Genomic DNA, 55,522 nt, shown 5'->3' with positions numbered 1-55,522 from the left:
GCCGCTCGATGCGCTCGCTCGAAACCTGGAGCAGCAACTTCGCGACGAGGTCGCCGCAGGGAATCTCGAATTGATCCGCGACTCCGGGCGCAATGCGTTGACGCTCCGATTCAGCGGCATGTTTGGGCCAGGCGAGGCAGCGGTGGCGCCGTGGGGCGCTACGGTGGTGGCTTCGGCCGGCCGGGAAATCGCGGCTGTGACCGAGGGCGCAACCGTCCGTGTGGCGGGATACGCGGATAGCACACCGATCAGTTCGACACGTCAAGCATCTAACCAGGCGCTTTCCGAGGCACGCGCCCGGCATGTGGCCCAAATTCTCGTTGCGGCTGGTGTATCTGTGCCACGTATTACTGTGAAGGGAAACGGCGATATCGGTTCGCTGGCGGATAACCGTACCGCATTGGGAAGAGCAAGAAATCGTCGGGTCGAAGTGATCGTTACCGATTGACGCTTGGGTTGCGAGCGTCAATTTCGGGTTCCGGTAGGTCGGGATCATTTCGACGAATGGCGGCGTAAATTCTTGTGGCCCAGTATCGGCTGAAACTATTGTGGCGGACGTAAGAAGCTAGTCGATATGGGCGAATCGCGGTTAAATGGACCGGCAGACATGCATGAAATGCATCAAGGTTGTTTCAAATGTGGTGCGTCAGATGATGATAATGCCAAGCTATCGAATGAGCGCGTTGATGCGCCTTTGTGTCACCGCATTGGCGGCGCAGGCTTTGGTAATCGGTAGCACACATGGGATGAACAATGAGATGTCGTCGAGGCAATGCGAACAGCCACTCGCGCATCGTCTGACACGGGCTGCGCTCGCATCGCCCGACGCCGTTCTACGAGATGGTTCTCTTTACGGTGTACAACGTTGGACCGTAGAGACACGTGCCAACTATCTCGGCCTGGAATTTCCCGGATTGCTATCGTGCGCATACACGGTGAGTGCCATCTTCCGGGCTGCATGCCATCCGATCGGCAATCTTGCTTCAGTCTCGGCTGTTGATGCGGCGTTGTCTCGCTGGCCGAAGGTCACGAAGATCGAAGATCTTCAGCCCGGTGATGTGGTGTTTTGGCGACCACGACGCACTGGCATATTACGATGCCCTAACACTCATTGGCACGTTGGTATCGCTGTAGGTAGTGGCCGAACAGTCGACAACGACTGGTGGTCGGGAAAGCCGGAGAACCATTCAGTAAGCCGCTTATGCCTGACTTTCGCCTATGCGCGTCGATTACCGTAATCGGGTGTCGGCGTTGTGCGCAGGCTGAATAGCAGATCAGGATCGTCGGCGAGCGCTACCCCGCGCATTTCCAGCAACGCGTCGATCGCTGATCGGGCATCCGGCGGCCCATCTGGCACGAATTGATCAGTGGAATCAGGGACAATCTTCACGTCGCCTTAAGTTTGCGTTTCCTAGAATCGATTTGAACGTCGCTCTTCCTGCGACGGACCGATTCGTCCAGGAGGATGCGCATGCCGAAGCACCGTGTCGCCGTAGCCCTGTTCCACGAAGCCATCGGCACGTCGAGGCCGACAGCGCAACCGCGCGAGGGCCGCCCATGATGTGGCCGAACGCGTGGCGTGTCTCGGCACTGTTCGTGCGCGAGTGGGTTGGCCGTCCGGCCGCGGTGGGCGCGTTGTGCCCGAGTTCGCGGCAACTGGCGCGCGAGATGGCCGACGCGGTGCCGGACGGCGACGGGCTGGTCGTCGAGCTCGGCGGCGGCACCGGTGCGATCACCGCGGCGTTGCTCGAACGCGGCGTCGCGCCGCGGCGGCTCGTCGTGGTCGAGCGTTCGCCAGCGTTCGTGCAGCACCTGCGGCGGCGCTTTCCTGGCATCTCGATCGTGTCGGGCGACGCGCGGCAGCTCGAGCGGCTGCTGCCGCCTGAGGCGCGCGTCGACGCGATCGTGTCGTGCCTGCCGCTGCGCACGCTGCCGCGTCAGGACGTGACGGCCATCGTCGACCAGTGCCGTCGCGTGCTGTCCGCCGACGGCGTGATGATCCAGTTCACATACGACCTGCGGCCGCCCGGCCGACATCCGCTCGGCGATTCGGCATTTGTTGCCTGCGGCAGCCGGATCGTGTGGGCAAACATTCCGCCTGCGCGCATCGTGACCGTGCGCAGCATCACCGCCGAACACGCGGAATGATGCCGCCGTGAGCGGGGCGCCCGGTCGTGGCGCCTCGCCATCTCCTTTCGTAATCCCTTCCAAACCTTCCAATTACCATTCATATTGCCGTCACATCAGGTTCCTACCATCGCCTTTCATTTCGAAAGCATCAATGGCGGGGGGAATCGGCAACATGAATCGAATCAAACTGGCGGCGCTGCTGTGTGCCGGCGCCTTTGCACTGGCCGGATGCGGCAGCGACGACGGCCCGACCAGTACGGCGCCCGGCCCCGTGCAGGCGGCGCGCAACGTGATCTTCTTCCTCGGCGACGGCATGGGGATCACGACGATGACGGCTGCGCGCATCTACTCGGTCGGTGAAGACGGCGCGCTCACGATCGACACGCTGCCCGAAACCGCGTTCGTGAAGACCTATTCCAACGATGCGCAGGTGACGGACAGCGCACCGTCGATGTCGGCGTACATGACCGGCGTCAAGACCAACAACGAAGTGATCTCGATGTCGCCCGACACGAAGGCGATCGAGCCGGCCACGAGCCTCACCGGCAACTGCGGCGCGAACAACGGCAAATCGGCGACGACGCTGCTCGAGATCGCGAAGGCGAAGGGGATGGCCACCGGGGTCGTGACGACCACGCGCGTCACGCACGCCACGCCCGCCGCGACCTATGCGCACGTGTGCCATCGCGACGCCGAGAATGACATCGCCGCGCAGCTCGTGCCGGGCGGCGCGGGCTACAACGGCGCGCTGGGCGACGGCGTCGACGTCGTGCTCGGCGGCGGCACGCAATTCTTCGTGCCGAAGGACGGCGGCGGCAAGCGTACCGACGGTCGCAACCTCGTCAACGAGCTGAAGGCGAAGGGTTATGCGTTCGCGCAGAACCGCGACGACCTGCTGGCCGCCGACGCGACGAAGGGCGGCAAGCTGGTCGGACTGTTCTCGTCGAGCCACATGAGCTACGACCTCGATCGCGGCGCGACGAAGGAGCCGAGCCTCACCGACATGGCGACGCGCGCGCTCGACGTGCTGCAGAAGAACCCGAACGGCTATTTTCTGATGGTCGAAGGCGGCCGGATCGACCACGCGCTGCACGACACCAATGCGAAGCGCGCGCTGCAGGACACGGTCGCGTTCGACAACGCGATCAAGGCCACGATCGACAAGGTACGCAAGACCGATCCCGACCTGAAGAACACGCTGATCGTCGTCACGGCCGACCACGATCACACGCTGGTGCTGAACGGCTATGCGGCGCGCACCGGCAAGACCGAGGCGGGCAAGCCCGGCGTGCTGGGCGTGCTGCGCAGCTACCAGACGGGTGCGGTCGCGAAGGACGCGGACGGCGCGCCGTACACGATCATCGGCTTCGGCAACGGCGAGAACCGCGTGCAGGGCAGCCGCGCGGGCACCGCGCTCACCGATGCGGTGACGGGCGCCGACGACTATCGCCAGGAGGCGGTCGTGCGCATGGACAAGGGCAACGAGACGCACGGCGGCACCGATGTGTTCCTCGGTGCGATCGGCCGCGGCGCGGATGCGTTCCACGGCGTGATCGAGAACAACAAGGTCTTCGAGCTGGTGCGCAACGCGGTGCAGCTGTGAGCGCCGACCATACGGGTACAGGGGAATACAGGATGTCGACCATCAAGTGCATCGCGGCGGCGCTGGCCGTCGCGGGTTTCGCATGCGGCGCGGCGCAGGCCGCCGGCCAGGCGAAGAACGTGATTTTCTTTCTCGGCGACGGCATGGGGCCGACGACCGTGACGGCGAGCCGGATCTACAAGGTCGGTGAGTCGGGACAACTGACGATGGAGAAGCTGGCCCGCACCGCGCGCGTCAAGACCTTCTCGAACGACGCGCAGACGACCGACAGCGCGCCGTCGATGGCCGCGTACATGACCGGCGTGAAGATGAACAACGAAGTGCTGTCGATGTCCTCCGACACGCGCGCGGTCGCGCCGGGCAACGACGCCAACGGCAACAAGACCGTCAACAACTGCGCGGCGGGCAACGGCCAGCCGGTCGCGACGCTGCTGGAGCTGGCGAAGGCGCGCGGCAAGGCGGTCGGCGCGATCACGACGACCGAGCTCACGCACGCGACGCCCGCCGCGACCTATTCGCACATCTGCCATCGCGATGCGCAGTACGACATCGCCGCGCAGGCCGCGCCGGGCGGTGCAGGCTACAACGCGTCGCTCGGCGACGGTGTCGACGTGCTGATGGGCGGCGGCCGCAATCACTGGACGCCGTTCGATCCGGTGGCCAACAAGCGCGGCCGCGCGGACGGCCGCAACCTGCTCAACGAGATGAAGGCGAAGGGCTACACGGTCGTCGCGACCAAGGATCAACTCGCGCAGGCCGGCAACGGCAAGCTGGTCGGCCTCTTCAGTTCGACGAGCCACCTCGAGTACGAACTCGATCGTGTCGCGGGCAAGGGCGAAGGGCCGACGCAGCCGAGCCTCGCCGAGATGACGTCGAAGGCGATCGACGTGCTGTCGAAGAATTCGAACGGCTACTTCCTGATGGTCGAAGGCGGCCGGATCGATCACGCGCTGCACGGCACCAACGCGAAGCGCGCGCTGGAGGACACGGCGGCGTTCGACGAGGCGATCCGCGTCGCGCTGTCGAAGGTCGATCTGTCGAACACGCTGATCGTCGTGACGGCCGACCACGACCACACGATGACGATCAACGGCTATTCGAAGCGCGGCAACCCGATTCTCGACATCAGCCGCAATTACCGCGATGGCCAGCCGAGCAAGGACGCCGACGGCAACACCTACACGACGCTCGTGTTCGGCAACGGCGCGAATCGGCCGAACGTGCGCGCGTCGGTCGATTCGGCCACCGCGACGAACGAGGCGTATCTGCAGGAAGTCGGTGTGCGGATGGGCAGCGCGGGCTCGGAGACGCACGGCGGCGGCGACGTGATGCTGTTCGCCGACGGTGCGGATGCGAAGGCGTTCAAGGGCACGATCGACAACACGAAGGTGTTCGGTCTCGTGCGCTCGGCGTTTGGTTTCTGAATCCGTTGACTTCGTGAAGAACGGGAACGCCAGATGAAACGCCAGCTTCTCTGCGCGCTCGCTTGCGGGTGGGTTGCGCTGCCGGCCCTTGCAGCGGCCGATCTCGACGCCGTGCTGCTGCACGAGAGCCGCACGGTGTCGGCCGACGGCGTGACGCGCACGACGATGTATCGCGAACGGATGGTGCGGCGCGACGGGCACGTGTGGGTCGAACGCGTGCTGCCCGTCGCGGCGGCAGCGGGACACGTCGACGATCACGACCATGACCACGACGCGGGCGGTGTACGCGAGACCCCGCCGCGCGCCGGCGTGCAGCCGGCTGCCGCGCACGCGGGCCACAAGCATTTCAACTTCCAGGCGGCCGCGCGGCACGTGACGTACGACGGCAAGACGGCGCGCATCGAGTACGTGGACGCGGCGAACCGGACGGTCGTCGGCGTGCCGCCGGCCGAGTACGAAACCACGGGCTTCGACGGCTCGTGGGACAACGCGTACTACGTCACGCCGCCGTCGCAGTTGAAGCGGCTCGCGGTGTCGAAGCGCGGCGACGCGCACGGTACCCGCTGGTACGAGCAGGCGGTCGATACGCCCGGTGCACGCGGCGTGAACCGGATCCTGTGGAGCGAGAAGCTGCAGGCGCCGCTGTCGGTCGAATACCGGAGCGCCGACGGCCGCGTCGTGCGCAAGCTGACGCTGACACCGGCGCCGGCCGCGCGGCGCGAGACGTTGCCGTGGCAGACGCTCGCCAGCTATACGCGCAAGGAATACGCGGACTATCTCGACTGATCGACGATTTTGACCGTTGGTACGCGGGGCTTGCGGTCAGGCCGGCCGGTATCGTCAAGCGATACGGCCGGGTCCTGGCCGGTTTTTTTCGCGGCTGACCGGCAGCGATTGCCGATGACGCGCTAGAAGCGCGCACCGTCCGGCACGCGCGCTGAAGACCGCGACGCGATCCGCTTGATGAAGCGGTCGAGCGGTGTCGCGTAGCCGTGCGCGATCGTCGCGCTCAGCGCCGCCGACAACGCCAGATACGCAATCAGCAACAGCAGCTTCGTGTCGCCGTGCGTGGCCGACGGCGGCCAGAACGTGCGCAGCCCGCCGAGCACGATCAGGTGGAACAGGTATAGCTCGTAGCTCAGCTTGCCGGCGCGGCCCAACGGCGCGAGGAGGCGGCCCCGCACGCGCTCGCCGTTGACGTGCGCGCCGATCAGCAGCACGGCCGTGCCGAGCGCCATCGCGGTGACGCCAGCGACATGGCTTTCCGCGATCGGCCAGGCCAGATAGAGCGCGGCCATCGCTGCCGCGACGGGCCACTGCACGAACGGTGCGGCCAGCCGCTGCCAGTTCATGCGTTCGGCCAGCAACGCGGTGCAGCAGCCGATCGCGATCCCGTCGAACGACGCGAAGTACGCATAGAGGAACCCGCCTTCGTCGCCGGCGTGCGTGAAGCGATACGCGGGCCCGATCGCGGCGATGACCACCCAGAACGCGACCAGCCGTGCATCGCGGCGCAGCGCGATGCACAGCAGCGGAAACGACAGGTAGAACACCTCTTCGACCGACAGCGACCACAGCACGCCGAGCGCGTAGTTGACCCACCCGTATGCGCTGATCAGCACGTTCATCCAGAACGTCAGCGATGCAAGGTTCACGAGCCAGAACGACACGGCGATGCCCTCCGGCGTGTGGTTCTGGAAGATCGGCACGCCGGCCGCAGCGAGGCCGTTGACGAGCGCGAGCAGCAGGAGCAGGCACGGGACGATGCGCGCGACGCGCGATACATAGAACGCGCGCACGTCGACCGCGCCGAGGCTGCCCCAGCGGCGCCGCGCATTCGACGTGATCAGGTAGCCGGAGATCACGAAGAACATCGTCACGCCGTAGTTGCCGTTGCGCGCCACCGCATGCACCGCGTCCCAGCCGAAAACGCGCGCGAGCGACGTGTCGCGCAGCGAGTAGGGGATGTTGAAGTGATGCAGCAGCACGAGCACGATCGATACGCCGCGCAGCAGGTCGATCCGCGCGTTGCGCGGGCCGGTGCTCATTGCGGGCTGCCCGGTTCGGCGAGGGCGGAGCGCGCGGCCGGGACGCCGGCGGCGGATGCGGACTGGGTGCGGCGCCAGTGCTTCAAGTGACACTCCTTCGGATGGGGTGGCACACAGTGTATCGATCGATCGCCGGCTGTCGACCTGTCACGGTTGACGGGGCGGTAGGCGTTTCATGACACGGGATGACGCGATCGAACCCGGATATCCGCGGATATCGAGCAGTCGCGGGGCAATGCGCCGTTGCTCAATATCCGGCAAGGGCGTAATAGAGCCCGAGGCACGCAACGGCGATGAGCGGGAGTGCGATGACGATGAAGGCGACTCGACCGATGCCGCTCAGGCGAGTCACGCCGACATACAGGCAGAGGGACCCGAAAAAAAGCGTCACCGGCCAGTAGATGGCGCCGCAAATGACCGGGACGACCCAGATCGGCAGGTCGATGCCGATGTCACTCATTCTTGCTTCCTCACATCGACTCGGTGCCGACCATCGTGGCCCATTCGGCAGGCGAGCGACCCATGAAAAACTGGTTTCTCCACGTCGCAATGCCAAGATTGACCGCGCGGACGCTCACCACGGTGACGAGATCCTGTTTTCGCAGCCAGGCCGATGCGGAAAGCGCTGCGTGTGCAACAGCGGTCGCCCCGGCCTTGTTCAGCAGTGTCGGCGTGTTCGAGAGCACGGTGATGGTGGCGATGGCTTTCGGCATCTGGCCCGCCGTGCCGCTCCCCCGCATGTTGCCGATCCAGACGCCGCTCTGGATCACGCCCGGAACGGTGGATGCCGCACGCTGGATCTGACGGATATCGGCCATGCGATCGTCGTCGATCAGCCGCGTTGCCGCAAAACGACTGCCGACAAACATAAGCAGGCCAAGGACGGCCAGGATTGCCCAGTGCTTCCGGCCAACCGGAGCGGCATCCTCGACGGGGGCCGCGACATGCACGACCCTGCTGGCGGTGAGCAGGTCATGCACGGACTGGCGGCTCGGCCTGTTGAACACGAACAGATACAGCAATGCCAGGACCCAGAAGAACATGACCGCGCCGTTCGCGGTGGCGAGCCATTCCATGCCCGGATCGCGAAGCGCGGGCAGGTCGATGAAGCCGATGCCGCCGAGTATCAGCGGAACGGCGATCAGCGCGTACCGTGCCCACGCGCGAACGTACCCGGGACCGGATCCGTCAGGGGCGGCGCTATCGGCAACACGGATCTTCATCACCCGCTTGCCGAGCGACTGGTGCCGATTTCCACCCTCGAGCAGGCCAAAGTAAATGGAACCGATCAGGAAGCCGATCAATCTTCCCCATTCGCCAATCGTCGAAAGGGCATCGAAGAACGGGATCGCGATCGCCAGCCCGATCAGTCCGAGAAGGATTGAATCGATCGAAAACGCGGCGGTGCGTCGCCAGAAGCCGGCGGCACCGTGCGATTTTTGGTCTTCGTTGCGCTCCATTGCCGTGGCCCCCGATGCGTTATGTTCGTCGAGCCGTTTGGGCTCTTGGCGGCGCGCGGCCGCAGGATTGCGTAGGCCGACACCGATCCGATCGTGACTGTCAGATCATATCGACCGGCTTGACGCCAAATTGCAAACTATTGTGAGCAATGCGCAAGCGCGAACGGCCTTCATGTCGCCTGCGGCTGATCGGCGATCGACCCGAACCCGGCGCTGCGTGCGCTGCCGGACGGTCAGCGCAAGCGCGGCGAGCGTAGCGGCCGGGCGCGGGATCGAGACGGGCGCCAGCGGACATGAAAGGCTGGAAGCGATTGTCGGGGATTGACGTGCGGCCGTCGAACGCGTGTGTCCGGCTCGACGCGGTAGCCGCTGTCGCGCACGCGCGCCGCAAATCGGCGAGCAACCATGAAAAAGCCCGCCGGCAGGCTTGCGCTTGCGGGCGGGCAAAGACACCTCGGGCAGACCGGCGCGGGTGTCGCGTGAAGAACGGAGAACCGGGTTGCGTCAGAACTTGTGGCGCAGCGCGACGCGCACGGCCACCTGGTTCGACGTCGACGACGGCGCGTCGGTACCGGGGATGAACGCGTTGTCGAGGATCGAGTTCGTCTTGTCGCCGGCGATGTGCTGGTACGCGGCCTGCACGTACACGTCGGTGCGCTTCGACAGGTTGTAGTCGGCCATCAGCCCGGCCGAGTGGATCTTCGGCTTCGCGTTGCCGGTTGATGCGTCGTACTTCTCGAGCGACAGCACGTACTGCGCACCGACCATGAACGCCGGCGTGATCTGGTACGAACCGTTCAGCTCGAAGTTCTGGTACTTGATCGCACTGACGGTCGCCCCCGGCGCGATGATCGCGCCCGGCGTGCCGAGGTAGCCGTTGCCGGTCGGGTTCTTGTAGTTCGAGTTCGTGTACGCGAAGCCGACCGTCGCCTGGCCGAACGTGTAGTTGATGCCCGCGCCGAACACGCGCATGCGCTCGGCGATGTAGCTCGCGTCGTTCGCGGTGATCGCGCCGGCCGAGCCGTCGCCCGGATGGTTCGCCTGCAGGTACGCGGCGCCGATCAGCAGGCCGTTGTTCTGGTACTGCGCGCCGAAGCTGTACGCGCGGTTGTCCGAGAAGTTCGTGCTGTTGCTGAAGCTGTATGCGCCGCCGAACTGGAAGCCGCCGAAGTTCGGGCTCGCGTACTTCACCGTGTTGTCGAGACGGAACGAGTTGTCGGTGTTGTCGTTGTCGAACGGGTGCGCGAGCAGGTAGCCGCCCCAGTTGCCGTTGGCCGTGGTCGGCGCGAGATAGTCGACGACGGAGTCGTACTGGCGGCCGAACGTCAGCGTGCCGTACTGCGTCTGGCTCAGGCCGACGTAGGCCTGGCGGCCGAACATGCGGCCGCCCTGGTTGAGCCGGCCGGTGTTCACGTCGAAGCCGTTTTCGAGCTGGAAGATCGCCTTCATGCCGCCGCCGAGATCCTCGCTGCCCTTCAGGCCCCAGCGGCTGCCCTGCGCGTAGCCGCTCGCCATCTCGTAGACGTGGCCGGTGCCGACGTTGTTCGTGTAGTTCAGGCCTTCGTCGATCACGCCGTACAGCGTGACGCTGCTTTGGGCGAACACGGGGGCTGCGAAGGTTGCCGTTACGGCGAGCGCCGTCAGGGTCTTTTTCATTGAGATCTCCGGGATATCCAGCTTGTATCGGTTGTCGTGAGCGCGTCCGGCGAGGCGCGCCCCGTCATCCGGGGCGACCCGGCGCAACGCGTGCGGCGCCGGAAACGCGCAAGGCGCGGCGGCGCGGCGACCGGCAGCGTCGGGTCGTGTCTCCTCCGATGACACCGCGCATTCTTCCCAAGCCGAAACAGAATCGAAAGCGAGTAATTTCGATGGATGGGATCGGGTTCGCCAATGGGGGCGCGACTGGTCGTTTCGACAGTCGAAACGGGGTGCGCGGCGTCGTGGTTCGAGACGGGCCGGGCAAGCGCCACGCGAGGTTGCGACACAGCGCGTGCGGGACCGTGAGCGAGCTTGGGAAACTGGCCGGGAGGCCCGTCCGGCGGGCCTGACAGGGTGCTCTGGGATCGATTGGCGCTGCCGATTGCAATGATCGGAATTACTCGTTTCCCTAAACAAATTGGCGGCTGAAACATGCAGACTGACCGGACGTGACTGGATTCACGATTCGCCGGTCGCCGCGCATGCCGCGACGCACAAACAACAGATTCGATTTGGAGACGACCCACCATGCAGATTCGACGACTGAAAACGGTCCTTCTCGCCGCCGCGGCGATCCTGTCCGCGCCCGCGGCCCACGCGGCCGGCGGCGCGTGCGCCGACGGCAAGACGGTCCATTTCGCGGGCATCACGTGGGAAAGCGGGTCGTTCGCGACCGAAGTGCTGCGGCAGATCATGGAGAAGGGCTACGGCTGCAAGACGGACGTCGTGCCGGGCAGCACGGCCGCCACCGAAACGGCGCTCGCGCGCAACGACCTGCAGATCTGGGCCGAGCAATGGACGGGCCGCAGCGAGATCACCGCGAAGGCCGTGTCGTCGGGCGCCGTGAAGCTGATCGGCGACACGCTGCCGGGCGGCACGACGGAAGGCTGGTTCGTGCCCGACTACGTGGTGAAGGGCGATCCGGCGCGCAACATCAAGCCGGTCGCACCGGGGCTCGTGTCGGTCGACGATCTGCCGAAGTACAAGCAGGTGTTCGCCGACGAGGAGGAACCGGACAAGGGCCGTTTCCTGAACTGCCCGACGGGCTGGGATTGCGAGCGCGTGAACACGCGCCTCTTGCGCGTGCTGAAGCTCGACCAGTCGTACACGAATTTCCACCCGGGCACCGGTGCGGCGCTCGACGCGGCAATCGCGTCCGCATACCAGCGCGGCGCGCCGATCGTGTTCTATTACTGGGGCCCCGCCGCGCTGATGGCGAAATACAAGTTCACCGCGCTGAAGATGCCGACCTATAACGAAGCATGCTGGAAGACGTTGCGCGACGAGAGCAGCACGCACCAGTGCGCGTCGTCGTACATGGTGTCGCGGCTGACGGTGGGTGTGTCGAAGCCGTTCGCCGATGCGAACCCCGATCTCGTCGGCGTATTCGGCAAGGTGCGTTTCCCGATGGACTTCCTGAACCAGACGATCCTCGAGATGACCACGAAGAAGATCGACGGTGCGGCGATGGCCACGCAGTTCCTGAAGACTCGCCAGGACATGTGGAAGCAGTGGGTGCCGGCCGACGTCGCGCAGAAGATCGCCGGCAGCCTGAAGGGCGCGTAACCTGCGCGCGGCGGCGGGCCCGCGCCTGCCGCCGCCGTCACGCGCCTTCGCGGCGCGACGGAGAATCAACATGAACGGCTTCTTTCTGCACCTGTCGATCGCCGACTGGGTGAACAGCGCGCTCGAGACGTTCGTCGCGCAATACGGCGACGGCTTTCATCACTTCAGCGTGCTGGTGCTGCGCTACCTGCTCGTACCGCTCGAAGGCGCGCTGCGCGTGGCGCCGCCGTGGCTCGTGCTGCTGGTCGTCGGCGCGATCGCGTGGAATGCGACGCGCCGCATCGGCCTCGGTGTGCTCTTCATGCTGCTGCTCTACGCGATCGGCTGCTTCGGCCTGTGGGACAAGCTGATGCAGACACTCGCGCTGATGCTCGTCGCGACGGTGCTGTCGGTCGCGATCGGCGTGCCGGTCGGCATCCTCGCATCGCGCAGCGCATGGCTGCGCCGGATGCTGCTGCCCGTGCTCGACGTGATGCAGACGCTGCCGAGCTTCGTGTACCTGATCCCGGTGCTGATGCTGTTCGGCCTCGGCAAGGTGCCCGCGATCCTCGCGACGATCATCTACGCGCTGCCGCCGCTGATCCGCCTGACCGATCTCGGCATCCGCCAGGTCGATCCGGACGTGACGGAAGCCGCGCGCGCATTCGGCACGACGCGCTGGCAACTGCTCGTCAACGTGCAACTGCCGCTTGCGCGGGCGAGCATCATGGCCGGCATCAACCAGACGACGATGATGGCGCTGTCGATGGTCGTGATCGCGTCGATGATCGGTTCGCGCGGGCTCGGCGAGGACGTGCTCGCGGGCATCCAGACGCTCGACGTCGGCAAGGGCACGCAGGCCGGCCTCGCGATCGTGATTCTCGCGATCGTGATCGACCGGATCAGCCAGGGCTTCGGCCAGGAGCGCCGCGCACGGCGGCGGCTCGCGCAGCAGCGCCGGCAGAAGGGCGCGTCGCGCGTGCCGTACCGGCTGCCGCGCAAGGCGTCGTCGGCGGGCGTCGATTCGAATCAGGCGACGCAGTCGTCGCGTGCATAGGAACGGAGACAGACATGGCGACCATCGACGTCAAACACGTGTACAAGCTGTTCGGGCCGCAGGCCGCGCATGCGCGCGTGCTCGACCTGCTGCGCTCGGGCAAGCGCAAGGCCGACGTGCTGGCCGAAACGGGCTGCAACGTCGGGCTCAACGACGTGAGCCTCGGCATCGAGTCGGGCGAGATCTTCGTGATCATGGGGCTGTCGGGTTCCGGGAAATCGACGCTCGTGCGGCACTTCAACCGGCTGATCGAGCCGACGGCCGGCGAGATCGTGATCGACGGTAGCGACGTGATCAAGCTCGACGCGCACGGGCTGCGCGAGCTGCGCCGCTTCAAGGTCAGCATGGTGTTCCAAAACTTCGGGCTGCTGCCGCACCAGACCGTGCTCGACAACGCCGCGTATGCGCTGCGCACGCGCGGCGAGAAGCGGCACGATGCGGCCGAGGCCGCGCGCAACTGGCTGACGAAGGTCGGGCTCGACGGCTATGGCGATCACTATCCGGACGAGCTGTCGGGCGGGATGCGGCAGCGTGTCGGGCTGGCGCGCGCGCTGGCGGCCGATACCGATGTGCTGCTGATGGACGAGGCGTTTTCCGCACTCGATCCGCTGATCCGTACCGAGATGCAGGATCAGTTGCTCGAACTGCAGGCGACGCTGTCGAAGACGATCGTGTTCATCACGCACGATCTCGACGAAGCATTGCGCATCGGCGACCGGATCGCGATTTTGCGCGACGGTACGCTCGTGCAGGTCGGGACGCCGGACGATATCCTGTCGCGGCCGGCGGATGAGTATGTGCGGCGGTTCGTGGAGAAGCGGTCGAGTGTGAATTGACGTATCGCAGCGCAAGGCGAAAGGGCGGCACACGCGGTGCCGCCCTTTTGTGTTCATGCGCGCCGCATCTTCTTGCGTGAACCCGTGTCGCCGGTGCCCGCGCCGCGCTTGCCCGCGAGCGCGCGGTTGTCCAGCGCACGGCTCAGGCGGGCGAGATTCGCTTCTTCCCCGGCGAGACTGCGCTTGAGCGCATCCCGTTCTTTCCGGTGCTGGTCGACTTCCCGGCGCAGCGCGGAAAAATTCTCCTGCGTCGATTGGTCGTCCGGCGTCTGCGCCAGCGCCTCGCCCTGAAACAGCAGCAGGCCGGCACAGGTAGTGGCACGGACGTAGCGAAACGGTATGCGCATCACTGTGCATCTCCATGACCAGGCGGGTGTATCCCCATGTGACTCTCCTTCGGGGAAACGGCGCGATCCCTCGAGTCGTCCCGATGAAGCGCCTGTCAATGTGTACCCAATGCCGGCAGCACGGCTGCCTCCTCGTGCTGCGCATCCATTCAAGTTTCTGCTGGACGCACCGTTAATTTCGGCTACGAAAGAGCCTAACGGGACCGCCATGAAAGTAGTCAGCCTGATCTGCGCCGTTGGCGCCACGCTCGCATTATTCGGATGCGGCGGCGGTGACGGCGCGTCGGCAACGAGCACGGCCACACCAACGTCGAATGCGCCGGCCGCCGGCGCGCCTGCAGCCAGCGGCCCGGCCGCACCGCCACCGGTCGCCGCGCAGGCCAAACAGGTGCTCGGCTACTTTACCGGCACCAGCGACTCGATGAATTCCGCCACCGCAGCCGCCATACCGATCACCGCCGTGTCGCTGGACGTCATCCTAGTGGCGGCCGACGGCACGCTGAGCGGCACGCTTCCGGCGAACCTCATCGCAAGCGACGCGGCTGCCGGGCGGGCGTCGTATGCGAGCATTTCCAATTTCGGTGCGACGGACTTCGATCCGGCGATCGCCCACGGCGCCCTGGTGACCAACCGTGCCGCCGCGCTCCAGAACATCGTTGCGCTCGCCAGGACGGCGAACCTTACCGGTATCAATCTTGATTTCGAAGGCGTCGATCCTGCGGACCGCGATGCATACACCCGCTTCGTGACCGACCTGGCTGCACAATTGCACGCGATCCACTCCACGCTGGTGCTGAGCGTGCCTGCCAAGACGAGCGACGATTCGACCAACACATGGACGTGGCCCTACGATTACGCGGCGCTCGGCCGGAGCGCGGACCTGATCCAGGTGATGACCTACGACGAGACGGTTCCGGGCCGGACGCCGGGGCCGGTCGCGGGTAGCGACTGGATGCTGGCGTCGCTGCAATACGCGTCCGGGCAGATCCCGGCGAACAAGATCCTGCTGGGCTTGCCGGCCTACGGCTATGACTGGAACCTGACCGCTGGTACAGGTACGTCGGTCGCTTACAAGGACACGCCGGCCCTGCTCGCTTCGGCCGGCGCGACGCCGGAGTGGGACGCGGCGACCCAGGCCGCTCATATCCGCTACACCGCGGCGGACGGCAGCGCACATGAGTTCTGGTACGAGACGGCGCAGGGTATTCAGGCGAAAGCGCAGTTCGCGAAGACGCTCGATCTCGCCGGCGTGTCGATGTGGGCCCTGGGCGATGAGGCCCCGACCTTCTGGAGCGCGGTCACGGCAGCGCTCAATTGAGCTGCCGTGAACCGGAATGAAGCGGTGAGACTGAAATCCGCCGTGCGTCAGTGAGCTGCCGTTTCGCGTTCGTGCACCCGGGCCGCCGCCGTCTCGCCGTGCCCCGCATCCGCAAGAATCAAATCCGCGCCTTTCTCCGCGACCATCATCGTCGGCGCATTGATGTTGCCCGACGTGATGTTCGGGAACACCGACGCATCGACGATCCGCAGCGCCTGCAACCCGTGCACGCGCAGCGAGGCATCGACCACCGATGTCGCCGCGTCCGGGCCCATCGCGCACGAGCCGCACAGGTGATAGATCGACCCCGATTGCTCACGGAAGTACTGCAGCATCGCTTCGTCCGAATCGACCTGCGGCCCCGGCGAGATTTCCTCGACGGTCATCGACTTCAGCGCCGGCGCGCGCATCAGCGCACGAATTACCTTGCTGCCCTGCACGGCCTCGTCGAGATCCTTCTGCGTGGTGAGCGCGTTGATGTGGATCTTCGCGGCATCTTCCGCGCGGTTCGACGCGATCTCGATCGTGCCGCGGCTCGTCGGACGGCACGGGTTGAACGCGATCAGGAAGCCCGAATAAGGCTCGGGCTTGATGCTCGCGCGGTCGCTCTTCGGAATCCGGTACGACAGCGGGTTGAAGTAGAGCTGGATGTTCGGCTCCGACGCTCCGTCCGTGCCGCGGAAGAAGCCGCCCGCCTGGTTCACGCTCATCGCGAGCGGGCCGCGCTTCGTCAGCAGGTAGCGCAAGCCGATCTTCATCTTGCCGATGAGCGTCCCCATCTCGTCGTTCAGCGTCGGCCGGTTCGCCTTGAAGTAGAAGCTCACGCACAGGTGGTCCTGCAGGTTGCGGCCGACGGCCGGCAGCGCATGCACGAGCGGCACGCGCTCGCGCGCGAGCAACGACGGATCGCCGACGCCCGACAGTTGCAGCAGCTTCGGCGTATCGACCGCGCCGGCCGCGAGGATCACCTCGTGCCTGGCCACGAGCGTTTCGTCGCCGTGCTCGCCCGCGACGACCACGCCGGTCGCGCGCGTGCCGTCGAACGTCACGCGCCGCACGAGCACGCCAGAGCGCAGCGTGAGGTTCGCGCGGCCGAGCGCGGGGCGCAGGTACGCGAAGCTGCTGGAGCAGCGTTCGCCGTTTTTCGTGTTCAGGTCGTAGATGCCCGCGCCTTCGAACTGCGCGCCGTTGAAATCGTCGGTGCGCGGCAGGTTCAGTTGCCCGCAACCCTTCAGGAACTCGTGGACGATCGGATGCACGTCGGCCTTCATCGACGTGATGTGGATCGGCCCGGTCGCGCCGTGATGCTGAGGATCGGTCGTGCCGGCCGCATGGGTTTCGAGCTTGCGGAAGTACGGCAGCACGTCGTAGTACGCCCAGCCCGGATTGCCGGCATTCGCCCAGTCGTCGTAGTCGCTGCGCTGGCCGCGCACGTAGACCATCGCGTTGATCGAGCCCGATCCGCCGACCACCTTGCCGCGCGGGCAGTACAGCTTGCGGTCGGCGAGTTGCGCCTCGGGTTCGCTGTAGTACATCCAGTTGTAGCGGCGGTTGTAGTAGGTCTTCGTGAAGCCGACCGGCACCTTGAACCAGAACGATGCGTCGCGTTCGCCCGCTTCGAGCAGCAGCACCGAGTGCCGGCCCGATTCGCTCAGGCGGTTCGCCAGGATGCAGCCGGCCGAGCCTGCGCCGACGATGATGTAGTCGTAGCTCATGTCTGTCCTTTGCGCTCAGCCCTTCGCGGGGGCGAGATCCTTCACGTCGACGGGGTGTTCGCCCATCTGCAGGTGAAGCCGTTCGCCGGTGTACGGCGTGTGGCGCTTCACGACGTCCATGTCGAGCTCGATGCCGAGGCCCGGCTCGTTCGACGGGATGATGTAGCCGTCTTCCCAGCGGATCGGCGTCTTCACGACTTCCGCGTGGAAACCGCCCCACGTCATGATGCTTTCCTGGATCAGGAAGTTCGGCGTGCAGGTCGCGAGCTGGATGCTCGCGGCCGCGCCCACCGGCCCGTTGTACAGGTGCGGCGCGATCTGCGCGTAGTGCACTTCGGCGAGCGTCGCGATCTTCTTCGCTTCGAGCAGGCCACCCACGCGCGCGACGTTCAGTTGCAGGATCGACGCGCCACCGGCTTGCAGCAGCTTGTGGAATTCGTACTTGGTCGTCAGGCGCTCGCCGGTCGCGATTGGAATCGACGTGTGCCTTGCGACTTGCGCGATCGCTTCTTCCTGGCCGGGCGGCACGGGTTCCTCGAACCACAGCGGGTCGTATTTCTCGAGCCGCTTTGCGAGCCGGATTGCCGACGACGGCACCATCTGCCCGTGCGTGCCGAACAGCAGGTCGGCCTTGCTGCCGACGGCTTCGCGCACTTTTCGGCAGAACGTCTCGCAGCGGTCGAGCACTTCGAGCGACAGCTGGTGGCCCGAGTAGGCCGTGTACGGGCCGGCCGGATCGAACTTGACGGCCGTGAAGCCGAGCTTCACGTTCTCGGCCGCGCATTCGGCCGCGAGGTCGGGATCGTCGTAGTCGTATTCGCCCTTCGCGTTCTTCGGGTACAGGTAGGTGTATGAGCGCAGCCGTTCGTGGATCTTCCCGCCGAGCAGTTCATACACGGGCTTGCCGGCGGCCTTGCCGATGATGTCCCAGCACGCCATCTCGAGGCCGCTGACGACACCCATCATCGTGAGATCGGGCCGCTGCGTGAAGCCGCTCGAATAGGCCTGGCGGAACAGTCGCTCGACGTGATGCGGGTCGCGGTTCAGCAGGTGGCGTTCGAACACGTCGTCGATGATCGGGGCCATCGCCTTCGGGCCGAACGTCGCCGAGTAGATCTCGCCGACGCCTTCGATGCCGTCGTCGGTCTTCAGCTTCACGAAGATCCAGTACATCCCGCCGACATGCGGCGGCGGCACGGCGACGATATGGGTTTCGAGCGAAACGATCTTCATGCGGACTCCTGGATGCGGTTGAGGCGGTGTTTGAGGTATGCCGCGGCGCCCGCGCCGCAGAGCGCGATGGCCGCGATATAGCCGAAATAGAGCTGGTAGCCGTGCGCGCCCGGGTAGGTCTGCGTCACGTAGCCGTTGATCAGCGGCACGAACACGTCGGGCGAGTAGCCGAGCACCGAGATCAGGCCGATCGCGAGGCCCGCGCAATGCGTCGGCACCTTGCAGTCGTCGAGCAGCGACCAGTACAGGCCGCGGATCGCGTAGGTGAGGATGCCGATGAACAGCACGAGCACGACGAGCATCGCCTGCGGGCTGTGCGGGGGCGCGGCGATCAGCCCGACGAGCGACAGCGCGGCGAACACCAGCGCCCAGAACAGCACGGACACCTTGGACACGCGATCGCCGAGGAAGCCGCCGCCGATGCCGCCGACGGGGCGCATCCACAGCTTGAGCGTCGTGATGAAGCCGGCCGCCGTCGCGCTGAGCCCGAAATTGCCTTCGTGCAGGTACGCCGAGAAGCTGTAGGTCGCCCAGAACACCTGGTAGCCGCAGAACACGATCGCCGCGACGAGCCACAGCTCGGGGATCGCCGCGAGCGTCTTCAGGTCGGTCAGCACGTTGCCGCGGCGGCGATTCGTGGCCGCAGCGCGATCGCTCGTGTGCGACGGATCCTTCACCAGCGCGAGCAGCACGCCGAGCGCAATGCAGAAGAATGCGTACAGGTGGACGACGAGCGTGAAGCCGGCTGCATCGGTGCCGCCACGCGCCTGGGTCACGTACGCGAACAACGTGATCGCGATCGTCGCGAGCAGCGCCTCGACGAGCCCGCGGCCGCCGTCGAGCAGCCCGAAGAAGCGGCCCTGTTCGTCGGGGCCCGCGATCATGTTCACGCGCTTGATCACGGCGGCCCAGAACGTGAGGCCGGTGGTCAGCCCCCAGCCGCCGAAGATCAGCACGAGCGTGTTGAACGACGGCCCGGTCGCGTACACGAGCCCGAGCGCGCCGGTGGCGAGCAGCGAGAAGCAGATCAGCCAGCGCGGCGACAGGCGGTCGGCGAGCCAGCCGCTCGGCAGGTAGCTGATGAGGAAGATCGTGCCGAGCGACGAATACAGGTAGCCGAGCTGCACGTCGTCGATATGGAAGAACTGCAGCATCGTCGGCTGGTACACCTGCCGCAGATACAGCATCGGGTAGATCGCGCCCGCGGCAATCACGAGCAGCAGCAGTTGCAGGTAACGTTGTGCGCGCGAATGCTGCGACGGATGTGCGTCGTCGTGCAACGCGAGCGACGCGGCGGGCGTCGACGGTTGGGTCGGCATGATGTCTTCCTCCATGAGGCGTCCTTGAAGCGGACGCCTGCAGGTTCTTTATGTTCTGGCTGGATCAGGGGCGGCGCGCGCGGCGTGGTGTCTTGGTGCGCGCGCCGGAAACGGTGCGTCGGCGTTGCGGCGTCAGTACTTCATGACGACGAGGCGCGTCTGCGTGAATTCGAGCATCCCGTGCTTGCCGTCGTCGCCGCCGAGCCCCGAGCGCTTCCAGCCGGCGTGAAAGCCCTGGTACGGATCGGCCGGCGTGCGGTTCACGTACAGCTCGCCGGCTTCGATCGCGTTCGCGACGGTCATCGCGGTGCGGTAGTGCTCGGTGTAGAGCACCGACGACAGGCCGAACTGGTGGTCGTTCGCCTGCGCGATCGCTTCGTCGATCGTCGTGTAGCGCAGCACGGGCATGATCGGGCCGAAGGTTTCCTCCTGCACGATTTCCATGTCCTGCCGCACGCCGGTGAGCAGCGTGGCCGGGTAGAAGAAGCCGGGGCCGGCGGGGATCGCGCCGCCGGTCTCGAGCGTCGCGCCGGCCGCGATCGCGCGTTCGACCATCCCGTGGATGTGCGCGCGCGCCGAGGCACTGACGAGCGGGCCCATCCGCGTCGCGTCTTCGGCACGGTCGCCGATGCGCACGGCTGCCATCTTCTCCTTCAGCAGCGCGACGAAGCGGTCATGCACGCTGTCGTGCACGTACACGCGCTCGATGGCCGTGCAGAGCTGGCCGCAGTGCGTCGTCTTCGACGCGACGAGCGCGGCGGCCGCGCGTTCGAGGTCGGCGTCGGGCTCGATGATCGCGGGCGTCTTGCCGCCGAGTTCGAGCGACGGCTTCGCGATGTTCGCCTTGCAGTAGTCGAGCACCTTGCGGCCCGCGTTCACGCTGCCGGTCAGCGTGATCATGCCGACCGCCGGATGCGTGCACAGCGCTTCGGCCGTCGCGTGGTCCATCGTCAGGATGTTGACGACGCCCGGCGGGAAGCCGGCATCGTCGACAGCCTTCGCGATCTCGAACGCGGACACCGGCGTGTGGTTGCTCGGCCGCACGACCACGGTGTTGCCGGCGATCAGCGCGGGCGCGACCTTGCGCAGCAGCGTGTAGACGGGGTAGTTGAACGGGATCAGGCACGCGACGACGCCGATCGGCTCGCGCTGCAGGAACAGGTTCTCGTCGGGGGTGTCGCTCGGGATGATCTCGCCCTCGATCCGGCGCGCCCACTCGGCGTGGTAGCGCGTGATCTGGCCCGCGTAGACGGCTTCGTTCGATGCGTCCTCGACGCTCTTGCCGGATTCCTGAGCGAGCACCGCGCCGATCTCGGGCGCGCGCGCGGTCAGCGCGTCGGCGAAGCGGTGCAGGTACGCGGCGCGCTCGGCGCTCGGCAGCTTGCGCCACGCCTTCTGCGCGGCGGCCGCGGCGTCGACGGCGGCGAGCGCGTCGGCCGGCGTCGCGGCCGGCACGCGCGCGAACGGCGCTTCGGTGGCGGGATTGTGGACGACGATGAACGTGTCGCTTTCCGGGGCGACGAAACGGCCGTTCACGTAGTTGCGTTCGGTGCGCATGAAGTGACTCCTCCGATGAATGCAGGCGGGTCGCTTCGGGTGGCGACACGCGCGGCACGGGACAGAGGCCATTCTGTTCATGCGTTTAGCGCACGACAAACGACTTATTTTCGCGCCGAGCATGAGAAAAACGCACGTTACTCGACGAATCGGCTGGAATCGCCCGTCCGGCAAGGCGGCGGTGGCGCGGGCCGGCGGCAGGGCGGGGGAAGGCCTGTCGTATTTTCCGACGGGGCCGAATGCGGACGGGCGGGGAAGCCGGTAAGGTGTCGCCCGCGGCCGGTGATCGAAGCCGGCCGGGGACGGATCGCGCGCTAGGCCAGCGGCACTTGCGGCAGCGGCGACGACGGTTCGAGATGGCGTTTCGCGAGCCACACTTCCTGCTGCAGCCAGTCGCGGAACTGCACGATGTGCGGCAGGTTCGTCTGCTCGGGCCGCGTGACGAACCAGTACGACTGGTGGCCGTCGACGTGGACGTTGAGCACCTGCATCAGTTGCCCGGTCGCGAGTTCGCGCGCGACCATGTGACGGTCGGCGATCGTGATCCCGAGGCCGTCGATCGCCGCGCGGATCGCGTGGTCGAGCAGGTCGAATTCGTAGCCGCCGCGCGTGTCGACGTCGACGATGCCGGCTGCCTTCAGCCAGTGCTGCCACGTCAGGTAGCGCTGGTCGTCGGTGGCGAGCACGTGCAGCAGCGTGAAGCGGTTCAGGTCGATCGGCGCGCCGTCCTGCCGCAGCCGCGCATACAGCGCGGGCGCGCAGACGGCGATATGCTGCTCCTGCATCAGCAGTGCGTTGTCGAAGCCGTCCCATTCGCCGTCGCCGAACCGGATCGCGCAGTCGAGCACGCGCGATTCGCCGAGGCTGTCGTGAATGCGGGTCGTGAGGCTCAGCTCGAATTCGGGATGCGCGTCGCGCAGCCGGCCGAGGCGCGGCATCAGCCAGCGCGCGGCGAAGGTGGGCGGCACGTTCGCGCGCAGGCGGTTCAGGTGGGTTTTTTCCTGCAGGCTGCGCACGGTCAGCTCGATCTTGTCGAACGATTGCTGCAGCGCGCGCAGCAGCACGCGGCCGGCCGCCGTCAGTTCGAGCTGGTGATGGCGGCGCTCGAGCAGGGTTTCGCCGAGCTGGCCTTCGAGCTGGCGAACCTGGCGGCTCACCGCGCTCTGCGTCACGTTGAGCAGTTCGGCCGCACGCGTGAAGCTGCCGGTGCGGCCGGCCATCTCGAAGGCTTTCAGCGCATTCAGCGCCGGCATCTTGCGTCTCACGGGGCGGTGTCGTGTTTGGTGCGGGATGCTTATTGTAGGCGGGTGGCGCGGGCGCGGGGACGATGAATGGATGCGATGGAGGGCGCGCCGGGTTGCGACAAGGCTGCCCGCAGGAAGGCCGGCGATGCCGGCCGGCAACAACACGAACGATACGAACGAAAGGGACACACATCATGCGACGCCTGCCATCGTTGATCGCGCTGCGATTTTTCGAGGAGACCGCGCGTCACCTGAGCTTCAACCGCGCGGCGGTCTCGCTGTGCGTGACGCAGGGGGCGGTGAGCCGGCAGATCCGGCTGCTCGAGGAAGCGCTCGGCGCGCGGCTGTTCGAGCGCGATCACAAGGGCGTGCGCCTGACCGATGCCGGCCAGCGGTTGCTGCCGTTCGTCGGGCAGGCGTTCGACACGATCGAGCGCGGTGTAGGCGAAATCGCCGCCACGCGGCCGGGTGCGAAGCGGCGGCTGACGGTGTCGCTGCCGCCGACGTTCGCGACGCAGTGGTTTTCGCCGCGGCTCGGCACGCTCGCGGAGACGCTGCCCGACGTCGAGTTGTCGATCCGCACGGAGCCGGCCGACGATTGCCATTGCCACATTCGCTTCGGGCGCGCGGCGCGCTCCGGGATGCAGTCGGAGCTGCTGATGATGGAGCGGCATGCGCTCGTCGGCGCGCCGCGCTATCGCGGCGATGCGCTTGATGTGCTGCTCGGTCGGCTGCCGTCGCTGCATGTGCTGCACGAAGGCAAGCGCCTGGCGCTGTGGGCCGACTGGTGCGAGCAGGCGGGCGTGCCGCTGGCGCGAATCGGCGACGGCATCGAGTTTTCCACGCTCGAACAGGCGATCCGCGCGGCGCGCAAGGGCGCGGGGCTCGCGGTGGTCGACCTGAACATGATCGAGGAGGAGATCGGCGAAGGCAGCCTCGTGCGGCTGTCGCCGGTGCAGCCGATCGGGCCGTTCGGGTATTGGCTCGATGTCGAGCCGGAGAGCGTCGCGGTCGAGCCGGTGGTCGCGTTTGCTGCGTGGTTGCGGGAGCAGGCGGGGAGGAGGGGGTAGGGGGATGGGGACGCGGCTGATTCCTCCGTGGAAACAATCGGATCAGTACGCGCCTGTCGTGCAGTTCTCGGGGTGTTGGCGTCTGTCAACGATCGTTACCAGGAACCGTGAAAGTCACGATCGTTGACGGCCCGGGCCATGGGGCTTCTTCTCGTCGTTGCCGGTTACCGGTCGGGGTCGTGCCCGAAGTGCATGAGTGTTTCCCGGCGCCCCCAGAATTCTATGTCGGCGATCGTTTCGACCGGCATCTGGCACTTCGAGAGATCGATACGCCCGACGTTGAAGACGGCGCGTCGCGGCGGGGATACCGGCATGTCGTCCGGCCGCGTGTCGCGCCCGACGGCGGACTTGCACATGACGCGTGCCAGGCTGTGATGGAGTTCGTTTGCGACGAGTGCATCGAGGAGTTGCCTGGCTTCGGAGCTGAGGGCGAGACGATGCCGGCTCGCTGGCCGGCCGCGCTTCGCCGTGGGGCGCGTGATCCGGAATCCGGCAATCGGCGTGTGCTTTGCGTTCATTCGTAAATCCCCTTTTCGATCAAGTATCTTTGCAGTGCCTGCACGGACGTGCCGTGCGGTGTGACGTCGAATGTCATCCAGCGATGTGATCCCGTTACGCGCCAGAAATCTCTCCCGAATCGCGTTGCATAAAGCGCACGCAGCGACCGGAGCGATCCGTCGGCAAGACCGACCGGGTGCCCCTGGAAATACTGGAACAGCGCCGCTTCATCACCGCGCTTGTCGGGAATGGGCGCGTCGAAACCGAATCGTGGCCATGCGTAGTACCCGAATAGCCGGCGCCCGCCCGGTTTGGGCGCTGCCTTCCGGCCGCCCGCTGCGAATGCAATGATTCGGGTGATGCTCAACGTATCAGACGCCCTGGCGATCCGCCACAGCATCGCCGCGCCGAATCCCGCGATTGCGTGATCGACGAGATCGATTGTCTTCAGTTCGAGTAGGGATGTGTCCGATTCTCGACGTACCGACACGCGGTTTTCGGATCGGATCCAGGTGGGGTTCGTGACCGAGAGGGTCAACTGGCCTCTGCTGTCGAGATAGGCTTGAATGTCCGATCCGGCAGGCGCTCCGCACAACGAAACGAGCAGTTCGTCGGGGACGTCGCCGTTCACACCAAGAAACGTGGAGATATCAAGATCGTTTCGATTGACCTCGAGCCGATCGTCGAAGTACGTCGTCTCGTACGGCAGGACATGACCGAGATCGACAGGTGGAGCGGGCATGGCTTCCGGCGATGAGTGGAAAGCCCCCAGCATATAGGCGCGAAACCGGCGGGCAGAGTCCGCCAAATGGCTAATCGCGAGACGGAGCGGCCGCCCGCGCTACGACCAGTCGAACGTCAGCAGCGCCACTCGGCTGACCGGCTCGTAAAACAAGAGAATCCAGTCCGCCCCCATCGCGCGATATTCCCACCCGGTCACACCGGCGACGAAGCGAAAGCGCGCGCCGTCGGGGCCGATCGGCCGGATGTTGTCGGGATCGCTGTCGTCGACCGGAAAGTCGGAGGTGCCCGACCAGTTGCCCCAGCCGACTGTTCCGCCGAGCTGGTCGATCAGGTTGCACGGTTTTTCCTGGCTGAAATCGCGCTCGTCCGGCGCGTACTGGTTCGACGAGTAGAGCACGCCGTATTCGGCGAACCGCTTGCGCGCGCCTTCGATGCTGGCCTGTTGCTCGGCGTAGTGCGCCTCCAGTTCCGCGCGATAGCCCGCGTCATGTGCGCCGGGCGGGTTTTCCAGATAGAAGTAGCGCGGGTCGCCGAGCAGCGTGTAGCGGTTGTTCTCGTCGAGCCGGAATGCGATCCAGTTCGCGCGCAGATAGTCGTTGTGGTACGCGGTGGTGTCCTGCCCGACGAGCCCGTCGTACGGTTCGATGGGGCTGAGCAGGTGGATCCAGCCATCCCACGACGGATTGACCGCCGACAGGTCGATCGACACGAGCGGATGCAGGTGGCGTGCGAGTGCGGCATGGGGCTCGGCAAAGACGTCGGCGTCGGACGGATAGACCTTCAGGCTGGGTTGTGGCGTGACGATGTCTTCAATCATGATCGGTGTCCGCACGGTGAGGTTCCGGCAAGGCTACACGAGTGAAGGCGAAAACCGGATGAATGCCGGCGCTACAGCAGCTTGCCCGAAGCCCGTCCCGTTCCGTTCCGTCCATCCGCCCGATCGGCCGTGAAAGCATTCGCGCCAGATCCTCTGGAGGTGTCTTGTTGATAATAGTTGATAACCGGGATACGCTTGATGGATCGAATTCAATCCGGTCGGGAGGTCGACATGATCAGTGCGGAACTGGGCCAGCAGCTGGAGGCTTACGTCGCGAAGCTGGTCGAATCGGGGCGCTACGGATCCAAGAGCGAAGTGCTTCGCGAAGGCGTGCGCCTGATCCAGGATCGCGAAGCTCAACTGAATGCGCTGGACGCGGTGATCGCGCGCAGCCTGGCCGATGCGGAAGCAGGACGCGGCGCCGACGCGGCGGAAGTCTTCGATCGTCTCGAGGCGAAGTATCGCGCCCAGGCGGATCGTCAGGCCTGACCGTGCGCCTGTCCGATTTTGCGATTGCCGAACTCGAAGCGATCGCCGATTACATCGCACGCGACAATCCGCAACGCGCCGTGACATTCGTGCGGGAGATTCGCGACAAATGCCTGAGCCTGGCCGGGATGCCGCTGGCGTTTCCGCTGGTGCCTCGCTTCGAGCGTCACGGCGTGCGCCACCGCGTGTACGGCAACTACCAGATCTTCTATCGGGTCGTCGGCGATCCGCCGACGCGGATCGACATTCTTCACATCCTGCACGGCGCGCGGGACTACGCGTCGATCCTGTTTTGAGCGAATGCACGCATCGCATCGCGTCCGGAATGAACGAACCCGGCCGCGGCCGGGCTCGTTCGAATCGAACGCAGCATCGCCGCAGCGTATCGGCGGCGCGTCGATGCGCAAGCCTTGACTGAGCGCGACGAAGCAGGCGGGCACGCAACCCACCGCCCTCGTCAATGCCCCGACGCCTCCTCCAGCGTCAGGTGCTTCGTCTCCGGTGCCCATGCGATCGACACGATCATCCCCACCAGCAGCACGCCCGCGAGCGCGAACATCGTCGCGTGAAAGCCGAGCGTCGCGATACCGACCGGCAGCAGGAACGTGCCGATCGCCGAACCGAGCCGGCTGCACGCGATCGCGAGACCCACGCCGCTCGCACGCACCTCGGTCGGAAAGCACTCCGGCGGGAACACGCCGACGAGATTGCTGAACGCCGACATCGTCAGCGTGAAGATCGCGAACGCGACGATCATCGCGATGGCCGCCGACGATGGCAGCACCGCCAGCGCGACGAGCGACGCGCACGTCACCGCGAACGAGCCGATCAGGAAGCCGCGCCGCGACAGCCGGATCGTCAGCCAGATGCCGATCAGCGCGCCGAGCACGAGGAAGCCGTTCAGCAGCAGGTCGGCGCCGAAACCTTCGGCGAGGCCGATCGTCTTCAGGATCGTCGGCAGGAACGTGTAGATCGCGAAATACGGAATCACGAGGCACACGAAGAACGCGCAGTTGAAAATCGTGCGGCGGATCAGGTCACGCTGGAACAGTCGCGCGAAGCCGATATTCGCATGCGGATCGGCCGAACCGTCGAGCATCACGTGCGGCCCGAAATGCTTCGCGACGATCGCGCGCGCTTCCTGCACGCGGCCCCTGCCGAGCAGCCAGCGCGGCGATTCGGGCGTGCCGATCCGCAGCACCAGCACGATCAGCGCAGGCAACGCAGCCGACGCGAGCAGCCAGCGCCAGGCGTCCGGCGTGACGTCGCTGTACGCGAGGCCGAGCACGTTCGCGGCGACATAGCCGATTGTCCAGATCACGCTGAACGAGCCGAGCAGCGCACCGCGATGCTTGCGCGGCGAGAACTCGGCGAGGATCGCGTGGCCGACCGTGAAGTCGCCGCCCATCCCGAAGCCGATCAGCACGCGCAGCATGCACAGTTCGAGCGGCGACGTGACGAAGAACTGCGCGAACGCGGCCGCCGTGATGATCACGAAGCTCGTCAGGAAGATCTTCTGCCGGCCCATGCGGTCGGACAGCCAGCCGAACACGAGGCTGCCGAAGAAGATGCCGATCAGCGCCGAACTGCCGATCATCCCCATCCAGAACGCGTCGATCGGCATCTGCTTGCCGAGCGCGGCGAGTGCATAGCCGATCGTGCCGAGCGTGTAGCCCTCGGTGAAATGCGCGCCGAACGTCAGGCCGGCGATCTTCACGTGGAAGCGGTTGAGCGGCACGTCGTCGAGCGCGACGGGGCGGTGCGGCGCATCGGCGCCACGCGACAGCGGCAATGCGCGCACGGTGCCGGATTGAACGTTGGCTTGAGTCAAGCTGCCTCCTGGATTGTTATCGGGCGCACGGCGGCGCACGCAGGCGGAACGCCGCCGCGAGTGCCGTGCGAGGCGCCGCGCGGCCGGACGGCGCGCGGCGCGGATCGACCGCGGGGAGCGGCCGGTGGTCAGCGGCCGAGGCCGGCCATCAGCGTGTACTTGAGTTCCACGTATTCGTCGAGGCCGTACTTCGAGCCTTCGCGGCCGAGCCCCGATTGCTTGACGCCGCCGAACGGCGCGACTTCGGTCGAGATGATCCCGTCGTTGACGCCGACCATCCCGCTTTCGAGCGCGCCAGACACGCGCCACGCACGGCCGAGGTCGCGCGTGTAGAAGTACGCGGACAGCCCGAACGGCGTGTCGTTGGCCGCGGCCACGGCCTCTTCCTCGGTCGTGAAGCGGAAGCAGCCGGCGACGGGGCCGAAGGTTTCCTCTTCGGCGATCAGCATGTCGGCCGTCATGCCGGTCAGCACGGTCGGCTCGTAGAACGTGCCGCCGAGCGCATGACGCTTGCCGCCGGTGAGCGCGTGCGCGCCCTTCGCGGTGGCGTCGGCCACATGCCGTTCGACCTTGCCGAGCGCCGCTTCGTTGATCAACGGCCCCTGGTCGACTTCACCCGCGAGCGCGTTGCCGACGCGCAGCTTGCGCACCGCGTCCGCGAGCTTGCGTGTGAACGCGTCGTACACGCCGTCCTGCACGAGGAAGCGGTTCACGCACACGCAGGTCTGGCCCGTGTTGCGGAACTTCGACGCGATCGCGCCCTCGACCGCCGCATCGAGATCGGCATCGTCGAACACGACGAACGGCGCGTTGCCGCCGAGTTCGAGCGACAGCTTCTTCAGCGTGTCGGCCGACTGCTTCGCGAGCAGCTTGCCGACCCGCGTCGAGCCCGTGAACGACAGCTTGCGCACGACGGACGAACTCGTCAGCGTCTCGCCGATCGCGACCGCGTCGCCCGACACGACGTTGAACACGCCGGCCGGCACGCCCGCGCGCTCGGCGAGCACCGCGAGCGCGAACGCCGACAGCGGCGTTTCCTCCGACGGCTTCAGCACCATCGTGCAGCCGGCCGCGAGCGCGGGGCCGGCCTTGCGCGTGATCATCGCCAGCGGGAAATTCCACGGCGTGATCGCCGCGACGACGCCGACCGGCTCGCGCGTGACGACGATCTGCGAATTCGGCTTCGGGCTCGGGATCACGTCGCCGTACATGCGCTTCGCTTCTTCCGCGAACCATTCGAGAAAGCTCGCCGCGTATGCGACTTCGCCGCGCGCTTCCGCGAGCGGCTTGCCTTGCTCGCGCGTCAGCAGCTCGGCGAGCGCATCCCGGTTTTCGAGCATCAGCTCGCCCCAGCGCTTCACGCGGGCGCCGCGTTCCTTTGCGGTCAGTGCGCGCCACGCGGGAAACGCGTGCGCGGCGGCGTCGATCGCGCGTTGCGTGTCGTCGGCGCCGCCTTTCGCGACCTTCGCGATCGTGTCGCCGGTCGCGGGGTTCAACACCGGATAGGTTGCATCGCTCGCGCCATGCGATTCATGCCATTCGCCGCCGATGAAATGGCCGGTCCTCAGAAATTCGTTCATTGTGTGTCGTTCCTTCAATGCCTCGGAGCTTCAGTGCGTCGGTCCTTCAGTCCGTCGCGAAACTGCCCTGCGCCGGACGCGACTCGCGCGCGATGCGCTTGCCGGCCGTGTAGTCGTTGATCAGGTCGCACGGCGTGTAGTTGCGTTCCAGCTCGTGCAGCTCTTCTTCGGTGAGCTGCGTTTCGAGCGCGCCGAGCGCGCTGTCGAACTGCGCGACGGAATCCGCGCCGACCAGCATGCTCGCGATGCCGGGGCGGCTCAGCACCCACGCCTGCGCGATCTGCGCGGGCGGCACGCCGCGGCGCTTCGCGACCTTCGCGACCGATTCCGCGATCGCGAGCGAAGACGCATCGCCATACATCTGCGCGGTGAAGAAGTCGGTCTGGTTGCGCGTCGATTGCGGCTCGCAAGTGAGCAGGCCGCGCGCGAGCGGGCTGAACACCGATACGCCGACGCCCTGGTCGATGCAGTACGGCACCATCTCGCGCTCTTCCTCGCGATACGCGAGGTTCAGCTGCAGCTGCATGTTGATCGGCTTGTCCCAGCCGTTTCGTTCGCAGGCCTGCATGATCTTCGCGAACTGCCACGTGTACATCGTCGATACGCCGATATAGCGCGCCTTGCCCGCGCGCACGATGTCGTGCATCGCGCTCATCGTTTCCTCGACGGGCGTGTTCACGTCGAAGAAGTGCAGCATGAAGATGTCGACGTAATCCATCCCGAGCCGCTTCAGCGACCCGTCGATGCCGTCGAGCACATGCTTGCGCGAATGGCCGCCCGCGTTCGGATAGCTGCCCATGTCGTAGCCGACCTTGGTCGTCACGACGAGCTCCTCGCGGCGCGCGTTGCGCTTCAGGATGCGGCCGACCACTTCCTCGCCGACGCCCGTCGAATAGAAATCCGCGAGATCGATGAAGTTGACGCCGGCGTCGAGCGCGCGGCGCACGATCGGCTCGCTCTGCGCTTCGTCGAAGATCCAGGGCTTCCATTCAGGGGTGCCCATGTTCATCGTGCCGAGACACAGGCGGGACACCTTCAGGCCGGACTGGCCGAGGCGGACGTATTCCATGTTTCCTCCAGGTGCGGCCTTGTGTCGGCCGCTTGTCGTCGTCAGTTTTTCTTCGGGGTGTAGAACGGGTTCGACACGTCGCGCGCGGCGGCGAATACGGCGTCGCGATGCGGCAGCCCTTCCATCGCGGCGACGATCGCGCTGCGGCACGCGCGATAGTTGTTCTCGAACACGGCGTCGAGATCGTCGGTCTGCGGGTTCACCCAGTTCGCCGACACGACGACCCAGTCGTTCTCCGCTTCGGGCGGCAGCGTGCCGTTCTCGAGCGCTTCGGCCACGGCCTTCGCGATGCCGGCCTGCGATGCGCCCCACGTGGCATTGCCATGGAAATCGTTGGCGATCTGCGCCTTGTTTACATAGAGCGTGAGCGGCTTGGTCGGCACGCCCGGCTGCGCGATCACGACGAACGGCGCGTGGCCGGCCGACGGCGTCGCGAGTGCGGTGGCGAATGCCTGGCCCGCCGGGCCGTTGCGCGGGCCGACCAGCACGTTGATGTGCGCGAGGTTGACGCCGGGGCCTTCGAAGCCTTCGCCGATGTAAAGCTGCCTGGGTTGGGATGCGGTCATTGCGGTGTCTCGTCGTTGAAGTTGGGTGTGAGGCGATTGTGGTGGGCCGCGGCACGGCCGGTGAATCGATGTTTTCTGATCGGGCTATGAGTTTTCGTCGTCTCCGGGAAAGCCCTGGGTCCGGCTCGCGGGCGCCCGCCGCGCGGGCCTCGGCCGATGTCGTGACGGCGGGCGGGGCGGGATCGGCGGGCGGACATTCGCGTACCGGCTCCGGGTTTGTCATACCCGGGCAGGGGTTGGAGGGCCGGGCGCATCTGGACAACAATCGGCGTACTCCGAGCCCTATCTTTCGTCTTCCCTTCTTTTTTCGAAAGCGAGTAATTTCGATGGCTGCCATTCAAAAGCCCGATTGGTCGAAGCTCAGTTCGCTCGATCCGGAGCTGATCCGGGCATTCGTCGCCGTGGTCGAGAGCGGCGGCTTCACCGCGGCGGCCCGGCAACTGCATCGCACGCAATCGACGATCAGCCTGCGCATCCGCACGCTCGAGGAGCGACTCGACACGCACCTGTTCATGCGCAACAGCCGGCGGCTCGAACTGTCGCGCGACGGCGAGAACTTCCTGATCCATGCGCGCCGGATCATCCAGGTGCAGAACGACGCGATCCTCGCGCTGAAGCAGGCGAGCAGCGACCGCGGTGTCGTGCGCTTCGGGCTGCCCGAGGACTACGCGGAGCTGTGGCTGCCCGACCTGCTGAAGTCGTTCTATGCGATGCGGCCGGGCGCGCGCCTGCACGTGCATTGCCGGATGTCGCTCGAACTGCTCGAACGGCTGCAGGCCGGCGAGCTCGACGTGGCGCTCGTCGTACGGCATGGGCCCGGCGCGGGCGGGCGGGTGCTCGGCCGGCACGACGTCGTGTGGGCCGCGCACCGCGACTTCGCGCTCGACAGCCATGCGTCGGTGCCGCTCGCGCTGTTCCCGGAAACGTGCTGCTACCGGCAGCGCGGGCTGCAGGCGCTCGCGACGGCCGACCGGTCGTTTCATGTCGTCTACACGAGCCAGAGCCCGACCGGCATCAAGATCGCGGTGAACCACGGCGCGGCCGTAACGATGATCGATCGCTGCACGCTGCCCGAGAACTGGCGCGTGCTCGACGAGGCGGACGGCTTTCCGTCGCTGCCGGCGGCCGATCTCGAACTGCATCGCTCGCCGGGCATCTGCGATCCGCTGACCGACGATCTGGTGTCGCTGATCGAATCGATGGTCGACGAGCGGCGGCGCGCGTCGCTCGAGGCGTTCGCCGCGTAACGGAGCGAATGCAGGGGCGAACGCAGCGCAGGCGAGGTTGACGCGAGCCGTGGCGCACAACCGCCGCGCACGCATGACGACAGCAAGGCCGGCCGCCGGCCGGTGACGTGTTGTGTCCCCATGCCGTTTTTTGCATCGGCGGCGCGTTTTTTTGCACGACGTTTATGCGGTCTCTTCTAAGCTGGGGATGTGTCGAACAGCCGAGACGGCTTCCGTCCGCTCCATGACCTTCATTCATCCCGTTCCCGCCTTCGATGTCGCCGGCCGCCGGTTGCGCGCCGGCGCACGCAACAACGTCATTCCGTTCCCGCCGCCGCGCCCGCGCCTGCAGTTGCCCGTCACCTTGACGGCCGATTCCGGCGAACACGCGCACGCGCGCCTCGCGGCGCTGCTGCATTCCCCGCTCGGCGTGTACGTCGTCAGCGCGCGTGCCGTGCGCGACGTGGTTCACGTCCACTTCGACATCGCACCGGAAGACCTGGATTTCACGCTGCACATGCTGATCGCGCAGCAGGCCGATGCGGTGATCGGGCCGGTTGCGCGCCGTTTGCGTCTCGGGCCGAAGGCGCGGTGAAGCGGCGGCGGGCGTTGCCCGTTCGCTTGTGCGTCGTGTGATCCGCCGCCCGATCGCCGGTCGCCGTGCCGTCCGCCCTCGGATAGCGGACAGGCGAGCGACACCGCGTGCGCGGCGCCGATCCTGAATACGGAGTGTCCATGTACCTCGCGGAAGAAGTGCCGGTCGCTCGGCCGGCAAACCGTCGCGTACGGACGGCGTCGCTGCCGTCGGGCCAGCAGCTCGCGCGTCAGCTCGTGACGACGGTGCGCGTGGCCGAAGTGCTGCTGCATCAGGCGATCGTCGTGCCCGACAGGCATCAGTGGTCGGTCGACACCGAGCGGGTCGACGCGGACGGCGGGCCGCTCGCGGCGTGGGAAACCTGCGTGACCTGGCGGATCGGCAAGGTGTTCGCCGCGACGGTGAGCCCGGCCGCGCGCGTCAACGATCGCGACCAGGTCGCGGTCGAGATCCGGCTCTGTCTGCCCGAACAGGACTATGTGGCCGGGCGGCGCGTGAGCACCTTCGGCCTGCGCCACGGCAACCGGTTCGGCGCGACGCTGTCGGTCGCGTCGGGTGCGCAGTGGGGCTGGCAACGCACCGAGCACCTCGCACCGGAACACGCGCAGGTGCGCGGCGATACGCTCGAAGCGCTCGTCGATGCGGTGGCCGCGAACGTCAACGCGGCGCTGGGCGCGGCCGGGTTCGGCGCGATGCGCTGATCACGCGTCGCCGGTTTGCCCGGTCTGCCGCTGCAGGTCTTCCATCAGCTGTTCCGCGAGAAAGTCGCACGGCGGCCGTTTCGATTTCGTGCTGCGCGCGAGGATCAGCTCGAGCGGCGGCAGGTCGGGCAGCCCGTGCGTGCGGCCGAGCATCGACAGTTGCGCGGGAATCGCGCAGCGCGCGAGCGGCGCGACCGCGAGGCCGGCCTCGACCATGCTGAGCAGCCCCAGCAGGCTCGGGCTTTCATAGGAGGTGCGGTACGGTACCTTCGCGCGCTCCAGGCTGCGGATCGCGTTCTCGCGCGCGACGCTGCCCGGCATGAACACCGCGATCGGCAGCGGCCGCTCTTCCCACACGCGTGGCCCGTTCGTCATCGCGGCCCACGCCATCGGCTCGTGGCGGATGAAGTCGCCGGACAGCCCCTTGATGCGCGTGCCGCACACGAGATCGACGGTGCCGTCCTTGATCAGCGGCGCGAGCGCGCTGCTCGGCAGCCCCATCACCTGGATCTCGACTTTCGGGTAGGTCGCCGAGAATTTCTTGAGGACCGACGGCAGCAGCGACGACGCATAGTCGTCCGGCACGCCGATCACGACCTTGCCGGTCACTTCCGGCCGTACCACGGCCGCCCAGGCCTCGTCGCGCAGCGCCAGCATTCGTCTGGCGAATCCCAGCAGCACCTCGCCTTCGCGCGTCAGCACGATGCTGCGCGGCTTGCGCACGAACAGCGGCCGGCCGATCGCGTCTTCCAGGCTCTTGATCTGCATGCTGACGGCCGACTGCGAGCGGTTCACGGCCTCGGCGGCGCGGGTCATGTTGCCGGTTTCCGCGACGGCGACGACGGTGGCCAGCACGTCGTGATCGAGCATCTTCATGGGTATCAGGAAAACTGAACGTAACGATCAGCATTATGCGTTTTTATTGTTGCTGTGTGTCTGCCATAGTGCGATCACGCTGACGTTTCGCCCGAGGGTGGCGCGGCGTTCGGGCCGGTCGATCCGGCGTGCAGGACTGAACAGGAAAGCGTGGTGTATCGATGATGGACCATCCGTTGCGCGCCGCACTGGCCGCGGAATTGCATGCCCGGCCGTTCCTGCGGCTCGCCGAAGCCGTGTCGCTCACGCATTACGCGATCTATGCGGACGGCCAGCCCGACATCCACGAAACGCTGCTGCACGCGCTGTGCCGCGATACCGGCATCCCCGCGCCGCACGAAGGCGCGACACACTATGCGGTGCAGTCGCCGAGCGGCTGGCACCTGAAGTGGGAGCGCCATACCGAATTCTCGACCTTCACGTTCGTCGCGCCGCGTCGCGACACCGGCTATTTCGACGATCTCGCGATCGAAGGCATTCCGGCCGCGTGGTTCGCGCGGCTGGCCGGCATCCGTTTCGTCGCGGTGCGCATGGAACTGCTGACCGGCGATGCAGCGCGGCTCGTCTGCGGCGACCTGCGCCGCTGGATCGACGGCCCCGCGCTCGTGGGCAGCAACGTGCTCGGCGGCGGCAAGGTGTTCTGCGACTGGCACGTGCGCGACGACGGCTTCATGCGCTTTCTCGTCGTCGACGAGGATTTCCGCGAGGAGCAGGGCGGCCGGCTGCTGCAGCGCCTGTATGAAATCGAAACGTACCGGATGATGGCGCTGCTGGCGCTGCCCGTCGCGCGCCGGATGAGCCGCGAGCTCGACGAGATCCACGCGGCGCTGCACGCGTTGATGCAGCGGATGGACGCGAGCGGCGCGGACGGCGACGATACGGCGCTGCTCGTCAAGCTCACGCATCTCGCGGTGCGGGTCGAATCGCTGTCGGGATCGGGCGCGCGCTTCAGCGCGTCGCGGGCGTACGAAAAGCTCGTGCTGGCGCGTATCCACGAGCTGCGCGAGGAGCGCATCGAAGGAATGCCGACGATCGCCGAATTCATGGAGCGGCGCTTTGCGCCCGCGATGGAAACCTGCCGCAGCGTATGGGCGCGCCACGAGCAGATCGCCGCACGGATCGCGCGGGCGGTCGACCTGCTGCGCACGCGCGTGAACCTCGCGCAGGAAAAGGACGTGACGCGCCTGCTGGCGGGCATGGAGCGCACCGCGCGCAATCAGCTTCATCTGCAGCACGCGGTCGAAGGGCTGTCGGTGGCGGCCATTTCGTACTACGTGCTGTCGCTCGCGACGGCGGCGTTCAAGGCGCTGCACGTGATGAACCTGCCGGTCGATCCCGAACTGGCGGAAGGCCTGCTGATCGCGCCGGTCGTGTTCGCGGTGATTCACATCACGCGGCGCACGCGTGCGCAGCTGGCACGATCGGAGGCCGCGCATGACGGCACGCCGGTGCATGCGGCGGCATTGAAGCAAGTCGGTTAGAACATCTAAAACATGATCAGGTAAAGGAGTGGAGATGACTTTTTCGCAGAAGCAACCGGGGTTTTACAGCGGTTTCGATGCCGCGTTCGACGAACCGGCACCGGATGACGCGGGTGTGCCCGACGAAGCGCGCGTGACGTCGTATCAGGCCGTGCTGCAGGAGCCGATGACGTCGCTCGTCGGGAATACGATCGACCGGCCGGACGTCGCGGCGGTGGCGATTCTCGGGTACAACTGACGCGAGTTCCTGCCCCGGTCCGGGGCACCGCTGGCGTTCATTGCCCGGCCGTCCTCGAACGTGCCGGGCGTGGTTCGCCTTCCTTTTTCCCTTTCCCCGCCTGCTGCGCGAGCGCCAGTTCGACGAACGCGCGCGCAGCTGCGCTCCGGTACGCCCCCTTGCGCTGCAGCAGCACGGCCGTGCGCCGCAGGACGGCCGGATCGAGCGCGACGGCGACGAGATCGTCGTGCCCGGTCGCGATCGTCGCGGGCAGCAGCGTCGCGAGATTCGTGCGGCGCACGATCTCGATCACCGCCCCCAGCGAATTCGCTTCCATCAGCACGCGTGGCTGCACGTCGTGCTCGCGGAAATAGCGGTCGATCTGCACGCGTGTCGCGAACTCGGCCGTGAGCAGCACGAGCGGCGCGTCGTGCAGTGCGCGCAGGCCGGCCTTGCGCTTCCCGGCGAACGCATGCTCGCGGTTCACGACGAGCGCGAGCGTTTCGACCAGCAGCGTTTGCGCTTCGATATCCGCCGTCTGCACTTCCTCGAACGCGATACCGACATCGAGCTCGTCGTCGACGAGCAGCGCCTCGATGCGTTCCTGCGACATCTCCCGCACCGACAGCGATACATCCGGATAGCGGCCGTGAAACGCCTCGACGAGCGGCCCGACGAGATAGCTCGTGAAGGTCGGCGTGACCGCGATCCGCAGCGAGCCGCGGCTCAGATCCTGCACGTCGTGAATCGCGCGCCGGCCTTCCGCGAGATCGTGCAGCGCCTGCCGCGCATAGCGGAAATACACGTCGCCGGCGTCGGTCAGTCGCGTCACGCGCCCGGTGCGGTCGAACAGTTGCGCGCCGAGCGTCTCCTCGAGCTGGCGAATCTGCTGGGACAGCGCGGGCTGCGACACGTGCAACGCGGCGGCCGCGCGCGTGAAGCTGCGGTGCTCGGCGACGGCCAGGAAGTAGTGGATATGGCGTAGCAGCATGGCGGTTCCTATAAGTCCTGCTTATCCACTAGATCATAAATCAGTCTTTTACGTTATTGGAAGTCCGGCGTAACCTGCCCTTCATCGATTTCACCCACACCGGAGAACACACGATGAAGGACATCATCGAAGGCTTCCTGAAGTTCCAGCGCGACGCCTATCCGGAACGCGCCGCGCTGTTCCGCGATCTTGCGCGCAGCCAGAATCCGCGTGCGCTGTTCATCTCGTGCTCGGACAGCCGGCTCGTGCCCGAACTCGTCACGCAGCGCGAACCGGGCGACCTGTTCGTGATCCGCAATGCCGGCAACATCGTGCCGTCGTACGGCCCCGAGCCGGGCGGCGTGTCGGCGTCGGTCGAATACGCAGTGGCCGCGCTGCGCGTGACCGACGTCGTGATCTGCGGCCATTCCGATTGCGGCGCGATGACCGCGATCGCCACCTGCCAGTGCATGGACCACATGCCGGCCGTCGGTCACTGGTTGCGCTACGCCGATTCGGCGCGCGTCGTGAACGAGGCGCGCACGCATCGAAGCGAACGCGAGCGGATCGACTCGATGGTGCGCGAGAACGTCGTCGCACAACTCGCGAACCTGAAGACGCACCCTGCCGTGCGGCTTGCGCTCGAAGAAGGGCGGCTCGCGCTGCACGGCTGGATCTACGACATCGAATCGGGCTGCATCGACGCCTACGACGGCGCGAGCGGCCGGTTCGTCTCCCTGGCGGACCATCCCGAGGTCCGCGCCACACCCGCGACGCTTCCCGTCGCGGCCTGAATCGCCCCAACCCAACCACGAGGAATTGCCATGATCCAGTCCCAGCACACCCAGACTGCCCGCCACGCGCTTGCCGAAACCGTCGTGCTCGCGAAGGCGCGCAAGAACCTGTCGTTCGCGCAGCTCACCGAAGGTACGGGCCTGAGCGAAGCGTTCGTGACGGCCGCGCTGCTCGGCCAGCATGCGCTGCCGGCGGAAGCGGCACGCTGCGTCGCCGACAAGCTCGGCCTCGACGACGATGCAGTGCTGCTGCTGCAGTCGATCCCGCTGCGCGGCAGCATCGACGATCGCGTGCCGACCGATCCGACCATTTACCGCTTCTACGAAATGCTTCAGGTGTACGGCACGACGCTGAAGGCGCTCGTTCACGAGAAGTTCGGCGACGGCATCATCAGCGCGATCAATTTCCGGCTCGACGTGAAGAAGGTCGACGATCCCGAAGGCGGTTCGCGCGCGGTGATCACGCTCGACGGCAAGTACCTGCCGACCAAGCCGTTCTGACGCCGGCGCGGCGCCGCGGCAGCGGTGCCGCACAGCTTTCCGCCCGACGTGCACCGGCCGCTGGCCGGCGCACGTTCCCGCCATTCCGTTTCGACGAGGACGCAGCCATGGATTTTGTGAAACGCACGATCGATCTTGCGATGAAGAACGTGGAGGAGGGCGGCCGCCCGTTCGCGACGGTAATCGTCCGCGACGGCGAGATCGTCGCGGAGAGCCCGAACCTCGTCGCGCAGACCAGCGACCCGACCGCGCATGCCGAGATCCTCGCGGTGCGCGACGCATGCCGCAAGCTCGGCACCGAGCACCTGACCGACTGCGAGATCTATATCCTCGCGAGCCCGTGCCCGATGTGTCTCGGTTCGCTGTACTACTGCAGCCCGAAGCGTGTGATCTACATCACGACGCGCGAGGACTACGCGCCGTTCTACCGCGATAACCGCAAGTATTTCGAGCTCGACACGTTCTACGCCGAATATGCGAAGCCGATCGGCGAACGCCGGCTGCCGATGGTGCAGCAGAAGCACGGCGACGCGATCGACGTCTACCGGCGCTGGAAGGAACCGAACGCAAAGTGACGTGACCCGCGCGGCGCTTCGGCCGCGCGTGGCAGCCTCCCGGCTGCTCGTTTTCCCCACCCTCCGTTTTACCCGGCGGCGCCCATGCCGCCGGGCGCCCGCGCTGCTGCGCGGAGCCGGGTCGTGCCCCCGTTTTCCCGCCTCCTCAAACATCGATCCCGTTCAATGTCCGAAACGGAAATCCGCGATCCAAAAGGTTTTTGACGGGTTTAAAAATTCGCACTGGAGACGACAGAAACGTGCGGAAAGCCCGATGAAAACCGATGAAATCTTCATGACAGCCAACGCGGCGACTCCGGTCGATCGCGACTGATTGCCGCCGATCGCCGTGCGCTTGTCCACACCTGTTTCGCTGCGCCATTCGTTCCGGACGAGGAATCGCTCGATCCCTCTCCGCCAGCACCGCGCGACCGTCGGACCGGTCGCGCCTGACGCCTGAGATTCGCTTACCTGCCTAAAACGGACCATCATGAAACGGGATTCATTCAGTACACCTGATGCGATGCATCGCCCGGCGACGAGCATGCTCAAGCCGAACGACACGTTCGTCCGCATCGAAAACGTCGTGAAGAAATTCGGCGACAGCACGGCTGTCGACAACGTGAACTTGACGATCGCGAAAAACGAGCTGTTCGCGCTGCTCGGCAGCTCGGGCTGCGGCAAGTCGACGTTGCTGCGCATGCTCGCCGGGCTCGAGACGGCCACCTCCGGCAAGATCTTCGTCGACGGCGAGGACCTTGCCTCGCTGCCGCCGTACCGCCGCCCGGTGAACATGATGTTCCAGTCGTACGCGCTGTTCCCGCACATGACGGTCGAATCGAACGTCGCATTCGGCTTGAAGCAGGAAGGCACGCCGAAGAACGAGATCAAGGAGCGCGTGGCCGATGCGCTCGCGCTCGTGCAGATGAGCAAGTACGCACAGCGCAAGCCGCATCAACTCTCGGGCGGCCAGCAGCAGCGCGTCGCGCTCGCGCGCTCGCTGGTCAAGCGCCCGAAGCTCCTGCTGCTCGACGAGCCGATGTCGGCACTCGACAAGAAGATCCGCCAGAAGACCCAGCTCGAACTCGTGAACATCATCGAGAAGGTCGACGTGACCTGCGTGATGGTCACGCACGACCAGGAAGAGGCGATGACGATGGCCAGCCGCCTCGCGGTGATGAGCGAAGGCAAGATCGTGCAGATCGGCGCGCCGGGCGAGGTGTACGAGTTCCCGAACAGCCGCTTCTCGGCCGAATTCATCGGCTCGACCAACCTGTTCGAAGGGCGCGTGGTCGAAGACGAGCCCGATCACATCTTCGTCGAAAGCGACGACCTCGAGGCGCGCATGTATGTGAGCCACGGCATCACGGGCCCGCTCGGCATGCCCGTCGGCATCTCGGTGCGCCCGGAACGCATTCACGTGTCGCGCGAGAAGCCGGGCTCGAAACACAACTGGGCGCGCGGCGTCGTGACCGACATCGCGTACATGGGCAGCTACTCGCTGTACCACGTGCGCTTGCCGAGCGGCAAGACGGTCGTGTCGAACCTGTCGAGCTCGCACCTGATGAACGACAACGCACCGGCGTGGAACGACGATGTGTTCGTGTCGTGGTCGCCGGCCAGCGGCGTCGTGCTGACGCAGTGAGGACGCCACGATGAGAACCTCCGCTTCCACTCCGTCCGCGCCGGTGTCGTCCGGCGCAGCAAGCACCGGCGCCGGACGCGCCCGCCCGGGCCGCTTCGCGATGCTGCAGCGCTTCCTGCCGTCGGGCCGCAGCGTCGCGATCGGCGTGCCGTTCGTGTGGCTTGCCGTGTTCTTCGCGCTGCCGTTCGTGCTGGTGCTGAAGATCAGCTTCGCCGATCAGGTGATGGGCATTCCGCCGTACACGTCGCTCGTCGAGATCAAGGACGGCGTCGTGCACTTCGCGCTGCAGATGTCGCACTACGCGTTCCTGCTGCAGGACGACCTGTACATCGCGACCTACCTCAGCTCGCTGAAGATGGCCGCCGTGTCGACGGTGCTGTGCCTGCTGATCGGCTATCCGATGGCGTACTACATCGCGCGCTCGGAACCGAACCGCCGCAACGTGCTGATGATGGCCGTGATGCTGCCGTTCTGGACGTCGTTCCTGATCCGCGTGTACGCATGGATCGGCATCCTGAAGGATGACGGCCTGCTGAACCACACGCTGATCGCGCTCGGCATCATCCACACGCCGCTGCGCCTCTATCACAGCGACGCGGGCGTCTATATCGGGATGGTCTATTCGTACCTGCCGTTCATGGTGATGCCGCTGTACGCGCACCTCGTGAAGATGGACCTCACGCTGCTTGAAGCCGCGTACGACCTGGGCGCCAAGCCGTGGGTCGCATTCACGCGGATCACGCTGCCGCTGTCGAAGAACGGGATCATCGCCGGCAGCCTGCTGGTGTTCATCCCGGCGGTGGGCGAGTACGTGATTCCGGAACTGCTCGGCGGCGCCGACACGCTGATGATCGGCCGCGTGATGTGGGATGAATTCTTCAACAACATGGACTGGCCGATGGCGTCCGCGGTGACGGTCGCGATGGTGATGCTGCTGCTGGTGCCGATGGCGCTGTTCCAGTACTACCAGGTCAAGGAACTGGAGGACGCGAAATGATCAAGCCGAGCAAACCGCTGTCGACGGGCGTTCTCGCCTTCGGCTTCCTGTTCCTGTACATCCCGATCATCAGCCTGGTCGTGTACTCGTTCAACGAGTCGAAGCTGGTGACGGTGTGGTCGGGCTTCTCGCTGAAGTGGTACTCGGCGCTGCTGGACGACGACGAGCTGCTGACCGCCGCGTGGCTGTCGCTGAAGATCGGTCTCTTGACGGCCACGGCGTCGGTCGTGATCGGCACGTGGGCGGGCTTCGTGCTCGCGCGCTTCGGCCGCTTCAAGGGCTTCACGCTGTACACGGGGATGATCAACGCGCCGCTGGTGATTCCGGAAGTGATCCAGGGCATCTCGCTGCTGTTGCTGTTCGTTGCGCTGGAGCAGATGTTCGGCTGGCCGAAGGGGCGCGGGATGGTGACGATCTGGATCGGTCACGTGATGCTGTGCGTGTCGTACGTGGCGATCATCGTGCAGTCGCGCGTGAAGGAGATGAACAAGTCGCTGGAAGAAGCGGCGCTGGATCTGGGCGCGACGCCGCTGAAGGTGTTCTTCGTGGTGACGCTGCCGCTGATCTCGCAGGCGCTGCTGTCGGGGTGGCTGCTGTCGTTCACGCTGTCGATCGACGACCTGGTGCTGTCGGCGTTCCTGTCGGGGCCGGGCTCGACGACGCTGCCGCTGGTGGTGTTCTCGCGCGTGCGGCTGGGGCTGAACCCGGAGATGAACGCACTGGCGACGCTGTTCATCACGGCGGTGACGATCGGCGTGATCGTCGTGAACCGGATGATGATCGCGCGTGAACGGCGTCGCATCGCCGACATGAAGGCGGCGTTCGCGGTGGCGTGAGGGCGTGCGTGGGGCACGGGCATGAACGCGGTCGGTCGGCCGCGTGATGCATGACGAAGGCGGCGGGTGTGCCAGCACGGCATGCCCGTCGACGCGCTATAGTCGAGCGATTCGCGCCCCGGGTGTTGCATGCCAGGCGGCATCTCTCTTCGACCGAACCCGCCCCATGACAACGCAACCCGACGTTTCCATCCGGCTCACCGATACCGGGCAGCCGGCCGCGCACGACTTCATCAGCCGCAAGCTCGGCGAATTCAATCACGCGATGACGGGGCGCGCCGACGCGGCGACGCTCGACGTGTACGTGACGGATCCCGCGACCGGCGAGATCCTGGGCGGCCTCACGGGGCGCACGTCGCTCGGCCTCTTCTTCATCGATCTGTTCTACCTGCCCGAATCGCTGCGCGGCGGCGGATTCGGCAGCCGGCTGCTGCGCGAGGCCGAAGCCGAAGCGAAACGACGCGGATGCGCACGTGCGGTGCTCTACACGATCTCGTTCCAGGCGCCGGATTTCTACCGGAAGCAGGGCTACGAAGCGTTCGGCGAAGTGCCGTGCGAGCCGGAGGGCACGTCGCGCGTGTTCATGGTGAAGGTGCTTTGAACCGGTTCGAACGGCTCGCGTCACGATTGGAAGAGCGCCATGACCCATGCTCGTGCTGCTTTACCCGGTACGATTCAACATTGGAGTCTGAAATTCAACCCGCCTCACACACGGAATTCCGGACACCTCCGAGGAGGCCTTCGCAGCCATCCACATGTGTACTGCAGAGGTAGGCTGCAGGCCCCTTGCGGCACTTTTTGCGTGCCATTTTTTAGACCGCAATGGCCAGATATGGCCTGCGAGTTAGCGCGGTCTTCATTGCGTTAGGCGCCACAGGAACATTCGATGAGCAACGAACAAGCCGTTTACCAACGCATAGGGGAGTTTGCCGTCTCATTCCAATGGATTGAGAACAAGCTTCGGGAGATTGGATGGTTCATCCTCGATCCAGAGCGCCTGAAATGGCCCCCCCCCGATCTGAGAAACCTCACCAATGAAAAACTCGTTGACCGCGTTCACGAACTCTTCCTGCAGGCGCTACCAAAGTGCAAACTGCCTCAGGCCCTGGAAGCTGATTTCAAAGACTCCTTTTCATTTTCCGTCGAACGACTGCATCAACTTAGAAGGGACCGAAACCGCATACTTCACTCCGCGTACATCGAGCTCAAGGCGGGCGGAGAGGTCCAAGGGATGCTTCGCTCTGGCGCGAGGTTTCAGGTCGATGAAGAAACAGGCGAGCCACTTTTTGATCAAGAGCTACTAACCGACAAGTCGTTCATTTCCGAAATGAAGGCTATGGCCGAGTTGGAACTGTTTCTCAATCGAGCCTATACGCAACTCATTCACCGGTATCCGAACGGTGGCGCCTAACCCTTCCATCGAGAGGACCCGTCCCGGCAGCGACAGCGCGAACGACTGCTCGACAGCTTTCCGACAGTTGCATCCCCGAGTTTCCAGCGGCCGAGCATATTACCGGGCTCATTGTTCAAGGCGGGCGAAACCCGCGACGGTTGAGTGCTCATCCGCTCAACGGCTTAACTCCACTCAGCACTGATCGTCGCCGACGGCCATGCAGCGGAGCTGATTCGGTTCGTGCGAGAGGGATCGCTTGCCAAGGCCAGGTAACGGCTCTTGCTAGGTCTAGAAGATACGTTCCCGATCAATGCCAGCGCTGGTAAAAATCGGTGCCACGCGACTGGCGGTCAGCCATGCCAGACCAAAGAAGAGCAGTCCGCCTGCTTCGCCAACAAGCACTGGGCGCATGGAGTCCGGCAGATGCTTGCTCGTCGCGAGGATGAGGACTGAGCCGATCATGCCGGCTAGGCAGAATGCGTATACGTGCTTGCGTCGCGCCGCATTGGATGTCCAGGCTGGTGGGCTATGTGCGGGGCGCCCAGTCGTGTAGGAACCAGCCGCCTTGCGGCTCGCCTTGAAATAGAAGTGGGCAACGAAATAGAAAAGCACCGTGTACACAACGCCGGCGGACCCGTAGTGCAAATGCGGCACGAGCTCCGTGTAGCAGTCGCAGTTGCAGGGAAACAGTGCGACACCTGCGGCAGCAATGGCGCCGACGCGCGCAAGGACACCCTGCAGCATTGTCTCGCCGCGGTAGCTCAAGAGCAGAGCACTGATGGCGAGCAAGGTGCCCACGAGGTAGATTCTCGGCCAGTCGACAAGCATTAGCCAAGGGTGGCCAGTGTCGGGCAAGTGGCACGCGTTGGGGTCCTCGGGGTGAAATGGAATACCAAACCAGTAGCTGGCGCTGATCGAGCGTACCCAGGTACTGGTCAAGATCACTTCGACGACAGGAAGCAAGATGGCGAGCACACCGATCATGGCCTTGATAGTGGTGCCGTTGAAGGTTCCCACGTAAGCGCTGTTGACGCTACCGAGGCCGAGTGCGCGGGAGATGGTCACTGGCATCTCATGTTCTCCTGTTTGGCAGGACTCAGTCTTGACGATGAATATTGGGATCATCGTGACTCTGTTGCTCATTCCACCCTGATACCTGGGCGTCCCCGGCCACCCGAGAGCTGGCCGGTCGCGCTGTCGTGCTGCGCATCGAGCCCCCTGCGGGTCTCGCCCCTGGCGGGCTTCCATCGTTCCCTTGCTCCGCTCGGCTGACGCATCCTTGCGCGTGCGGTGCTCTACACGATCTCGTTCCAGGCACCGGATTTCTACCGGAAGCAGGGCTACGAAGCGTTCGGAGAAGTGCCGTGCGAGCCGGCATCCGGGCACGGGCAGCGTCACTGAATGCCTGACCCGCGCCGGCGGGAGCCGCCCCGTGCGAACCGCCACGGGGCGCACCTCCTCCCTCGTCAGCAATGCTCCAGCGCGTACGACAGGTCGGCGATCAGGTCGTCCGGATGTTCGAGCCCGACCGACACGCGAATCAGTCCTTCCGACACGCCCGCCGCTGCACGCGCATCGGCCGGCACGCCCGAATGCGTCGTCGACGCCGGATGGCAGATCAGCGACTCCGTGCCGCCGAGACTGACCGCGGACTTGAAGAGCGTCAGGTGGTTGATGAACCTGAACGCCTGTTCGCGTCCGCCGTCGAGGATGAACGCAAACGTTGAGCCCGGCCCGGTGCACTGGCGCTGGTAGACGGCCTGGTAGGCCGGATCGTCGATAAGCTCGGGGTGCAGCACGCGCACCGGGCGATGCGGATTGCCGGCGAGCCAGCGGGCGACGGTGCTGCCGCTGCGCGCGGCCTGCTGCATGCGCAGCACGAGCGTTTCCATCGAGCGCGTGATCATCCACGACGAATGCGGGTCGAGCTGCGAGCCGAGCGTGCTGCGGATCGAGCGGATCTTCGTGATCAGCTCACGAGTGCCCGTGACGCCGCCGGCGACGAGGTCGCTATGGCCGCCGATGTATTTGGTCAGCGAGTACACGCTCAGGTCGATGCCTTGCCGCGACGGCTTCTGGTACAGCGGCCCGAGCAGCGTGTTGTCGCAGACCGACAGCGGGCGATAGCCGTGGCGCGCTTCGAATGCGTCGATTTCGCTGCGCAGCCCTTCGAGGTCGAACAGCGCGTTGGTCGGGTTGGCGGGCGTCTCGATGTAGCACATCCGCACGCGGCCCTTTTGCGCGGCCGCTTCGAGCGCGGCGCGGATCGCGTGGGTGGACAGCCCGTCGGCGATCACTTCGGAGCGAATGCCCCACTCGGGCAGGAACTTCGAGATCAGCGTTTCGGTGCCGCCATACAGCGGCACGGACTGGACGACGCAGTCGCCCGGCCGCAGGAACGTCAGCAGGATCGCCGCGATCGCGGACATGCCGCTCGACGTCACGACGGCGGCTTCGGAATCGTCGAGCAGCGCGAGGCGATCCTCGACGATCTCCAGGTTCGGGTGGTTGAAACGGCTGTAGACGAGGCCCGCGCCTTCGCCTTCGGGCGAAGGCTTGCGCCCGGCCACGACGTCGAAGAATTCGGCGCCGTCCTCGGCCGTGCGGAACGCGAACGTCGACGTGAGGAACACGGGCGGCTTCACCGATCCTTCCGACAGGAACGGATCGTAGCCGTACGACATCATCTGGGTTTCGGGATGGAGTTCCCGGTCTGCAATCTTGCGCTTGTGATAGTTGCGATAGGCCATGCAGTGCTCCGTGCAGGGGTGGTGAGGAACAGCCGTTGCAGCGGTGGCATGACGCGTGCGGCGCCGGGTAGGCACCGGTCGTCGCGACCGCGTGTGGCGATACTACCCCGAAGGCGCTGCTGCGTGATGCACCCCTGACACAATCGTCAGGGTGCCGCCTGTTCGACGATCATGTCGTACAACGCACGGGCGGCGGGCGACAGTTGCGCGCTCCTGCGCGTGACGAGCACGAGCGTGCGCGACACCGCCGGCTCGACGAGCTCGATCGTGCGGATCATCGGATACGCGTTTTTCTGGATCGCGAGCTTCGGTACCACGGCCGCGCCGAGCCCTTCCGCGACGAGCCCGAGTGCCGTCGAGCTGCGCTGCACCTCGTAGAACGAATGCAGCGACACGCCGCTCGTCTTCAGCGCGCCGTCGAGCAGCCCGCGATTGCCGCTCACTTCGCCGGCGAAGATCAGCGGATGCGGCTGCAGTGCCGCCCAGCGAATGCGCCGCCGCTTCGCGAGCGGATGATCGTCGCGGCACACCAGCACGTACGGATCGCTCGTCAGCGGCACGTTGACCAGTTCGGGATGCTGGTCGCCGGCGATGCCGATGCCGAACTCGGCCTCGCGATGCAGCACGGCCTGCAGCACCGACGCCGACGCGTGATCGAGGATCTTCACGCGATCGTGCGGCCGGTGCGCGGAGAATGCGCGCAGGATGCGGGGCAGGTATTGCACGCCGACCGTCGGCACGCACGCGATCGTGACGTCGCCGCGCTGGCTCAGGCCGGTTTCGCGAATTTCGGTGAGCGCGTCGGACAGCTCGTTCAGCAGCCGGCGCGCTTGCGGCAGGAAACGCCGGCCGATTTCGGTGAGCGTGGTGCGGCGCGTGGTACGCTCGACGAGCGCGACGCCGAGAAAGGTCTCGAGCTTGCGCAGCCGCTGCGTGATGGCTGTTTGCGTGACGTGCAGCGTTTCGGCCGCCTGCCGGAAGCTGCCGCCGTCGGCGATTGCGACGAAGGCCTGGACACCGAGCGTATCGATTTTCATCAGAGATTTGAATCAATCACGATATTAAATTCATTTTACTGAACTCCGTGACGATCGCAGAATGCGGTGCATCGACGGCCGCCGGCATCATCAGGTATGCAGAAAGGGCGAGGCCGTCCACGCCGACCAGGAGAACGACATGACGACCCCACTCGATCGATACGCTGCCCAGTACGTGCAATTCGAGGACGAACGCACGCGGCCGATCCGCGATCTGCTGGCCGCCGTGCCGGATACGCCGATCCATACCGCGATCGACATCGGCTGCGGGCCCGGCAATTCGACGGAGGCGCTGATCGCGCGTGCGCCGGACGCAACGGTTCACGGGATCGATGCGTCGGCGGACATGATCGACGCCGCGCGCAAGCGCCTGCCGGACCTGCGTTTCGATGTCGTGGATATCTCCACATGGGACGATCCCGGCGGCTACGACCTGATTCTCGCGAATGCGGTGCTGCAATGGGTGCCCGCGCACGACACATTGTTTCCGGCCCTCGTCGGCCGCCTCGCGCCGGGCGGCCATCTTGCGGTGCAGATGCCCGACAACCTCGACGAACCCGCGCACCGGCTGATGCGCGAGGTCGCCGCGGCCGGGCCGTGGGCGGACAAACTGAAGGGGGCGGCACGCACCGAGCGATTCGACGCGCGTTACTACCACGCGCTGCTGTCGCCGCTGTGTTCGCGCGTCGATGTGTGGCGCACGACTTACTACCACCCGCTGCGCGGCGGTGCCGATGCAGTGGTCGAATGGTTCAAGGGCAGCGCGCTGCGGCCGTTCCTCGCGGCGCTCGACGACGGCGAGCGCGCGGCGTTTCTCGCGCGGTATCGCGATGCGATCGCGGGCCCGGGCGGCTATCCGGCGCTCGCCGACGGCACGGTGCTGCTGCCGTTCCCGCGCCTGTTCATCGTCGCGACGCGGACGTAACGCGGCAATGACGCGCGGGTGGCCGTGCGTCAGCTCGCCGGCCGCATCGATTCCGGGTCGACCGTGCGGATTCGCACGGTCTGCCCGTCGCGCAGGTCCTTGTACCAGAACAGCGCGACTTCACCGTCGTTTTCGTCGTCCGCATACAGCAGGCGATCGTGTCCGCCCAGCACGAAGCCCGCGCGGGCATATGTGCTGCATGCGGCGACGTTGTTCGACTGCGTTTCCAGGCGCATGAAGCCGAACCCCTGGCTGCGCGCCCAGGATTCGGCGGCCGCCAGCAGCAACAGTGCGATGCCTTGCCGCCGGCAGTGGCGGTCGACGGCCAGTTCCGCGATCTCGGCCATCCCGTTCCAGCTCTGGCCGATAGCCACGAATCCGGCGAGCCGGTCGCCGGCCGTCGCGCGAATGAGCGCCGTCTTGCCGGACGCTTCGCCCGCCCAGCCGGCCGGATCGAAGCCGTAGTTTTTGCGGCGCGCAGGCAGCGCGCGAAGATCGAGCAAGTCCTGATACGGCGCGTTCAATTCCCAGGCGATGTCGAACGAGAAGTCGCATCGGTCCAGTTCGTCAGCGGCAAGCCCGCTCGCCTGTTCGATGCTGATGTGCTCGGTTCGGTCCATGTGTCGGTGTCCTGTCTTCTGCGGGATAGCGTGGTGGGTTCCGTGATGCAATCGTCGGCGTCGTGATGCGCGCCGCGTCGAGTTTGTTCTTGCTTCGATTCCTTGCGCCCGCACAATTCGCCGAGCGCGAGACCGGCACAGACTGGCGGCTTCCGTGACGGCGGAACGCGGGCAAACCATGAACGGGACGGTCACGCAAACGTGTGCGGGGTTCGTGTGTCGGTTGAGGCGCTCGTTCAACCGCCTGATTATGCTGGATTTCGGCGTTGGCCCGGTGCGGGCATCGGCACGATGCCGGCCGCCGAGCGTCATGTCTTCGATCCGCGAGGCCGTCGGCCGCCTGTGGATGAAAGACGACAGGAACCCGAATAATTGTTTACCGTTTGGTGACAACTCGATATATTCCGAAAAATATATCGAAGGTCGTGGCGTCGTCAGGCGCCACGTCGTCCATCTGCTCCACGAAAGCCGGAAGAGATTCTGACCTGCATCGCCGGAGCAATGCGTCGTCTTGGCATGCGCAACCGGTGCGCACGCTTTTCGACGCCGCAACATGAGCGGCCGCCCCGCGGCATGCCGCTTCCGCAAGCCCACACTGGCATCGAAACGGAACATCGTGCACGCGCATGACGCATGTGTGCGCGCGGCGATCCTGTGGCTTGCGTTCGTTCATCAGCTGGTTCTTCGTCAACACGCCGCGCGTCACGCTGCGACGCAGGCGCGCGCGTCAACAACAAAAAGGAAGTGAACATGAAAAAGACCATCGTGGCCGCGGCCGCACTCGGGATGTTCGGCGCCGCCGCGCACGCGCAAAGCAGCGTCACGCTCTACGGGTTGATCGATGCGGGTATCACGTATTCGAACAAGGTCGCGACGACGGGCGGGCACGACAAGCTCGTCAAGTACGGTGACGGCGTCGCGTCGGGCAGCCGCTGGGGCATCCGCGGTACCGAGGATCTCGGCGGCGGGCTGAAGGCGCTGTTCGTGCTGGAAAACGGCTTCAGCAGCGGCGACGGCTCGATCGGCCAGGGTGGCGCGATCTTCGGCCGGCAGGCGTTCGTCGGCCTGTCGAAGAATGGCATCGGTTCGCTGACGTTCGGCCGCCAGTACTCGTTCTCGACCGATTACATCGGCGCGAACTATTCGATGGGCAGCCAGACGCCCGCCGGCAACTACGCGTATCACATCAACGATCTCGACCAGCTGACGTCGAGCCGCATCAACAACGCGGTGAAGTTCCAGAGCGCAAACTTCGCGGGCCTCACGTTCGGCGCGATGTACGGCTTCTCGAACTCGACGCAGTTCGCGGGCACGCCGACCACGACCGGTGCGAACGGTTCGCAGGGTTCGTCGAGCGCGTACAGCTTCGGCGCGAACTATGCGCAAGGGCCGTTCGGCATCGGCGCCGCGTACACGAACATCCGCTTCCCGAACGGCGCGCAGCCCGCGTTCGGCGTGAGCATCGCGAACATCAACACGCAAGGGTTGCGCGACCTCGAGACGGTCGGTGTCGGCGCACGCTATGCGTTCGCGGCGGCCCTCGTGTGGGCGAACTGGACGCACACGAAGTTCGCGCCGCTGTCGGGTGAGTCGTCGAAGCTGAACAACTACGAAATCGGCGGCCGCTATGCGTTCACGCCGGCCTTGAGCGGCGGTCTCGGCTATACGTTCTCGAAGCTCGACGGCCGCTTCGACGGCAAGTGGCACCAGGTCAACGCGGCGGTCGACTACGCGCTGTCGAAGCGCACGGACGTCTACGTGAGCGCGGCCTACCAGAAGGCGTCGGGCAGCAACACGATCAACGGCCGTGTGACGCCGGTACAGGCGGAGATCGGCTCGTCGGCGTCGTTCATCGGTAACGCGGGCGCGAACACACAGTTCGTCACGCGGATCGGCCTGCGTCACAAGTTCTGATCGACCGCGCACACGAGCGGGCGCTCCAGCGGGGCGCCCGTTTTTGCTGTGGCGCGACGAAGCGAGACCCGGCACCGATTGGCGAATCGATATATTCTCCTGTGCATATCGAAACGATGAACGACCGACCCCACCCACTTTCACCCGCACGGGAGCACCATCTTGAACTCGACGCAACGCGAAGCCGTTGGCGAAGCCTTTTCGCTCGACGCGATGCAGCACGCAAGAACCATGACATGGCAGGCCGTCGACGCGATCGCCGAGGGTATCCGGCCCGGTATGCGGGAATCGGAGGCCAACGCGCTGGGGCTGAGCGTGCTGAAGGATCTCGGGATGGACAGGATCTGGCATCCGGTGCTCGTCCGCTTCGGCGAAAACACGCTGCGCACGTTCAAGGAGCGCTCGGTGGCGGACCCCGTTCTCGCCGCCGACGATATCTTCTTCATCGACCTGGGCGCGGTGTGGGCGAAGCATGAGGGTGATGCGGGCGCAACGTTCGTGCGCGGCGACGATTCCGACATGCATGCGTGTGCGCGTGCGGCCCGTGTGATCTACGACGAAGTCGAGCATCACTGGCGCACCACCGGCTGCGCGGGCATCGCGCTGTACGAATTCGCCGCGCAACGCGCCGATGCGCACGGCTTCCGGTTGAACGTCGACATCAAGGGGCATCGCGTCAGCGACTTTCCGCACGCGATCTACAAGGCCGGCAATCTCGGCGACTTCGATGCCGCGCCGGCGGCCGGGCTGTGGATTCTCGAAATCCAGATCGCACATCCGACGCGGCCGTTCGGCGCGTTCTACGAGGATCTGCTCGTATAGCGCATGCCGCGCGGCTGGAACAGCATTCGGGCGCAACGCGGGACGTCGCGCCCGAATGCGTATCGGCCCCATGCGGGCGGCCGACACAATGTGGCCCTGCCGTCAGATGGTGATCGTGACGGGGCCCGCGAGCGGCGTGTAGCCGTCGTCGAACAGATACCACGCGTCGTACTGCCCCGATGCCAGCGTGCTGTTGGCCGTGGACGAGAACAGCAGCGAGCCGGTGCTCTTCGGCAGGTACGCCCACGACTTGTAGCTGCCCCTGGCCGGCTGCGCGCCATGCGCAAAGATGCCCACCCAGTTCTTCGGGCTGTGGCTCCACGGCGGCGCGACGTAGTCGAACCGCAGCGTGCCGAACGTCGAGCCCTGCGACGCGAGCGACGCGACGAACTTCTTGCCGGTATTGCCGATTGCCGAATCCGTGAGCAGCACGCCGGATTGCGTCTGCACGCAGCCGGCCACCCGGCGCAGGAAGTTCGGATCGTTCGCGTCGCGGATGCTTGCGTCGTACCAGCCGCCGTCGCCGTACCACGTGAGCGCTTGCGTCGCGCCGGCGGCGACGGTGACCGACTGCTTGCTGTTCATGCCATATGCGTTGTCGGTGAGCTGGAACGTCGTCGCGCCGGCCCCGGCGGAGTTGTCGAGCGTGATCTGCACGTTGCCGTTCGCCACGTCGTAGCACAGGCTGATTTCAGCGGTCGATCCCGTGTTGCGGGACGAACCGATACTGCCGCGGAACGTCTGCAGGAAACCGTTCGGACCGTAGACCGAATAGTCGTAGCCGCCGCCGGCATTCAGCGCGAGCGAATCCGCCAGGTTCGCGCACTGGCTTGCGCCGGCCGCGATCGTGTAATGCCGGGGGACCGTGCTCGACCCGTCGACCCACGCCTGCAGGTGCACGCCGGCGGTGCCGGTGTTGGTCATCGTCAGCGCGAGCGCGTTGCCGGCGCGGTTGACCTTGCCTTGCACGAAGAACTCGTAGGGCAGGCGGCAGGCGATGCTCCGGCCGGTGGTCTGCGCCGGCACCGCGGTGGTGGTCGGGTAGGGAATCGGGACGGCCGGGCCGTTCGGGTTCATGTTGCTCGCCGGCGGCTGGATCGCGGGAACCGCCTGGTCGGCGTTCGAAAAATCGAAGGCCGACGTCAGGTCGCCGCAGACCGTGCGTCGCCACGGCGTGATGTTGGTTTCCTGCAGCCCGAAGCGCGCTTCCAGGAAGCGGATCACCGAGGTGTGATCGAAGACCTGCGAGTTGACCTTGCCGCCCTTCGACCACGGCGAGATCACGAACATCGGCACGCGCGGGCCCAGCCCGATCGGCACGTCGCCGCTGGCCGAGCCGTCCGATGCGGCGCCGCTGCTGGCGACGAATTCGGCGGCCGTCGAGACCGTCGACTGGCCGGTGCCGGCAGCGGAGCTGGCCGGGACGGCCGGCGGCATGTGATCGAACAGGCCGTCGTTCTCGTCGTACATGACGAGCAGCACAGTGCTGGCCCACACCGCCGGATTCGACGTCAGCGCATTGAGGACGTTGCTCACGTACCATTCGCCGCCGCTCGCAGCCCACGACGGATGTTCGCAGTAGGCGTAGGGTGCGGCGATCCACGACACCTGCGGCAGCGTGCCGTTGGCGACGTCGGCTCGTAGCTGGCTGAAGAGGTTCGTGTCGTATTCCTTGCCACCGCCTGACGGATCGATCTGCGTGCCGTTGAGCGCAGGCGCGAGCGGATCGCTTGCACCGAGGTTCTGGTATTGCTTGAAGTTCAGGATGACGTTGTCGCCGTAATTGCCGTTCCACCAGAGATCGCTCTTGGAGCCGTTGTATTCGCCGTAGCCATGGCCGGCATCCAGGCCGTTGCCCTTGTCCTGGTAGAACTTCCACGTGACGCCGGCCGTGTTCAGTCGCTCCGGCATCGTGGTCCAGCCGGTGCCCGTCATCGTGTTCGTCGTGTACGGCGAATAGCCGGTGACGTTACCGCAGCACCCGGTCCACAGATACAGGCGGTTCGGGTCCGTGGGGCCGAGCATCGAGCAGTGGTACGCGTCGCACACCGTAAACGCGCTCGCCAGCGCGTAGTAAAACGGAATGTCGTTCTGCGTGAAGTAATACATCGTGCCGCTGGTCTTTGCGCCGGCCCAGTTGTCGTAGCGGCCGTTGTTCCAGGCGCTGTGCGTGCCGCTCCAGCTGTGGTCGAGGTCGCCGTAGTAGGTGTCGCCGTTCGCCGTGCCGAAGGGCGGGGATGGGTTGAACGGGAACACGTAGGACGTCAGCCAGGGCTGGCGCCACACCGGATACCCGCTCGAAATCACGACCGGCCGCGGATCGCCGAAGCCGCGTGCGCCGCCCAGCGTGCCGAGGTAGTGGTCGAACGAGCGGTTTTCCTGCATCAGGATCACGACGTGCTTCACGTCCTGGATCGTGCCGGTCACGGTGGCCGCCGGAATGGCCTGCGCGCGCGCGATGCTTTCAGGCAGCATGCCCGTGATCGCGGTGGCGCCGGCGAGCTTCAGCGCGTCGGCGAGGAATTGACGTCGTGTTGTGGGTTTGTTTTGCATGATCGCTCTCTGTCTTGAATGGCTGGCCCGTGGGCCGGCGTCGGTCAGTGGCACGCGCTCGCGCAGTGCAGGACGGGCGTTGACGCCGAACCCGGTGCGGCCGCGCGCGCGGCCGCCACGCTGGCTGCCGTGCCCGAGTCGCCATCGCCGCAAGCGGCCAGCGTGCACAGGAGCGCAATCATGAAAACGCCGCGCCAGTGCGGAAAGCGGCTTTCCGAACGGCGCGACTTGACGATGGGATTTCGATCCGATTCGAATCGGATTCCTGAATGATCGAGACTGTTGCTGCGTGCTCCGTATTTCATTACCCCTCCAGACATGAAAAATGGACAGCAGAGAATATCGCCCGAATCAGAACAACTTCATGACAGGCCACCCGCGGGTGCCTGCCACGTGCAACAGCTTCGAGTCGGGATTGGTTGCGACCGGATGCGTGACGTAATCCAGCAGCGGCACGTCGTTGATCGAATCGCTGTAGAAGTAGGTGCGTTCGAAGTCAGATGCGGCGTAGCCGAGCGATTCCAGCCACTCGGTGGTACGCACGATCTTCCCTTCACGGAAGCTCGGCACGCCCGTGCTGCGCCCGGTATACGCGCCATCCGGCGTGCCGTCGTCGGTATCGAGCTCGATGCCGAGCAGGTGCTCTATGCCGAATTCCGCCGCGATCGGCCGCGTGACGAAGACGTTGGTCGCCGTCACGATGCAGCAGAGATCGCCGTTCTCGCGATGCCGGTCGACCAGCTCGCGCGCCTGCGGCGTGATCGCCGGACGGATCACTTCGTCCATGAATCGCGCATGCCAGCGTTCGAGCACCTTGCGCGGATAGCGGGTGAGCGGCGCGAGCGTCACGGCGAGATACGCGTCCATGTCGAGCGTGCCGGCCGCATAGTGACCGTAGTGCTCGTCGATCAGCGCCA

General features: G+C 65.8%; 56 protein-coding genes (2 of these 56 cut by a window edge). 29 read left to right on the top strand and 27 right to left on the bottom strand.

Annotated features, from left to right (window positions below; translation table 11 throughout):
- From icmH to BCO18175_RS04160, 6 genes are all read left to right on the top strand, one after another.
- A protein-coding gene (gene icmH, locus BCO18175_RS04185) for a type IVB secretion system protein IcmH/DotU (protein WP_174979538.1) crosses the window boundary here: on the top strand, positions 1-448 show its 3' end. It extends 764 nt beyond the left edge of the window; 448 of the gene's 1,212 nt are visible here — the last part of the coding sequence; the start codon falls outside the window, past its left edge; its stop codon occupies positions 446-448.
- Positions 449-611: 163 nt separating this feature from the next.
- Positions 612-1,238, top strand: a complete 627-nt coding sequence (locus BCO18175_RS04180; protein ID WP_174979536.1) for a C40 family peptidase — start codon at positions 612-614, stop codon at positions 1,236-1,238.
- Between the two features lie 319 nt (positions 1,239-1,557).
- Entirely contained in the window at positions 1,558-2,148 is a 591-nt protein-coding gene (locus tag BCO18175_RS04175) for a class I SAM-dependent methyltransferase (RefSeq protein WP_174914180.1), read from the top strand.
- Between the two features lie 154 nt (positions 2,149-2,302).
- Positions 2,303-3,733 carry an alkaline phosphatase gene (locus BCO18175_RS04170; protein ID WP_174979534.1) on the top strand — a complete coding sequence of 477 codons (1,431 nt, stop codon included), beginning with the start codon at positions 2,303-2,305 and terminating at the stop codon, positions 3,731-3,733.
- Between the two features lie 32 nt (positions 3,734-3,765).
- Positions 3,766-5,157 (top strand): alkaline phosphatase, encoded by a 1,392-nt coding sequence (locus BCO18175_RS04165; protein ID WP_174914176.1) that lies wholly within the window; start codon positions 3,766-3,768, stop codon positions 5,155-5,157.
- Positions 5,158-5,190: 33 nt separating this feature from the next.
- The gene (locus BCO18175_RS04160) at positions 5,191-5,943 is read left to right on the top strand and encodes a hypothetical protein (RefSeq protein ID WP_174979532.1); all 753 of its coding nucleotides are present in this window, start codon (positions 5,191-5,193) and stop codon (positions 5,941-5,943) included.
- A gap of 122 nt (positions 5,944-6,065) precedes the next feature.
- Here BCO18175_RS04160 and BCO18175_RS04155 read toward each other — a convergent pair whose 3' ends face one another.
- From BCO18175_RS04155 to BCO18175_RS04140, 4 genes are all read right to left on the bottom strand, one after another.
- Positions 6,066-7,205 carry an acyltransferase family protein gene (locus tag BCO18175_RS04155; protein ID WP_174979531.1) on the bottom strand — a complete coding sequence of 380 codons (1,140 nt, stop codon included), beginning with the start codon at positions 7,203-7,205 and terminating at the stop codon, positions 6,066-6,068.
- 247 nt (positions 7,206-7,452) lie between these two features.
- Positions 7,453-7,665 carry a hypothetical protein gene (locus tag BCO18175_RS04150; protein WP_174979529.1) on the bottom strand — a complete coding sequence of 71 codons (213 nt, stop codon included), beginning with the start codon at positions 7,663-7,665 and terminating at the stop codon, positions 7,453-7,455.
- Positions 7,666-7,675: 10 nt separating this feature from the next.
- On the bottom strand, positions 7,676-8,665 hold the full coding sequence (locus BCO18175_RS04145; RefSeq protein ID WP_174979527.1) for an RDD family protein: 990 nt from the start codon (positions 8,663-8,665) through the stop codon (positions 7,676-7,678).
- A gap of 504 nt (positions 8,666-9,169) precedes the next feature.
- Positions 9,170-10,321: a porin gene (locus tag BCO18175_RS04140; protein WP_174914170.1), complete on the bottom strand. Its 1,152-nt coding sequence runs from the start codon at positions 10,319-10,321 to the stop codon at positions 9,170-9,172.
- A 570-nt stretch (positions 10,322-10,891) separates the two neighbouring features.
- Here BCO18175_RS04140 and BCO18175_RS04135 point away from each other — a divergent pair.
- The 3 genes from BCO18175_RS04135 (at position 10,892) to BCO18175_RS04125 (ending at position 13,801) form a co-directional block, all read left to right on the top strand.
- The gene (locus tag BCO18175_RS04135) at positions 10,892-11,929 is read left to right on the top strand and encodes an ABC transporter substrate-binding protein (protein WP_174939381.1); all 1,038 of its coding nucleotides are present in this window, start codon (positions 10,892-10,894) and stop codon (positions 11,927-11,929) included.
- A gap of 70 nt (positions 11,930-11,999) precedes the next feature.
- Positions 12,000-12,965 carry an ABC transporter permease gene (locus tag BCO18175_RS04130; RefSeq protein ID WP_174914165.1) on the top strand — a complete coding sequence of 322 codons (966 nt, stop codon included), beginning with the start codon at positions 12,000-12,002 and terminating at the stop codon, positions 12,963-12,965.
- Between the two features lie 14 nt (positions 12,966-12,979).
- Positions 12,980-13,801: a quaternary amine ABC transporter ATP-binding protein gene (locus tag BCO18175_RS04125; protein ID WP_122948640.1), complete on the top strand. Its 822-nt coding sequence runs from the start codon at positions 12,980-12,982 to the stop codon at positions 13,799-13,801.
- Between the two features lie 53 nt (positions 13,802-13,854).
- Here BCO18175_RS04125 and BCO18175_RS04120 read toward each other — a convergent pair whose 3' ends face one another.
- Positions 13,855-14,148, bottom strand: coding sequence for a hypothetical protein (locus BCO18175_RS04120; protein ID WP_174979526.1), 294 nt, complete (start codon positions 14,146-14,148; stop codon positions 13,855-13,857).
- Between the two features lie 208 nt (positions 14,149-14,356).
- Here BCO18175_RS04120 and BCO18175_RS04115 point away from each other — a divergent pair, with 208 nt between their 5' ends.
- Positions 14,357-15,466, top strand: a complete 1,110-nt coding sequence (locus BCO18175_RS04115; RefSeq protein WP_174979524.1) for a glycosyl hydrolase family 18 protein — start codon at positions 14,357-14,359, stop codon at positions 15,464-15,466.
- 47 nt (positions 15,467-15,513) lie between these two features.
- On the opposite strand, the gene BCO18175_RS04110 is transcribed toward BCO18175_RS04115, so the two are convergent.
- The 5 genes from BCO18175_RS04110 to BCO18175_RS04090 all read right to left on the bottom strand — a co-directional run bounded on the left by BCO18175_RS04110 (position 15,514) and on the right by BCO18175_RS04090 (position 22,543).
- A complete protein-coding gene (locus BCO18175_RS04110; protein WP_174979522.1) occupies positions 15,514-17,181 on the bottom strand; it encodes a GMC family oxidoreductase in 1,668 nt (555 codons plus the stop codon).
- A 15-nt stretch (positions 17,182-17,196) separates the two neighbouring features.
- Positions 17,197-18,414, bottom strand: a complete 1,218-nt coding sequence (locus tag BCO18175_RS04105; RefSeq protein WP_174979521.1) for a mandelate racemase/muconate lactonizing enzyme family protein — start codon at positions 18,412-18,414, stop codon at positions 17,197-17,199.
- A complete protein-coding gene (locus BCO18175_RS04100; protein WP_174979519.1) occupies positions 18,411-19,733 on the bottom strand; it encodes an MFS transporter in 1,323 nt (440 codons plus the stop codon). Before BCO18175_RS04100 ends, BCO18175_RS04105 begins: the two co-directional genes overlap by 4 nt.
- A 132-nt stretch (positions 19,734-19,865) precedes the next feature.
- Entirely contained in the window at positions 19,866-21,290 is a 1,425-nt protein-coding gene (gene aldA / locus BCO18175_RS04095; RefSeq protein ID WP_174979518.1) for an aldehyde dehydrogenase, read from the bottom strand.
- Positions 21,291-21,604: 314 nt separating this feature from the next.
- Entirely contained in the window at positions 21,605-22,543 is a 939-nt protein-coding gene (locus BCO18175_RS04090; RefSeq protein ID WP_174979626.1) for a LysR substrate-binding domain-containing protein, read from the bottom strand.
- Between the two features lie 185 nt (positions 22,544-22,728).
- Here BCO18175_RS04090 and BCO18175_RS04085 point away from each other — a divergent pair, with 185 nt between their 5' ends.
- On the top strand, positions 22,729-23,604 hold the full coding sequence (locus BCO18175_RS04085; RefSeq protein ID WP_174979516.1) for a LysR substrate-binding domain-containing protein: 876 nt from the start codon (positions 22,729-22,731) through the stop codon (positions 23,602-23,604).
- A 164-nt stretch (positions 23,605-23,768) separates the two neighbouring features.
- Here the strand turns inward: BCO18175_RS04085 and BCO18175_RS04080 are convergent, their stop codons facing one another.
- From BCO18175_RS04080 to BCO18175_RS04070, 3 genes are all read right to left on the bottom strand, one after another.
- Complete coding sequence (locus BCO18175_RS04080) at positions 23,769-24,122, bottom strand: hypothetical protein (protein ID WP_174979514.1); 354 nt, start codon at positions 24,120-24,122, stop codon at positions 23,769-23,771.
- Positions 24,119-24,877, bottom strand: a complete 759-nt coding sequence (locus BCO18175_RS04075) for a hypothetical protein (RefSeq protein ID WP_174979513.1) — start codon at positions 24,875-24,877, stop codon at positions 24,119-24,121. The genes BCO18175_RS04080 and BCO18175_RS04075 overlap by 4 nt, the downstream gene beginning before the upstream one ends.
- Positions 24,878-24,943: 66 nt before the next feature.
- Complete coding sequence (locus BCO18175_RS04070; RefSeq protein WP_174979511.1) at positions 24,944-25,663, bottom strand: hypothetical protein; 720 nt, start codon at positions 25,661-25,663, stop codon at positions 24,944-24,946.
- Positions 25,664-25,894: 231 nt separating this feature from the next.
- Between BCO18175_RS04070 and BCO18175_RS04065 the strand changes: the two genes are divergently transcribed.
- Both BCO18175_RS04065 and BCO18175_RS04060 read left to right on the top strand, forming a co-directional pair.
- Entirely contained in the window at positions 25,895-26,152 is a 258-nt protein-coding gene (locus tag BCO18175_RS04065; protein ID WP_128845373.1) for a type II toxin-antitoxin system ParD family antitoxin, read from the top strand.
- Positions 26,153-26,154: 2 nt separating this feature from the next.
- Positions 26,155-26,448 carry a type II toxin-antitoxin system RelE/ParE family toxin gene (locus tag BCO18175_RS04060; protein WP_438820482.1) on the top strand — a complete coding sequence of 98 codons (294 nt, stop codon included), beginning with the start codon at positions 26,155-26,157 and terminating at the stop codon, positions 26,446-26,448.
- A 161-nt stretch (positions 26,449-26,609) separates the two neighbouring features.
- Here BCO18175_RS04060 and BCO18175_RS04055 read toward each other — a convergent pair whose 3' ends face one another.
- The 4 genes from BCO18175_RS04055 to fae form a co-directional block, all read right to left on the bottom strand.
- The gene (locus tag BCO18175_RS04055; RefSeq protein WP_254607967.1) at positions 26,610-27,944 is read right to left on the bottom strand and encodes an MFS transporter; all 1,335 of its coding nucleotides are present in this window, start codon (positions 27,942-27,944) and stop codon (positions 26,610-26,612) included.
- Positions 27,945-28,111: 167 nt separating this feature from the next.
- Positions 28,112-29,563, bottom strand: coding sequence for an NAD-dependent succinate-semialdehyde dehydrogenase (locus BCO18175_RS04050; protein ID WP_174979509.1), 1,452 nt, complete (start codon positions 29,561-29,563; stop codon positions 28,112-28,114).
- Between the two features lie 46 nt (positions 29,564-29,609).
- On the bottom strand, positions 29,610-30,632 hold the full coding sequence (locus BCO18175_RS04045; RefSeq protein WP_174914141.1) for an aldo/keto reductase: 1,023 nt from the start codon (positions 30,630-30,632) through the stop codon (positions 29,610-29,612).
- Positions 30,633-30,673: 41 nt separating this feature from the next.
- Positions 30,674-31,198, bottom strand: coding sequence for a formaldehyde-activating enzyme (gene fae / locus BCO18175_RS04040; RefSeq protein WP_174979508.1), 525 nt, complete (start codon positions 31,196-31,198; stop codon positions 30,674-30,676).
- A gap of 326 nt (positions 31,199-31,524) precedes the next feature.
- On the opposite strand from fae, the gene BCO18175_RS04035 reads away from it, so the two are divergent.
- The 3 genes from BCO18175_RS04035 (at position 31,525) to BCO18175_RS04025 (ending at position 33,720) form a co-directional block, all read left to right on the top strand.
- Positions 31,525-32,445 carry a LysR family transcriptional regulator gene (locus BCO18175_RS04035; RefSeq protein ID WP_174914139.1) on the top strand — a complete coding sequence of 307 codons (921 nt, stop codon included), beginning with the start codon at positions 31,525-31,527 and terminating at the stop codon, positions 32,443-32,445.
- Between the two features lie 223 nt (positions 32,446-32,668).
- A complete protein-coding gene (locus tag BCO18175_RS04030) occupies positions 32,669-33,019 on the top strand; it encodes a hypothetical protein (RefSeq protein ID WP_174979506.1) in 351 nt (116 codons plus the stop codon).
- A 140-nt stretch (positions 33,020-33,159) separates the two neighbouring features.
- Entirely contained in the window at positions 33,160-33,720 is a 561-nt protein-coding gene (locus BCO18175_RS04025; protein WP_174979504.1) for a hypothetical protein, read from the top strand.
- Here the strand turns inward: BCO18175_RS04025 and BCO18175_RS04020 are convergent, their stop codons facing one another.
- Complete coding sequence (locus BCO18175_RS04020; protein ID WP_174968046.1) at positions 33,721-34,596, bottom strand: LysR family transcriptional regulator; 876 nt, start codon at positions 34,594-34,596, stop codon at positions 33,721-33,723.
- A 161-nt stretch (positions 34,597-34,757) separates the two neighbouring features.
- On the opposite strand from BCO18175_RS04020, the gene BCO18175_RS04015 reads away from it, so the two are divergent.
- A complete protein-coding gene (locus BCO18175_RS04015; protein WP_174968047.1) occupies positions 34,758-36,077 on the top strand; it encodes a DUF3422 family protein in 1,320 nt (439 codons plus the stop codon).
- Between the two features lie 34 nt (positions 36,078-36,111).
- Positions 36,112-36,315 carry a hypothetical protein gene (locus tag BCO18175_RS04010; protein ID WP_174914131.1) on the top strand — a complete coding sequence of 68 codons (204 nt, stop codon included), beginning with the start codon at positions 36,112-36,114 and terminating at the stop codon, positions 36,313-36,315.
- A gap of 37 nt (positions 36,316-36,352) precedes the next feature.
- Here BCO18175_RS04010 and cynR read toward each other — a convergent pair whose 3' ends face one another.
- Positions 36,353-37,285 (bottom strand): transcriptional regulator CynR, encoded by a 933-nt coding sequence (gene cynR / locus BCO18175_RS04005; protein WP_174979503.1) that lies wholly within the window; start codon positions 37,283-37,285, stop codon positions 36,353-36,355.
- Positions 37,286-37,398: 113 nt separating this feature from the next.
- Between cynR and BCO18175_RS04000 the strand changes: the two genes are divergently transcribed.
- The 3 genes from BCO18175_RS04000 (at position 37,399) to BCO18175_RS03990 (ending at position 39,134) form a co-directional block, all read left to right on the top strand.
- A complete protein-coding gene (locus BCO18175_RS04000) occupies positions 37,399-38,058 on the top strand; it encodes a carbonic anhydrase (protein WP_174968049.1) in 660 nt (219 codons plus the stop codon).
- 30 nt (positions 38,059-38,088) lie between these two features.
- Positions 38,089-38,559, top strand: a complete 471-nt coding sequence (gene cynS / locus BCO18175_RS03995) for a cyanase (RefSeq protein ID WP_174968050.1) — start codon at positions 38,089-38,091, stop codon at positions 38,557-38,559.
- A gap of 107 nt (positions 38,560-38,666) precedes the next feature.
- Complete coding sequence (locus tag BCO18175_RS03990) at positions 38,667-39,134, top strand: nucleoside deaminase (RefSeq protein ID WP_174979501.1); 468 nt, start codon at positions 38,667-38,669, stop codon at positions 39,132-39,134.
- Between the two features lie 162 nt (positions 39,135-39,296).
- Here BCO18175_RS03990 and BCO18175_RS03985 read toward each other — a convergent pair whose 3' ends face one another.
- Positions 39,297-39,665, bottom strand: coding sequence for a hypothetical protein (locus BCO18175_RS03985; protein ID WP_174978849.1), 369 nt, complete (start codon positions 39,663-39,665; stop codon positions 39,297-39,299).
- Between BCO18175_RS03985 and BCO18175_RS03980 the strand changes: the two genes are divergently transcribed.
- The 5 genes from BCO18175_RS03980 to BCO18175_RS03960 all read left to right on the top strand — a co-directional run bounded on the left by BCO18175_RS03980 (position 39,637) and on the right by BCO18175_RS03960 (position 44,002).
- Positions 39,637-40,758 carry an ABC transporter ATP-binding protein gene (locus BCO18175_RS03980; RefSeq protein WP_254607966.1) on the top strand — a complete coding sequence of 374 codons (1,122 nt, stop codon included), beginning with the start codon at positions 39,637-39,639 and terminating at the stop codon, positions 40,756-40,758. The two genes, BCO18175_RS03985 and BCO18175_RS03980, sit on opposite strands and share 29 nt — an antisense overlap.
- Positions 40,759-40,768: 10 nt before the next feature.
- Positions 40,769-41,755 carry an ABC transporter permease subunit gene (locus BCO18175_RS03975; RefSeq protein ID WP_174979498.1) on the top strand — a complete coding sequence of 329 codons (987 nt, stop codon included), beginning with the start codon at positions 40,769-40,771 and terminating at the stop codon, positions 41,753-41,755.
- Positions 41,752-42,591, top strand: coding sequence for an ABC transporter permease subunit (locus BCO18175_RS03970; protein WP_011353448.1), 840 nt, complete (start codon positions 41,752-41,754; stop codon positions 42,589-42,591). The genes BCO18175_RS03975 and BCO18175_RS03970 overlap by 4 nt, the downstream gene beginning before the upstream one ends.
- 166 nt (positions 42,592-42,757) lie before the next feature.
- Positions 42,758-43,192 carry a GNAT family N-acetyltransferase gene (locus BCO18175_RS03965; protein ID WP_174973321.1) on the top strand — a complete coding sequence of 145 codons (435 nt, stop codon included), beginning with the start codon at positions 42,758-42,760 and terminating at the stop codon, positions 43,190-43,192.
- A 285-nt stretch (positions 43,193-43,477) separates the two neighbouring features.
- Entirely contained in the window at positions 43,478-44,002 is a 525-nt protein-coding gene (locus BCO18175_RS03960) for a hypothetical protein (protein WP_174979496.1), read from the top strand.
- Between the two features lie 270 nt (positions 44,003-44,272).
- Here BCO18175_RS03960 and BCO18175_RS03955 read toward each other — a convergent pair whose 3' ends face one another.
- From BCO18175_RS03955 to BCO18175_RS03945, 3 genes are all read right to left on the bottom strand, one after another.
- Positions 44,273-45,055 carry a hypothetical protein gene (locus BCO18175_RS03955; RefSeq protein ID WP_174979495.1) on the bottom strand — a complete coding sequence of 261 codons (783 nt, stop codon included), beginning with the start codon at positions 45,053-45,055 and terminating at the stop codon, positions 44,273-44,275.
- Positions 45,056-45,450: 395 nt separating this feature from the next.
- Positions 45,451-46,734, bottom strand: a complete 1,284-nt coding sequence (locus BCO18175_RS03950) for a cystathionine gamma-synthase family protein (RefSeq protein ID WP_174979493.1) — start codon at positions 46,732-46,734, stop codon at positions 45,451-45,453.
- A gap of 146 nt (positions 46,735-46,880) precedes the next feature.
- The gene (locus BCO18175_RS03945) at positions 46,881-47,771 is read right to left on the bottom strand and encodes a LysR family transcriptional regulator (RefSeq protein WP_174973326.1); all 891 of its coding nucleotides are present in this window, start codon (positions 47,769-47,771) and stop codon (positions 46,881-46,883) included.
- Between the two features lie 139 nt (positions 47,772-47,910).
- Between BCO18175_RS03945 and tam the strand changes: the two genes are divergently transcribed.
- Positions 47,911-48,696, top strand: a complete 786-nt coding sequence (gene tam / locus BCO18175_RS03940) for a trans-aconitate 2-methyltransferase (protein ID WP_174979491.1) — start codon at positions 47,911-47,913, stop codon at positions 48,694-48,696.
- A gap of 29 nt (positions 48,697-48,725) precedes the next feature.
- Here the strand turns inward: tam and BCO18175_RS03935 are convergent, their stop codons facing one another.
- A complete protein-coding gene (locus BCO18175_RS03935) occupies positions 48,726-49,316 on the bottom strand; it encodes a GNAT family N-acetyltransferase (RefSeq protein ID WP_174979490.1) in 591 nt (196 codons plus the stop codon).
- Between the two features lie 750 nt (positions 49,317-50,066).
- On the opposite strand from BCO18175_RS03935, the gene BCO18175_RS03930 reads away from it, so the two are divergent.
- The gene (locus BCO18175_RS03930) at positions 50,067-51,230 is read left to right on the top strand and encodes a porin (RefSeq protein ID WP_174979488.1); all 1,164 of its coding nucleotides are present in this window, start codon (positions 50,067-50,069) and stop codon (positions 51,228-51,230) included.
- Positions 51,231-51,392: 162 nt separating this feature from the next.
- Positions 51,393-52,052 carry a M24 family metallopeptidase gene (locus tag BCO18175_RS03925; RefSeq protein ID WP_174979486.1) on the top strand — a complete coding sequence of 220 codons (660 nt, stop codon included), beginning with the start codon at positions 51,393-51,395 and terminating at the stop codon, positions 52,050-52,052.
- 102 nt (positions 52,053-52,154) lie between these two features.
- On the opposite strand, the gene BCO18175_RS03920 is transcribed toward BCO18175_RS03925, so the two are convergent.
- The 3 genes from BCO18175_RS03920 to BCO18175_RS03910 form a co-directional block, all read right to left on the bottom strand.
- Entirely contained in the window at positions 52,155-54,605 is a 2,451-nt protein-coding gene (locus BCO18175_RS03920; RefSeq protein WP_174979484.1) for a phosphocholine-specific phospholipase C, read from the bottom strand.
- Positions 54,606-54,649: 44 nt separating this feature from the next.
- On the bottom strand, positions 54,650-54,787 hold the full coding sequence (locus BCO18175_RS40465) for a hypothetical protein (RefSeq protein WP_226218520.1): 138 nt from the start codon (positions 54,785-54,787) through the stop codon (positions 54,650-54,652).
- A gap of 169 nt (positions 54,788-54,956) precedes the next feature.
- A protein-coding gene (locus BCO18175_RS03910) for an HAD family hydrolase (RefSeq protein WP_174979483.1) crosses the window boundary here: on the bottom strand, positions 54,957-55,522 show its 3' portion. Its footprint extends 115 nt past the window's final position; 566 of the gene's 681 nt are visible here — the last part of the coding sequence; its start codon lies off the right edge, out of view — the gene reads right to left on this strand; the stop codon is at positions 54,957-54,959.

The organism is Burkholderia lata, assembly GCF_902499335.1.
GTDB lineage: Bacteria > Pseudomonadota > Gammaproteobacteria > Burkholderiales > Burkholderiaceae > Burkholderia > Burkholderia lata_B.
Note: the sequence above shows the minus strand (reverse complement) of the source record. Positions and strands in the feature narration are given on the sequence as shown.

Excerpts from the sequence above, each read along its gene's own strand:
- BCO18175_RS04180 (WP_174979536.1), top strand. The coding sequence starts at position 612 with ATGAAATGCATCAAGGTTGTTTCAAATGTGGTGCGTCAGATGATGATA.
- BCO18175_RS04175 (WP_174914180.1), top strand. The coding sequence starts at position 1,558 with ATGATGTGGCCGAACGCGTGGCGTGTCTCGGCACTGTTCGTGCGCGAG.
- BCO18175_RS04170 (WP_174979534.1), top strand. The coding sequence starts at position 2,303 with ATGAATCGAATCAAACTGGCGGCGCTGCTGTGTGCCGGCGCCTTTGCA.
- BCO18175_RS04165 (WP_174914176.1), top strand. The coding sequence starts at position 3,766 with ATGTCGACCATCAAGTGCATCGCGGCGGCGCTGGCCGTCGCGGGTTTC.
- BCO18175_RS04160 (WP_174979532.1), top strand. The coding sequence starts at position 5,191 with ATGAAACGCCAGCTTCTCTGCGCGCTCGCTTGCGGGTGGGTTGCGCTG.
- BCO18175_RS04155 (WP_174979531.1), bottom strand. The coding sequence starts at position 7,205 with ATGAGCACCGGCCCGCGCAACGCGCGGATCGACCTGCTGCGCGGCGTA.
- BCO18175_RS04150 (WP_174979529.1), bottom strand. The coding sequence starts at position 7,665 with ATGAGTGACATCGGCATCGACCTGCCGATCTGGGTCGTCCCGGTCATT.
- BCO18175_RS04145 (WP_174979527.1), bottom strand. The coding sequence starts at position 8,665 with ATGGAGCGCAACGAAGACCAAAAATCGCACGGTGCCGCCGGCTTCTGG.
- BCO18175_RS04140 (WP_174914170.1), bottom strand. The coding sequence starts at position 10,321 with ATGAAAAAGACCCTGACGGCGCTCGCCGTAACGGCAACCTTCGCAGCC.
- BCO18175_RS04135 (WP_174939381.1), top strand. The coding sequence starts at position 10,892 with ATGCAGATTCGACGACTGAAAACGGTCCTTCTCGCCGCCGCGGCGATC.
- BCO18175_RS04130 (WP_174914165.1), top strand. The coding sequence starts at position 12,000 with ATGAACGGCTTCTTTCTGCACCTGTCGATCGCCGACTGGGTGAACAGC.
- BCO18175_RS04125 (WP_122948640.1), top strand. The coding sequence starts at position 12,980 with ATGGCGACCATCGACGTCAAACACGTGTACAAGCTGTTCGGGCCGCAG.
- BCO18175_RS04120 (WP_174979526.1), bottom strand. The coding sequence starts at position 14,148 with ATGCGCATACCGTTTCGCTACGTCCGTGCCACTACCTGTGCCGGCCTG.
- BCO18175_RS04115 (WP_174979524.1), top strand. The coding sequence starts at position 14,357 with ATGAAAGTAGTCAGCCTGATCTGCGCCGTTGGCGCCACGCTCGCATTA.
- BCO18175_RS04110 (WP_174979522.1), bottom strand. The coding sequence starts at position 17,181 with ATGAGCTACGACTACATCATCGTCGGCGCAGGCTCGGCCGGCTGCATC.
- BCO18175_RS04105 (WP_174979521.1), bottom strand. The coding sequence starts at position 18,414 with ATGAAGATCGTTTCGCTCGAAACCCATATCGTCGCCGTGCCGCCGCCG.
- BCO18175_RS04100 (WP_174979519.1), bottom strand. The coding sequence starts at position 19,733 with ATGCCGACCCAACCGTCGACGCCCGCCGCGTCGCTCGCGTTGCACGAC.
- aldA (WP_174979518.1), bottom strand. The coding sequence starts at position 21,290 with ATGCGCACCGAACGCAACTACGTGAACGGCCGTTTCGTCGCCCCGGAA.
- BCO18175_RS04090 (WP_174979626.1), bottom strand. The coding sequence starts at position 22,543 with ATGCCGGCGCTGAATGCGCTGAAAGCCTTCGAGATGGCCGGCCGCACC.
- BCO18175_RS04085 (WP_174979516.1), top strand. The coding sequence starts at position 22,729 with ATGCGACGCCTGCCATCGTTGATCGCGCTGCGATTTTTCGAGGAGACC.
- BCO18175_RS04080 (WP_174979514.1), bottom strand. The coding sequence starts at position 24,122 with ATGAACGCAAAGCACACGCCGATTGCCGGATTCCGGATCACGCGCCCC.
- BCO18175_RS04075 (WP_174979513.1), bottom strand. The coding sequence starts at position 24,877 with ATGCTGGGGGCTTTCCACTCATCGCCGGAAGCCATGCCCGCTCCACCT.
- BCO18175_RS04070 (WP_174979511.1), bottom strand. The coding sequence starts at position 25,663 with ATGATTGAAGACATCGTCACGCCACAACCCAGCCTGAAGGTCTATCCG.
- BCO18175_RS04065 (WP_128845373.1), top strand. The coding sequence starts at position 25,895 with ATGATCAGTGCGGAACTGGGCCAGCAGCTGGAGGCTTACGTCGCGAAG.
- BCO18175_RS04050 (WP_174979509.1), bottom strand. The coding sequence starts at position 29,563 with ATGAACGAATTTCTGAGGACCGGCCATTTCATCGGCGGCGAATGGCAT.
- BCO18175_RS04045 (WP_174914141.1), bottom strand. The coding sequence starts at position 30,632 with ATGGAATACGTCCGCCTCGGCCAGTCCGGCCTGAAGGTGTCCCGCCTG.
- fae (WP_174979508.1), bottom strand. The coding sequence starts at position 31,198 with ATGACCGCATCCCAACCCAGGCAGCTTTACATCGGCGAAGGCTTCGAA.
- BCO18175_RS04035 (WP_174914139.1), top strand. The coding sequence starts at position 31,525 with ATGGCTGCCATTCAAAAGCCCGATTGGTCGAAGCTCAGTTCGCTCGAT.
- BCO18175_RS04030 (WP_174979506.1), top strand. The coding sequence starts at position 32,669 with ATGACCTTCATTCATCCCGTTCCCGCCTTCGATGTCGCCGGCCGCCGG.
- BCO18175_RS04025 (WP_174979504.1), top strand. The coding sequence starts at position 33,160 with ATGTACCTCGCGGAAGAAGTGCCGGTCGCTCGGCCGGCAAACCGTCGC.
- BCO18175_RS04020 (WP_174968046.1), bottom strand. The coding sequence starts at position 34,596 with ATGAAGATGCTCGATCACGACGTGCTGGCCACCGTCGTCGCCGTCGCG.
- BCO18175_RS04015 (WP_174968047.1), top strand. The coding sequence starts at position 34,758 with ATGATGGACCATCCGTTGCGCGCCGCACTGGCCGCGGAATTGCATGCC.
- BCO18175_RS04010 (WP_174914131.1), top strand. The coding sequence starts at position 36,112 with ATGACTTTTTCGCAGAAGCAACCGGGGTTTTACAGCGGTTTCGATGCC.
- cynR (WP_174979503.1), bottom strand. The coding sequence starts at position 37,285 with ATGCTGCTACGCCATATCCACTACTTCCTGGCCGTCGCCGAGCACCGC.
- BCO18175_RS04000 (WP_174968049.1), top strand. The coding sequence starts at position 37,399 with ATGAAGGACATCATCGAAGGCTTCCTGAAGTTCCAGCGCGACGCCTAT.
- cynS (WP_174968050.1), top strand. The coding sequence starts at position 38,089 with ATGATCCAGTCCCAGCACACCCAGACTGCCCGCCACGCGCTTGCCGAA.
- BCO18175_RS03990 (WP_174979501.1), top strand. The coding sequence starts at position 38,667 with ATGGATTTTGTGAAACGCACGATCGATCTTGCGATGAAGAACGTGGAG.
- BCO18175_RS03980 (WP_254607966.1), top strand. The coding sequence starts at position 39,637 with ATGCATCGCCCGGCGACGAGCATGCTCAAGCCGAACGACACGTTCGTC.
- BCO18175_RS03975 (WP_174979498.1), top strand. The coding sequence starts at position 40,769 with ATGAGAACCTCCGCTTCCACTCCGTCCGCGCCGGTGTCGTCCGGCGCA.
- BCO18175_RS03970 (WP_011353448.1), top strand. The coding sequence starts at position 41,752 with ATGATCAAGCCGAGCAAACCGCTGTCGACGGGCGTTCTCGCCTTCGGC.
- BCO18175_RS03965 (WP_174973321.1), top strand. The coding sequence starts at position 42,758 with ATGACAACGCAACCCGACGTTTCCATCCGGCTCACCGATACCGGGCAG.
- BCO18175_RS03960 (WP_174979496.1), top strand. The coding sequence starts at position 43,478 with ATGAGCAACGAACAAGCCGTTTACCAACGCATAGGGGAGTTTGCCGTC.
- BCO18175_RS03955 (WP_174979495.1), bottom strand. The coding sequence starts at position 45,055 with ATGCCAGTGACCATCTCCCGCGCACTCGGCCTCGGTAGCGTCAACAGC.
- BCO18175_RS03950 (WP_174979493.1), bottom strand. The coding sequence starts at position 46,734 with ATGGCCTATCGCAACTATCACAAGCGCAAGATTGCAGACCGGGAACTC.
- BCO18175_RS03945 (WP_174973326.1), bottom strand. The coding sequence starts at position 47,771 with ATGAAAATCGATACGCTCGGTGTCCAGGCCTTCGTCGCAATCGCCGAC.
- tam (WP_174979491.1), top strand. The coding sequence starts at position 47,911 with ATGACGACCCCACTCGATCGATACGCTGCCCAGTACGTGCAATTCGAG.
- BCO18175_RS03935 (WP_174979490.1), bottom strand. The coding sequence starts at position 49,316 with ATGGACCGAACCGAGCACATCAGCATCGAACAGGCGAGCGGGCTTGCC.
- BCO18175_RS03930 (WP_174979488.1), top strand. The coding sequence starts at position 50,067 with ATGAAAAAGACCATCGTGGCCGCGGCCGCACTCGGGATGTTCGGCGCC.
- BCO18175_RS03920 (WP_174979484.1), bottom strand. The coding sequence starts at position 54,605 with ATGCAAAACAAACCCACAACACGACGTCAATTCCTCGCCGACGCGCTG.
- BCO18175_RS40465 (WP_226218520.1), bottom strand. The coding sequence starts at position 54,787 with ATGATTGCGCTCCTGTGCACGCTGGCCGCTTGCGGCGATGGCGACTCG.